This window comes from Catenovulum agarivorans DS-2 (assembly GCF_000568405.1).
Lineage (GTDB): Bacteria > Pseudomonadota > Gammaproteobacteria > Enterobacterales > Alteromonadaceae > Catenovulum > Catenovulum agarivorans_A.
In genome coordinates, this window is sequence record NZ_ARZY01000015.1 from 1 (window position 1) to 57,671 (window position 57,671).

A 57,671-nucleotide genomic window follows, 5' to 3' on the forward strand; every position below is an offset into this window, starting at 1 on the left:
GCCGTTTAAGTTTACGCCAGCCGCAGCAAGACTCGCTGCGTGCTTTGGCGGTGGCAATTAGTGCTTCTGAACACAAATTGCTGAACCCACAACGCGATGTGCCAGAATTATTAGAAACCCTAAAAGCCCAGTTCCCTAAGCTCAGCGATTTTGAACGCGACTTTCCATCACTGTGTTTTGCCTTGGCAACGGGTGTAGGTAAAACCCGCTTGATGGGCGCTTTTATTACCTATTTGTATCAGGTGCATGGCATTCGCAACTATTTTGTGTTGGCACCTAACCTAACTATTTATGAAAAATTGATCAGCGATTTTTCACCAGCCTCACCTAAGTATGTGTTTAAAGGCATTACCGATTTTGTGCTGGCACCACCAGAAGTGATCACCGGTGACAACTATGAAAGCCGTGGCGCTCAGGTACAAAACGACCTATTTGGTTCGGTACGTATTAATGTGTTTAACATTGCCAAAATTAATACTGAAGTGCGCGGCGGCAAGGCACCGCGTATTAAACGCTTAGCCGAAACTTTAGGTGAGAGTTACTTTGAGTACTTATCGAACTTACCTGACTTAGTGCTGTTAATGGATGAGTCACATCGCTATCGTGCAAGCGCGGGTATTAAGGCGTTAAATGATTTAAACCCGACGTTCGCGGTTGAGCTAACGGCAACACCCTTTACCGAATCAAGTCGTGGCCCAGTGCACTTTAAAAATGTGGTGATTGATTATCCACTGGCTTGTGCCATGGATGATGGTTTTGTGAAAGAGCCTGCTGTCGTTACTCAGCGTAACTTTGATGCCAGCCAGTACGATAAAGACGAACTGGAAACCATTAAGTTAATGGATGGTATTCGTTTGCATGAGCAAACCAAAGTGGATTTAACCACTTATGCACATGAAAATGATGCCAAGTTGGTTAAGCCCTTTATGTTGGTGATTGCTCGTGATACCACCCATGCCGCGGGACTTTTAACTAAGCTTGAAAGCGTATTTAAAGGGCGCTACCGCGGTAAAGTAATCCAGGTTGATAGCAGCAAAAAAGAAGAAGAAACTATTCAAGCACTACTAAATGTTGAACATGTGGATGAACCTACCGAGATTGTTATACACGTTAACATGCTAAAAGAAGGTTGGGACGTGACTAACCTGTACACTATCGTGCCACTTCGCGCCGCCAACGCCAGAACCCTAATTGAACAGTCAATTGGCCGTGGTTTACGTTTACCTTATGGCAAACGCACGGGTGTTGAAGCCGTCGATACGCTAAGTATTGTCGCCCACGACAAATTCCAAGAAATTGTTGATGAGGCTAATGACCCGAACAATCCTCTGCGCCTGAAAACACGCGTATTAGATCGCCCAGAAGATGATGTAACCAAACAAAGTGTGCAGGTGAAATCGAACCTAGAGCAGCAACTGACTGGTTCAGGCGTAACCGCTACCGGTGCAGACGGTAACCGTGAGGTACAAGAATCTAAAGCCACTTATATCACGCCTAACCAACAAACCGTTGCCCGCGCTGCATTGGGCGTGATCAAGCAATATCAAACACGCCCTACCGATGCGCCAACCAGTAAAGCGCTGTTAACGACTGAGGTAAAAGCACAGATCACCGAGCAGGTGAAAGCCCAGTTAACTCAAGAGCAACGGGAGCTATTTACCGAAGAGTCGGTGGATATTGCGGCGATTGTTGAGCAAGTCACCCAGCTTACGGTGGATAACACCATAGATATTCCGCGTATTGTTGTTTCACCATCAGGTGAAGTGCGTACCGGCTATCACCCGTTTGATTTAGACATTGAATCCGTAAGTACCTTAAAGCCATTAGATAATGCACTTATCCAGCAAATGTTAGGCAAAAGCAAAAACAAAGTGCGTACTTTTGAAGATGGGTATTTGGCTGAAGATGAACCATTTAAGCAAAACTATATTCTTAGAAGATTATTTGAATACGATAGTATTCCCTATGACGAACACTCCGAATTACTTTACCAACTGGCTAGCCAAGCTGTTGAAGCGCTCCTAGATGCTAATAATGAAGACTCAGTAGTTGAAAACATATTGAAGTCTCAAGGTCACAAAATTGCAGAGTTAATTTATGCGCAACTAAACAAACACTTCTTTGAGGAAGCAACTGAGTACGTTGTAGATGTACGCAGTGGCTTTAGCACCTTACGTGACTGCGCTTACACCATAGCGCAAGACCAGCCGGTGCAAAACTACCGTGATACAGTGCGCGATGTCAGTCGCATCAAACAAATGCTCTTTGGTGGTTTTAGCCGTTGTTTATACCCATTGCAAAAGTTTGATTCAGACACTGAACGCCGCTTTGCGGTGATATTAGAGCGTGACTGCGAGAAATGGTTTAAGCCCGCCAAAGGCCAATTCAAGATGTACTACAAACGCGGTAGCGAGCATCCTGAATACGTGCCGGATTTCGTTGCTGAAACCGCCGACTATGTCTTGATGATTGAAACCAAAAGTACCCAACATCAAAACCAAGATGGCAGTTGGAATGAGGAAGTCACTGAAAAAGCCCGTAGCGGAGTGAAATGGTGCAGTCATGCCAGTGAGTATCTAGCCCAACACAGTGGCAAACCTTGGAAGTACTTACTCATTCCGCATGATGCAGTGAAAGAAGCTAATTCATTGGCTTACTTTGCTACCGTGTTTAATCAAAAAGAATAGTGCAGGGTTGAATAATCTAAAATCGGCGACTAAAAGACATAAGGCGCTTTGAAAATGTTAATAGCAAAAGTGAGCACTCAAGTGCTCACTTTAACAAGGAATAACGAATGAGTATCAAACGAGTAAAACCTGTTAAGCAAGGGGATTTAGATGGCGCTTGTGGTTTTTATGCAATTGTAAATGCGCTTAAAACACTTGAACCAGCATTTGATGAGCAGGAACTATTTACACAAGTTATTGGTGGCTATATGCAAGATGGCGATTTTAATAGCTTTTTTAATGGAACAAGGCGCGGAACAATTAAAAATACCTTAAGCCGAGTGATTGATTATATCAATGGGCAGTATGATTTATTTGATGACAAAACCGCAGAGCTTTACAGGCTCAAATTTTCAATTCCTTTTTGGCATAAAGACACAGCCCGAACAAGAAAGTCAGTATTGAAAGAAATTCAGCAAGCTGACAACGGCAAAAATCTTGTGTGTATCATAGGCTATGACCTTCAATATGGTGGGCACTGGTCAGTGGTTAAGAAAGTATCAGATAAAGGGTTGCATATGGTTGATTCATCATACGAAAAATCAATTATTCCTTTAGCTGAAATGAGAGTCGACAGCAATCAGAAACCTAGTAAATTAAAACCATATAATTTATGTTCTGACGACATATTTATCATAGAAAAGCAGTGGTTGGGTGATGTCTTTCATGATTAATACAAAAGGTTTAATCAGGAAGCTATTTTGTTAGTAACTGATTAAATTTTGACTATATTCAACAGATACAGTTAATTCTTAGTACCACAAGGACAATAAATGGATAGCAATAAGCAAGCGACTCAGACTAAAAGCGAGCTTCGTGAACAAAGATTACAGGAATTATTAAATAGCTGCCAAGAGCAAGTGATACAACAAATAATTGGTCCTTTTGGACTGACCCCCGCAATGTTTGATGATAAGCGCGGTGGGAACGTAACTACCCAACATAATGCAAACCAGGGGATTTTTGCTAAAGAGTCAGAAGAATACAGCCGCGTTGATTATGACTACAGTCAAGCTAAAAGGGATAAAATGAAGGAGGCAGTGCAAAATGGCACGATGAATAGTCAGGTTTTCATAGATGAATACACTGGCAAAACGGAATCTACTCAAAGAACCACTTCTACAGGTAAGCTGGGTACGAATGCCGAGTTGGATCATACAAAACCAGTAGCGGAAATCCATAAAGGTGGTGGTTGGATGATGGATAAAGACGGTAGAAAAGCAGTCGCGTCTGAGAAAGATAACCTCCATTACACCACAATGGAAAATAACAGGAAAAAGAGTGACTTGTCTGCTGAAGACGCTTTGTCTGCTGAGAACGGATACGATCCTTCGGTCACACAACCTATAATAGATAAAGCAAATGAAGCAGTTGAAAAACACATGCCAACCGCGATGGAGCGCATGCAATACCATGGTAAAGAGCTCGCGATAACAGGAGCTAAAGAGGCGAGTAAAAATGCGTTACGCCAAGCTTTAGGTGTTTTGCTGCACGAATTTGTTCAAGGCTCATTTGTCGAGCTAAAACAATTGATGTCTCATCCTAATGATCAATCTTTAATTGAACGTTTAATATCAGCCTTTAAACGTGTAGCAGAACGAGTAATTTCAAAGCTCAAACACGCTTTAGAGTCGGCTTTAAAAGGAGGTGTTCAAGGGTTTGTTAGTAATCTTCTTACGTTTATCATCAACTCTGTTGTTACAACTTCTGCTAAGGTGGTTACCATAATTCGTGAAAGCATGAAAGGCTTGTGGGAGGCTTTAACTCTGCTAGTTAAGCCACCCAAAGAACAACCCTATAGCGAAGTGTGCCGTCAGGTTACCAAAATTTTTGCAGGTATTGTAACTATGGGGCTCGGTATGATGTTTGAAGAATCCATTAAGGGATTTATTATGTCGATTCCGATCTTAACGCCAATTGCCGATGTTATCTCACTTGCCGTATCAGGAATACTGACAGGGATAACTACAGCTTTGGTTATCTACGGAATTGATCGCTTCTTTGATTGGTTATCATCAACCGGAACTGAATTGTTACAAGCAAAAGAAGCTCATTTAGACGAACTCAAAAATAATTTTCATCAGATGGCGAACTGGATTGAATCACAGTATCAATGCTCTACAGAATATCGTCAGATTGCCGCTGAATATGGAATGATTGAACGCAATTTACATCGTGCTTCAGAGCAATCACATCAAACTCTTGATAGTGGTAGCCGTATGTTGGAGAGTCGTGCGATAGCAATTAGCAATTTGGAACAAGAAATTGAAAAACATCGCAGTCAGCAAGACGAGTTAGACCGGCTAATGCAAGCTTATTTTGAGTCAAAGGAGACCGATAGATGAGTACTGAGCTTAAACAAGTCGTTCAATCAATGTCTCAGGTTTCAATTCCCCAAGAAATCTTAAACAAAGTTGATATGAAAAATCTTCTGCAAGGTTTTTCGGATGACTACAAAAAACTAGATGATTTAAAGAAAGCTAGATCTCAGCATGAAGATAGAAGCATGATTGGTCGCTGGTTGAACAACGGTGAACTTGAAAATGCACAGCTTGATGCCGCAGAGTTACAGGCCAGTTTTTCGAAAAAGTTAGGCCAGTTGATGGTTATTTCTGTTGCACAATCTCAGCAACTTCACCAACAGCAAGTAGATTTGTCAGGTCAGCAAAAAATCATTAAAAAACAAACTGAGCAGTTAGCTGACAATGATGAGAACTTAAAAACGCAGCAGCTTAGTTTAGAGCAGCAAAATGTAAAGCTTGAAAATTTAGTTAACGAGTATTTTGAATTAAAGGGGTTAACTCAGGATGGTGCTCTGCAATTAATTAAAATTGCCAATGAAGTTAAAGAAACCAAAGAGTATTTGGCTAATGATTTTGAAATACGGATGCAGGAAATAGAAAGGATTCGTCAAAATATTCTCATCGAACAATCTGAGTTGAAGAGTCACCAAATTCAGCAACTGAATATTTTTGCTGACGATGCAAAGCAGCGTTTGGAAGACTATCGACATTTGATAGATCAAACTGTTAAGCAGGCTTCTGATCAAATTCGCTTAACAGAGCAACAGCTGCAGTTAGCAATGAATACGGTAGAAGAGCGAATAGATGAGACATTGTTAACTTCGATGGGAGAGCAAAAACAACAATTAGCAGAATATGATCTGGGTTGGCGAGACAATAGGGACGAAATACTCGCGGTATTGAATCAATGCCAGAATGATAGTGAGAACGCGATTCAACTACAAAATAGCCGACTCGAGGAGCTGCGAGACGATAATGCCCAATTACAACAAAAACTAAATAAACAGGAACAGCAGAATACTCAGCAATTGGACGTATTACATTCATTATTAGATACTCTGAAAACAGAATCCGAGAAGCGTGAACTTTATTGGCAGCAACGCTGGAAATTAATGACAAGTTCAATAGCTGGTATTGCGACTACTTTAGCCGCAATAATAGGTTATTGGGCTTATATGAGTTACTATTAATGAACCTATGGGAGCTTGACTGGCTAAGCTGTGTTCTGTGAGTTAGAATGATGAGAGCTTATGCTTTTCATCAGCCGTCCAATTTTACCGTACATTTTTTTACACACCCAGTTGGGCGAGGTTATAGCAACTTCGCCCTCGGCAAATACGACAAAACGCCATATATCCGCTAATTTATTAAACTCTATACTTAGCAAGGTCTCATCTTTGGTTGAATCAATGTCGTGATTGAATCTGTTAGTGGTTAGATAGCCGCTTATGCGGTCGGTTAAATTGGAGCATTTTGCTTGTACCTTTATTGTGGTTAAGGTTTCACTGTTAAGTTGTGCGGTTTCAGACTTTAGCTCTACGTCTAGAATGTCCATAAGTTTTAGCTCTGAAACTTTTAAGCTCAATTCACTTAAACGAACAAAATATTTTGCAGGGTTGTGGTTATAATCTACCCGCCAAATTTCTGCATTTGGATAGGTTTTGTTTACCTTGATTTGGCCGAATATTCGTCTGTTTAGGCTTAAGCGTATTTTGCGTTTTTTTACTAAGGCTAATATGAGTTTGGCTTCGTTTTTATCGGCACCCGTCATTTTATTCAGTGCTTGTTGGCCTGATAGCTCTTTTAGTACACTTTCGGCGGCCGTAAAATAATTACTCAGTGGCTCAAGCAGGTGGTCGGCTAGTTGGGGCTCCAATACCTGCTTTATCAACAAAAATTGAATGGCTGTGCGTGCCGACATGCTGTTAAGTGCATTGGCGCGCCAAGTTTTGTTGTAGCTCCAGCCGTAAGGTTTACTGCGTTGGTCTAGCTCTATACCAAAGTTACCTGCATTGTATAAATGCTGTAAGTCGCGTTGAATAGAGCGCACACTGGTTGTTTCGCCTTCTGCTATTAATTTGGCGTATAAATCTTGCGTGGTAATTTTTTGTGGTGACCTTGGCAAAAACTGCAACATGGTCATCACGCGCTCTAACAGTTCAACTTTCATAACAGGTATCTTCAAGTAGCTTGAATAGCAGTTTAATACGAGTTAACGGCAAAATGCGTCGTTAACCAAAGTGGATACGTTTAAATCAAACTTAGGTTCGTTTTCTAGCGCGCCACTGAGTATAAAAAACACCTCAATATCTTCTTTGGCCTCGTCGGTTTGGTGTAGCCCTATAATTAACAATGCATTTTCTGCAATATGTTGTTGAATCATATCGCCAATGGTTTGTAAATCCAGCAAGTTAAAGTTGCTACCTGCATTAATTTGTACCAGTGCAGCATGGCTGCGCCTTATGTAAGCATGTAATGCTAATGGGTTGATAAGCTGCGTATGGCTAATACTGTCTATAGCTTGGTGATTAATACTCAGTTGATTGATGTGCACAAAGCTTGGCTCTGTCAGTACTGCTTTAACATCGTTCATATCTAGGTTAATTAAACTGACTTTAGTTAAAATATCGACCACACCAGATAAACAGGTTAAGTTAGCTTGGTTCGATTGTTTAAAACATTCAAGCAAAGTGGTTTTGCCACCAAATATGCTGCGTAACAAGTTATTCTGAATAACTTGAATGGCATTACACAAGCCGGTTATTTTTTGCAGTGCGGCTTGTGCCTGCTGCATACGTTTTTTGCCCTCAAACTCAAAGGGTAGGGTGACAATACAGCAAGTTAATATGTTGGCTTGTTCAATCAGTTTTGCAATAACTGGTAATGCGCCGCTGCCAGTACCGCCGCCAAGGCCTGCGGTTAATACAATAAAATCGTAACCTGATACCAATGCTTCTAGTTGTTTAGACGACTCTAAAGCCGCAGCTTCGCCAACTTGTGGTAAGGCGCCAGCACCTAAGCCTCGTGTGGTTTGCTCGCCAATTTGAATATATTCAATGCCATCTTGCTGGTGGCTTACAATGTCAGTATTTAACGCAAATAAGCTTGCTTGACTTGCAAAACCCGCTTGGGCAATCAAACGCACATTGTTGCAGCCACAGCCGCCTACACCAATTACCGCGACAAATGCATCATTCATATCAACCTCTTAAATTTGTTTATTATTTTGTTGATTTCAGTATGCATTTGGCTGCGCCAGAGTGTGTCGCATTGCGCTAGGCATTGTTAAAAAAACACGGTATAACAGGCGGTAATAGAATTATAGGGCGGATAAGAAATGGATGACCTTCAATTAAAAGTGCTGGATTGTTTGCGCCAAAGCACTAGGCCGAAAACGAAAAAAGAAATTTATCAATATTGTAGCGATGCATCGGAAGATGTCAGCCAACGTTCAGTTGAACGTGCTGTCAATAAGTTAGCTGAACTAAATTACATAGAGCCAGTTGACGCGACCAAACAACGTAACCAGCAATGGCAACTCTGCCTAGAAAGTGCATTGTTTAGTGCCAGTTTATCGGCTTTTGATGCACTGATGATTAAACTTTTATACCAACATAGCCGAGCCATTTTGCCAGTATCAAACTTTAGTCAAGTGTTGTTAGACAGTGCTGAGTTGGTTATTGATAAACTACCGCCTAGCTCGCCGTATCGAAAATGGCATAAAAAAGTTTTTATAGAGCAACGAGGCCAGCCGCTGCTGCCCCCAGAAATTGAAGATGAAATACAAACAACTTGCTACCAAGCCTTGTTTAATGAAACAGCGCTGAAAATTCAATATAAATCCAAGTCTGAAACGAGTGATGTTAGTCAGTGGCGTACGGTTTATCCTGTGGGCTTAGTGATCCGCTCGCATATTCATTATTTAGTTGTGCAGTTTCAAGGCAATGAACAAGCGTATTATTTATTATCAATGCACCGCATAGTGGCGGCGGACAGTACCAGTGATACTTTTGATTATCCTCAAAACTTTGAATTGAACCGCTATGTTCAGCAAGGTAGAACTGGGTTGGCGTATACCGACAAAACTGTTGAAATTAAGCTTAAATTTTATGATTTTGCCCGCAATATAGTCGCAGAAAGCCCAATTAACGACACAATGAAGTGGTTAGAAAGTGGCGAGAACTATACCTTTTATTCTGTAGAGTTAGTGCCAAACTACGATTTTGAAAGTTGGTTATTGAGTTTAGCTGAGTGTGTGGAAGTGGTGGAGCCTGAGCATTTTAGGGAGCATATGCGCCAGCGATTATCGCAAGCGCTTGAGTTGTATGGTGTTAATAAAAAGCCTAACTAGCTTGAAAGGTGGAATAATGCTCATCCCTATTCCACGAAACAGGCCGCTCGCCCAATGCAAAAAAGTCTCGAATTAGCCGCTGTGTTGGTTCGTTATGCAGTTGTTTGTCCATATACACAATTGGAAACTGATTTTTTTGATGGTACAGCACTCTGCCACGCGGTAATTGCTGATATTCATAGTGAATAATTTCAGGATATTGCTCGCGCAAATAGCCGCTATGCTCCCATAAATCTATGTGGGTATCAGGGCTGTCGATGATATTTTTATAGCCTTCAATACCTTGGTTTATGTCGATGGCGCGGCCGATGATTTGTTGCTTGTATAACCAAAAAATACCAATTTTCATAAAGACGTTTCTCCCCATGATTTTCAAATGCCAGACGATCTAATCGCTACGATTAATCTTCATTCTTGAGACATTCGTTAGCTTTAAATATTTTGGTAATCGGTCTGATTAGCTGTGGCATGTGTTCTCCTGTGTATTTAGGTTAGTGCTTGCGTCGAAATTTACATGCCTACAGCTTATACATTCTTAGCGACAAATCATGTCGCTAAGTTTGTGTTTGGTTATGCAAAGGTGATTTTCCACGAGTCGGGGATTAGCGAAGTTTGATGTTGGCTAAGTCCTTCATAGACTTCGTTTACAGCTTTGCGAATGCTTGAGGTTCTATCGATATTTTGATTGCCAATCAAGTGGTAGAGTCGCCAGTTTTCATTTTTTAGGTAATCACGAATTTTACTAATTTCGTTAGGCGATAAATAAATAGTTTGGTCATTGATAGATTGCGATGATTTAACTTCTACTAAACACAATTGCATTTGGCCTTCACTATATTCAGGTAATATCACATCAAAGCCTAAACCATCACCAATAGATGTGGATACTTGCAGTATCTCTAGCCATTTTGATTTACCGGTAGAGTTTTGAAGTTGTTTAAGCTGGTCTTTAAAATTGGATAAGTCTAACTCTTTGAATATCTCTGAAGCTAAGAATTCACGTTCGATAGTCTCGGTCAAAGTTTCTGACCAATCAGGTAATTCCTTCTCTAGTAATTTTAAGGCGTTATATATTACTTGTTGCTCGGCTTTTATTCCTCGTTGCTGCTGCTCTTTTGCTGTTGTCAGCCTTTGTTCTGATGATACTTTTCTCGCATGTGTCGTGTTAGATTTAGACAAAATTGGATTAGATTTAGCTGTTGCACTATTATCCTGCACCTTTATCAAGTCGCTGGTCATTTCTAGTTGCATTGCTAATTGAGCGTCAGCAAATTGTTTTTTTGCATCTTCAAACGCTAATTTATTTACTGTATCTGCGGTAAAAAGTTGATAAATATCTTGTTCGGTTAGAACAAACTTATCGAATTCTGGTGGTTGTGCGTCATCGCTAAGTTTGCTCAGTTTTGAACGATATATTTGTTCCAGTTGCTCTGGGTTTTTATTGCCTTCGGCCTGATTTAGATATAACCAGCAAATTATCTTATCTTTAATACGTTCAATGTTCAGTAGGTGATGGTTAGTTGGTTTTAATGCCGCGAAGAGATTTTTGATTTTTTCACTACAGTTTGAATCACTTTGTACGAATTCATTTAACTGGCTAAATGTTTTATCACTAGCATGCGTTTGATAAAACTTAAGTGTTAGATAGTCCATTGGCTGTGCATTTGTGAGTTCTGCTGGCTTCAACTGGCTATCAATTAATTCCTTAAACTGTGTTAGCTCGCTGACTGACAGTGTATGCTGCTCAATAAAAGCTTGTGTTTCGGTTATATCTGATTCGTCAATGCCCAAGCTAGTTAAGTAATCTGTTTGTGCATTTTCGATTGTTTTAGTTTTGGTTAAATGATGTTTTAGTAATAAAGTTTGCAAACTTGCCCCTAGAACGCGAGTTCGAAATATTGCATCGGCAAACACTTCACCAAATTTGTCGATATCTGGGCTGTTTATTGCATCTTCTAGGTCATGAGCTATTTCTCCGACTCGAAATCGACTGTTTTCATCTTTTGAGTTGCTGCGCTCATCCAAAGCTAAAGGTTTATACAAAACGTCTTTATTACTACCTTCATGTTCTTTGCTTTCATTGATCTTTAATTGAACGTCATCGGCTTTATAAATAACGAGCTGATTCCAGCGTTGCAATACATCTGTTTTTTCTAATTTACTGCCGAGTGTTGCTTCTGCTAGCAATAACATTTCAGCTAACAACTGTGATTGTAAATACTGCTTAAATTCAGTATCCACTTGTTTGCTGTTTTCTGGAGCATAGATTATTTGGTAACTCGGGTTAAATAAGGTGCAGTTTAAATAGTCTTTGGCAAACTTACTGGAAAGGTTGTCATCAGCAATTAAATAAACGCTGTCGGCAGGTAGATGGGCTTTATGTTTTTTCTGCTCTCGGTCAACAAAATAAACTTGTTGGCCGCTGCAGCGGTAATCATCTTTTTTGCCATCAGACACTAATACTGGCAGGTTTTGCAGTTGATCTTTGATAGCACTTGAATCATCTAGACGAGCCAAGCGATACACCAGCTGTTTGTATAAGGTTTTATGTTCTGTTGTTATGCTATTTTCTTTGCTTAGGGCTGCTAGTGCATTAATCAGTTTATCTGCATTTATTGTGTTTTCTATTTCAGCAATTTCAAATACGCGGTGAAGATCATGATAGTCATGGTTTTTACTGGCTTGTCCTATTGCTGGGCGTTTATGCTGGTCGTTAAATAAAAACGTTTGTTTAGGTGTGCAAAATTGCTGATTTATCTCGTCAAAATACCATGCTTGTTCAATTAATTGCGTTTTTAATTCATCAAGTATATTTGACGACAATTGTTGCCAAACAGGCAAACTCATCGCGATAAGGTTTTTATAGTTTGGCTGATGGGTTGTTATGTCATTTTGCGTTGAAATATTAAACCCTAGTTTTATTGGCTGGGTATCTGATTCACGACAAATGGGTAATACCTGCCATATGCCAAACAAATTATAGATTTGTGTTTGTTTGGTTTTAAATTTATCAATTATTTGAGTACATTTAGCTAAATCTAAAATGGCAAAATCTTCATGCAAAATAGATTTGCCAACTGTCTGTCCTGTATAACAGTAGCGTGCTGGACGCCATTTTCCACCTTCACATGGAAATTTAATTTTGCTGACTTGTGCAAGTAATGAGTTGTTTCTGTCTTTTGCATTTTTATTAAATGCATCTAAATTCATGCTTTGTGATTTTTCAATTTGCTCGTGTAACAACTGCATGCTCAGCTTCAGAGTGTCAGTATAAATTGCCTCTATATTGAAATTTTCACTATTGTGTTGTGGATAAGCGCTGGTTAATTGCCTGATAATCTCAATGGTTGAAAAAGGTTTTATGTAGTTAAGTGCTTTTAAAAATTCAAGTTCGTTATAGTCGGTGATGGTAACATGCCTGATATTTTGGAATGCAGCTGGCGCAACTATGGCTTGCTGTGCGTCGTTTGTTTGGTTGCCTTTTAAAAATATTGCTTGGTTAATGTTATTGTCGTGGTTAATGCGGCTGGACAATGGCACTACACCGCTATAAGTGGGGATTATTTTTATTTCATCGTCACAAAACGTTTCGCAAGCAAGTTTTTGCTTATCTTCTAATTCTTTGACGCTGGGTAGGCGTTTATGTTTAGCTCGTAACTTTGTTTCAATTCTATCAAGCCATATTTTTAGTGCTTGTAATGCGTGTTCACATCGTTGTGGTATTTCCCCGTTTTCCGCTGAGTTAATATTATCGCCTGTTGTTAAATTTGTTTGTGAGTAGGCTTGTTTTAAAATTGATTTGAGCAAGCGGGTATCTTGCAAGTTAAACAACTGTTTTTCTAATTCGTCACTGAAAGGGCTTTTATTATCTAGCTGCAAAAACAAAGCAAAATGTGGCAGGTTAATAATGCTGTTATCTTGTAAGGCTGCTATAAATAATTGTGCTGCGTGATTCAGTAATAATTGGTTGTATGGGTTATTGTTAAAATCAATTTGTTTGCGCGACACATCTAATAAAAAATCAGCATGAATAATAACACTGTGCGCACAACGAACTTCAGTTGGTAGGTAGCAATAAAATTGCGGGTGAAATTCGTTCGATTTAGCTAACTCAGCTTCTAATGGCAAAGCAATTGATAGGGTTGGTTGCGAAATAGGGTAGTTGAGTGCTTTGGCTTGTTCGCTTAATTCTTTTAACTCTTCGGGTGTGAAATTTTTCTCAAATGTTCGCCATTGGCCAATTTTATCTTGAGTTGACAGTGTTTTTAAAAATTCAGCAGGTTGCTCACTTTCATCAGATGAGTTTTGATTCGGAGTGATTTTTAGTGTTAGAACAACATTTTTATTCCGCGCGCTAGCTAGTTGATTGATAAAAATAAGTTGGTGTTGGGCAAATGCTTTAATTTTTTCGGCTAAATCTTTTAATTTATTTTTTGGTATATCGTTAAAACGAATGATGGTTTGTGGTGTTTTATTGTCAAAACATACTGGTGAAAATAGCTCGTTAATATTCGTTAGTTGTTTTGGGAAATAAAACGAAGGTACACAGTGACCATTATTTTGGCCATTAGCGAGTTTTTGCTGAATACCTTCATTGTTCAACCAACTTGTAATGTTTGGCTCATTGTGAAATTGTTGTGATAGTTCGTTTGAGGTTAGATCTCGGCGAATGTTAAATCCCCACTTTATACCATCTTTAATACTGGCTATGTCAACACTTTGGGTGTATTCCCAGCAAGATTTAAAACCAACGCCTTTGTTACCGATAGACTCACCAACTTTTTTACTGCTGGAGTGGGTGGTTAATAGCGCATGAAAATCTGATTTTTTATCAAAGCTTTTTGGGAAAATTGAAAATCCTTGTCCGTCATTTGCAATCATTAAGCTGCGCTTATTTTCATCTAACACTATCCAAATATTTGATTCAGCTCTGTCTATCGCGTTTTGAAAAAATTCAAAAATCGCTCGACCTCGATAGTCATTGGTAATGGATTGCTCAATATTAATGTCGCGTTCTAAATCTGAATAATGTTTTTGGGCTGATTCTTTAATGTGTTCCGCTATAATATTATCGATTGATGTCATGTTAACTCCTTGTTGTTAATTTTGATTGTGCACTTAATTTGAATTTTTTGAAACTCAATAATCTAAAAGCTAATGCGTCGTGCGCCTCCATTTTTAAGCGATTCTTCAATTTTTAACTGCTCATAAATAAATCCAGAATTTAGTGGTTGGTTTAACACTGTGGCTTGTCTATTAACTTTGGCTAAATCGCCCGGTGCAATCTTGGTGAGTTGTTTTAGCTGATTTTTTGATTAATGCTTGCGCATGGGTTAACAATAAAATTTTTAAAAATCGTGCATATCGTCGTGCATATTTATTCAGCACAGCTGTCTGCTGTCCAACCATATTCAACGCCGTAAAGGCGCTCTAATTCATTTTTTAAACACTCAATAAATTCCTACTAGTATCCAATCAAAGTAATTTGGTCTCTTTGGATTTCTGCGTTTGTTTTGCGCCTTTATTTCTTGTCCGGTTAATCAAGGGTTCTAAATTGCACCTATTGCAGTGTCCAGTGCACCAGTATAAAGGTTAAACCGTAAAGGATAGATACATGAATAAACCAGTTTCAACGCGTTACATTAAATTAGAACAATTGGTCGATTTTGCTATTTACCATCTTGACGCGAGGAAAAGCAATATCGGGATTTGGAGTGATTACCATCAGGCTTTTTTGATTAGCAAATACGAAGGCAGTGTTAAACCTGAAGTATTTTTTGAAACACACTGGGATACTGTCAATGAATTGGGTTATTGGGGGACTGCCAAACCACTGAAACAATTGGCTATCTGCCCTGATAAATATAGAGCAATTGTATCGTCTGATGCATGGCGATCTAATTCTGCTATCGCCACTGTACTTGATTATCTTGATAATTTAGAAGCCGAATTAACTTCCGACTATAACCTAAATTTATTACAGCAGCGGCAGAAGCAGGCTTTTGGTTGGCGCGATTATCAAATAAAGCAGCGTAATAGTGTTATTGGAAATTCAAGTGTCCCAAATGCCGTGGTGTAATGCAGCCAAATGTTTTGTTGTTTGCTGATGATGGGATTGATTATTCCATTATACAAGCTCAAAAGTTAGCATTCCGCTCTTGGTTAAGATGAGTTGAGTCTAATAATTTAGTGATTATTGAACTTGGCGCGGGCACTGGTATTCCAACTATTCGGCGCGAAACCGATCGAATACGAAGGCTTAGTTTGCTGGGGTTAACCTGTTCATCACTTATTTAATCATAGTGTTTATCATTTAGATTAATATTTCGGGAATGATCCCCCCACCTTAAATTACTCAGCCGACAACAAGAACTCGCCCCAAGAGTTCAGTAATTCCCGCCGCTGGTCTATGTAATCCGTTCGCCTGTATGCTCGTACTACTTTTGAATCTGTTTTATGAGCAAGCATCATTTCGGCAATTTCATGCGGAGTATTTGTTGTTTCTGCAATCCAATCCCTCAAGCTCGATCTAAAGCCGTGAGGCCTATATTCCAATCCAGCCCTTTTCATAAAAGTCGCCATAGTTGCATCAGAGATCACACCATCTTTTGAATTAGCGAACAAATATCCATTTTTTTCAAATTTCTTTGCTAAAGTTATCAACCTAATTGCTTCTGCTGTCAGTGGTACTTTAAACTCATCAGAAGAACCCTCTCGACCTTTCATTAGTTCAGCGGGCACAGTTAATATCTTGTCTTTAAAGTCGATATATTCATACCTTAAAAATCTAACTGGGGTCGATCTTAGCCCTGTAAGTATCAGTAATTTTAATGCGAGTTGTGAAATAACACTTTCGTCTAGTGAGCCGTAAAACTGAGGCACTTCTTGCCAAGGCATGCTTGGAATATGCATTACTTTGGTTGATTGTTTACCTAAAAGCGCTTTTGCTTTGTCTACGGCTTGCAAGTCTACTTCTAACCCTAGCGCAGCGGCGTGGCGAAATACGATGTTTAATCTATTTAGGGTTTGTCTAGCAGTTTCACTTTTTGTTGCCCAAATGGGTGACAAAGTGTTTCTAATGTCAATTTGATCAATTTCAGAAATAGGCACAGATCCTAGCTTTGGAATAACATGGATAGCTAATGGGCTAAACCACCGGCCATTTTTACCATCACCCCGTAATTCAGCTTTTTTGCTTTCAAATGCATCTAACGCAACATCTTTGAATAAGACCATGTTTTTTTCTGCTGCTCTTTGATCTTTTTCACGTTGTTTAATTGGATCTATTTGTTCTGCAATTTGTTCTCGGTATTTTGATGCAAGTTCTCTAGCCTGTTTCAGTGAAACTGACGGAAAGCTACCAAGGCCCATTTCTCTGCGGCGTTTATGTACTGTAAATCGAAATAGCCATCGGCCTGAATTTTTGCTATTTTTTATCAGTCTTAATCCGCCACCATCTTCATATTGGCCTTTTGGATTATTTTCTACAGCCTTTGCACTTAACCTATGAATTGCTCGCATATCTACCCCCCAATTTACCCCCCAATTGGAGCAAGAATACATTGTATGTTACTGGATTTTGTCGGACAAGCGTTTTCTTAAGTTGTTGTTTTTATTTGTATTGTTTGATTGTGGTGGACTTCTCTGGATATGCCCCTTGTGCAGTCCCTAGGCACCACTACTTAGTTATATTTTCTGCCGTATATTCCCTAACCTGACAAAAATATTGCATTGCTTCTGCAGCTTTAAACATTTGCGGGTAAAAACCACCGTATTTGGCTTCGACTATGGTTTTTTTCATCGTAAACAAGTACGCCTGTAATATCATTGTCTTTATTAAATTGAATGGCTTGTTGTTGCAACTGAGCTAGCTCTGCAGCTGATAATTGAGTAGTTGCTTTACTATGGTAGATAAGTCTAACTAAATTGACCATTTAATCACCTGTTGGTTTAGCTAAAACGATTTGATTGCGCCCTTGCTGTTTTGCTTGGTACAGGGCTACATCACATTGTTTAAACAGTTCATGTATTGAGGGCTTGCCTGCGTCACATACAGCGACACCTGCACTGGCTGTAATCGTAATTGGATTATGTCCTGATATTGGCATTTTGAGCTTTTCGATTTGTTTGCGGCATCGTTCGGCGATTTGAAAGGCTTTTACATCGTCTGAATTTGGTAGTATTAACAGAAACTCTTCGCCACCGTATCGGCCGAGTTTGTCGTAAGGGCGAATGTTACCTTGAATAATTGAGCAAAAGACTTTTAGTGCATCATCGCCAATCTGATGGCCGTAGCTGTCATTGATATTTTTGAAAAAATCGAGATCAAACAACACAACGCCCAGTAGGCTTTTGTCTCTCGTTGCGCGTTCCCATTCTTCTTTGAGGTGGTTCAGGATCATTCTTCGATTCCAAGCACCAGTTAATGAGTCTTTATTTGCATAAAATTCCAAGCGCTTTTCTTGTTCGATAATGCGTTCTCCGACTTTCAATCTGACTCTTAGCTCGTCTGCCACAAAGGGTTTAGTCACAAAATCATCGACGCCATTTGACATAGCTTCAACTATGTTTTCCGTACCTTTTTTACCCGTTAACATAATTATATAGTGGAAAAAGTCTTGTTCGTTTTTTAAGCACTGGCAAAACTCTAAGCCATTTAATTTAGGCATGCTCCAATCAATAATAAATAATCTAAGTTCAGGTTCACTTTTGACGATTTTCCATGCTTGTTCACCATCTTGAGCTGAAAATACCAGATAACCCCAACTTGAGAGGTTGCGAGTGAGCAGCATTCGGGTAATAGGATCATCGTCTGCAATTAGTACTTTAACTTTGCTTTGGTTGGTCATGCTCTTTACTCGACTGAATGAAATCTCTTAACTCGCCGACAAGTTTGTCAATCAAATATTTAATTAGATCTAGCTGTTCAATCATATGTTCCTTACGGTGTATTTCTTTGCTGTATTCTGCATGTTCAATAACTTCAGTGACCAATCCGTGAGCTAAGTTAGCCAACATGCCTTTGGATTTGTGTAGTTCAGCACTAAAATTCTGTGAGTTACATTCAGCGCAGGCGTTTTCTAAGGCCTCTATCACTAGCGGTGTTTGATTTAATACCAGCTCAATGACTTCTTTTAAAAGTTGACCATCACCGCCAGTTGCTTGCATAGAACGTTCAATATCAAACAACTGGGTCTTTTCAATTAATCTGTAATAGTGTGTTGAATTATCACGCGGTGTTTTTGTTTCGCTGTTAGCAGCAGTGATTGTGGTGGTAGGCGTGTTAGTTGGCTGTAAGCGCTCAGAGTGATAACCGTTTTCTAATATCTGGAGTAGTTTGGCGCCATTTATCGGCTTAGTAACGTATAAGTCCATGCCTGCTTGGATGCATCTTTCTTTATCGCCCGCGAGTGCATTTGCGGTCAAACCAATTATCCAATTATTGATATTCTTGCTCTGTTGTTCGTATTCGCGTATTTTTTGCGTTGCTTGCAATCCGTCCATTGTTGGCATTTGCACATCCATTAAAATCGCATCAAATGCGCCTGATTTAGCTTGATACAAAGCCTCCAACCCATTATTTACAATGGTTACTTTATGTTTGTGGTTTTCGAGCAAGTCTAATAGAAGTTTTTGGTTAACTAAGTTGTCTTCAGCAACTAACACGGTTAATTGTTGTTTGTTGTTGTTTTGTTGTTTCGTTTTTGGCGAGTTACTTGTGTAAGCTTTGTCTAATACTGACAGTATGCTATTAAACACTTCAGATTGTTTTACCGGTTTGCTTAGCACATGGTGAATACCTAGTGATGAAAGTTGATGCGGACTACATTCTACATCACTAGACGATAACATTATGATGACTTCAGGCGTGGCGAGGCGCTGTTGTTTTAGTGATTTGACTAAGTCGATTCCCGTCATGCCTGGCATTAGGTTGTCTAATAACATGATTGTGTATGGGCGTGCGTCACGGTTGGCCGCTTCCAGCATTTTTTGGGCTTGATTGGCAGAATGTGCAATATCAACTTGGCATCCCCAGGCTGTGGTCATATCACGCAGCCAGCGGCGATTGATTTCGTTATCATCCACCGCAAGACATTTGACTTGTTCTAAGGCTTTTTTGGCGTTTAACCAAGGGGCCTCTTCAATTTGGGTGCACTCATTTGACACTTGAACCGGGATACTGGCGATAAAAACACTGCCAAGGTTTTTTTCGCTCAATACTTCTATCTGACCGCCAAGCAATTTTACTAGTTGATAAACGATAGTCAGCCCCAAACCAGATCCACCATATTTGCGTGTGGTAGAGCTATCCGCTTGTTTAAACGGTTCGAAAATTTGGCTTTGCGCTTTGTTGGAAATGCCACAGCCGGTATCGCTGACGGTTATGCGTAAATGAAAAATATCTTCTGTTTGTTGGGCTTGAGTATGGTCGAGCGTTAGTTCAATTGACACGCCACCTTTTTCGGTAAACTTGATTGCATTGCCGACTAAGTTGTAAACAATTTGGCTTAGCCTTACCGGGTCGCTCGCGACACAATCAGGAATGTCGGGGGCTATGTAATAATCTAAGCTGATGCCTTTTTTGTGTGCCAGTGGCGCAAAACTTTTAACCGCATCACCTATGCGTTCGGCAAGAAAAAACGGGACTTTTTCTATTTCTAATTGGCCAGACTCAATTTTGGAAATGTCTAAAATATTATTCAGCAAGCTGAGTAAAGCTTGGGCTGAATTGGTGATCATTTGCAGATAATCTTGTTGCCTTGCATCCAATTCAGTTGTAGCAAGTAATTCAGCAATGCCAATCACACCATTCATTGGTGTACGAATTTCATGGCTCATATTGGCCAAAAAGGTGGTTTTCGCTTGATTGGCTTGTTCTGCTTTTTCTTTGGCATCGATCAGTTTGCTTTCCAACAGGCGTTCGCGTGTGATGTCGATATTGCCGCCTATCACTTTTACTACTTGGTTGTACGCATCGAGCACTGGTCGAGCATTCGCTTTAATGGTTTTGAGCTTTTTGTTTGGCGTGATTACCCTAAATTCATATTTCCATTCTTTTTTGTCTTCGACTGCTGAGCTCAGTGAGCCTTCTGCATTTTCAATATCATCTGGATGAACACTTTGCTGCCAAAAACTATATTGTGGTTTAACTTGTATTTCGGGTGGGGTTTCATATATTTGATGCATTTTTTCATCCCACACCAATTCGCCTGTCGCAATATCCCATTCCCATACGCCTAAATCTGAAACGTCGGCGGATATCTGGGTTCGATTTTTTTCTGCCGCGAGCTTGGCATTAAGCTTTTCTCGTTCTTTGACTTGCTGTTGTAGAGTTCGAGCCTGAGTTCGAGTGACCAAATATAAATAATATGTCAGGCCGATAAATAAACTAAATATCAAGCCAATTGCCGGCACATAGTAGCTAGTCAGGTACAGTTTGCCTATTTTATCTGGTGTTGCCGCGGTTATTTGTCCTTGCCAATATGGCGGGTTAGCATATAGCTTATGCCAAAAGGTTGGCTGTTTTTCAAAGTGGCTAACAAATGGCTGTGCATTAGCCAGTCTTAGATTGAGTAGATATCCTTCACTGCTGGCATAAGTGAGCAAAGGCGCCCAAAGCTCAAGTTGATCAATCATGGTAATTAGCTGCATGTCTTGTGAAACTGTCATCACTAATATCAATTGGTGTTGCTTGAGCAATTGGCTGTTACCACTATGAATATATACTGGCGTAGGAGGAGCTGTTTGCTGCGTTTTTGTGGATAAATAGATATCAACTATCTTGTTTGCCGTTAGCTTGTTTTGCTGCGATGCATGCCACAGCACTGTGTCTTTATTTAACAAAGTGATTGAGCTAATCGTCCTGTTTTGTTGAACGTAGTTTGTGGCATCTTCTTTATTAAAGTCATCACTGGCTTGCGTCGGCTTTGAGGCGATACGTTGCTGAAGGCGAGTAAGTGCGTTTCTAGTACTGTTCCATCGTTCGTTAAATAAACTGGATAGATGCGAATTTGTTGACGCCAATTTGTCTTGGTGGTGTTTTGTTTGTTTAAACTCTAGTAATACACTTAGCGCTACACTGATACTAAAACAAGTCAGCGCGGCCAAAATAGAGTGGTGAAAGCTGAACCTATTTTTGCTATTTTTTACATTGTTAAGCAAATAGACTGACAGTGCGTATACGACGGTTACTATACCCAGCATAATATCGGCACAGTTTAGTTCAAGGTCTGTGCATTGATACTGATGGGCTAAATATATTGTGGATAACCCAATGCCTTGAATAAACAGGGCGCAGCTCAATAAATCTCTGGTGATATCCCATTTTCGGCTGGATAAAGAGCGGTGCAATGCACAAGCTAACAGCACAAAATTTAGCAAAAGCATGCTATACCATACTAGGTTTATTTGCGCCAAATGGTAGTGAGGATCATTGCGCAGTAGCTGCAACCAATAATTGGCTGACAGTATTAAGCCGATAGCTGGGCTGGTAATTAGGTTGCAATTAAAGCTGTACTTAAACCATAAGAATAGCGAGCACATTAACGTGCCAGTAAGCACAATATACCAAACATCCAGTATGTTTAAGGTAATCATTTGTACTCCTGTTGTCGAAGCCTTTGGCTGTAAGGTGATAGCCTTGTTATTGTGTATTTTTGAGTATAGTCAAGCTAATAGGAATCGCGAATATTCAGCCCGCTATGCGTTAGATCAAACACAAGTTGCAATAGAAAGTATAGATTAGACATTTTATATAACAGCAGGGGATATGTATGGAGTCAATTGAACACGCTCTGCCCAATTTAACCAATCACTGGGTGGGTTATGCGGCGTTATTTGTTTTTGTTTTTGCTTACATTTTTGTCGTTTTGGAAGAAAAACTACATTTGAGGAAGTCTAAACCTGTGCTGTTGTCAGCAGGTATTATTTGGGCGCTGATAGCGATTGTTTACGGCAATATGGGATATTCGCACCAAGTTGAACATGCAATTCGACACAACTTTCTTGAATATACCGAGTTGTTTTTCTTTTTACTGGTGGCAATGACTTATATTAATGCCATGTTAGAGCGTGGGGTGTTTGATGCATTGCGCAATAAACTAGTTGCTGCTGGCTTTAGTTATAAAAAGCTATTCTGGTTGACTGGCATATTGGCATTTTTTATTTCACCAATTGCTGATAACTTAACTACTGCTTTGATCATGTGTGCGGTGGTGTTAGCTGTAGGTAAAGATACAGCCAGTTTTGTTAGCTTGTCATGTATTAATATTGTGGTTGCAGCCAATGCAGGGGGCGCGTTTAGCCCCTTTGGTGATATCACTACTTTGATGGTGTGGCAAAAAGGCATTGTTGAATTTACCGAATTTTTTGACCTGTTTATTCCTTCAGTCGTTAATTTTGTTGTGCCAGCCATCTTAATGCAGTTTGCATTGCCAAGCGGCAAACCAAAATCTAAAAGTTTGGATCTTGATGCGATGAAACCCGGTGGTTTGACTATCGTGGGTTTGTTTTTGCTCACCATTGTGACAGCTGTCAGCTTTCATAGCTTTCTGCACTTGCCGCCAGTTTTTGGCATGATGTTGGGGATGTCGTATTTAAAATTGTATGGTTATAGCCTAGGGCTTAAATCTAAAAAGTGGAATACCCATAAAGATAGCCCGCCAGCAGGTGACTCAAACCCTTATCAATTTGATGTATTTAAAAAAATCGCCGGAGCAGAATGGGACACTCTATTTTTCTTCTATGGGGTAATATTATCAGTTGGTGGACTCGGTTTTATTGGGTATTTAGCCAGTGTTTCAAGTTTTATGTATGGTGAGCTTGGGGCTACTCAAGCGAATATTTTGGTCGGGGTGCTGTCTGCATTAGTCGATAATATTCCTGTGATGTTTGCGGTATTGTCGATGAACCCTGAGATGTCTCATGTGCAATGGTTGTTGGTCACCTTGACCGCTGGGGTGGGTGGTAGTTTGTTATCTATCGGATCGGCTGCTGGTGTTGCCCTAATGGGACAGGCGCGAGGTTATTACACATTTTTTGCTCATTTAAAGTGGGCGCCCGTGATTGCACTTGGATATGCGGCAAGTATTTGGGTGCATTTTTTAGTTAATGGTTAATTTAATGACTAGAGTGCAGATTTACCTGTCTGCACTCTAGTTAATTTGCAATAGGCCCTAATGCAATGGGCTTAAAACAAACTCATAGCTATATTCACCTGGCTGTACTTGATATTGTTTGAGTGGTGCGCCAAGTGCCGTCCATGAGTCCGTACCACCCACACCCGACTGGATTAAGTCAATGTTCAAGGTATAAAAACCTTGAGGGCGCAAATCATAGCTGTGATTTGCTTGATCTAGATTTTGTTGTGACCAAGGCCAAATAGACATGCTCAGCGGTTGTACACCATCTACTTTTAGCCCCTGTCCTGAAGCGCTAGTTAACTTCCACCAGTCTACATCAGTACGATTGCCATTTTCTTGTGGCACTATGTACAAGTAGTTCATTTGTTCAGCTTTGGCTTGGTAAATGGCAATTTCAGCGCTGGAGTTTCTGTCGATATAGTTTTCGTGTGGGCCTCGACCATAATATTCTACATTTGATAAAGCCGGTGAGACACCCATTTGCATCCCTATACGTTTGAGTGGGGGCAAGTTCGGCGCGGCCACAAACTGAACCGACACTTGGATATTACCATTGACTGAAATCAAATAACGGTGCGAGAAATTGACTTTATCATCAATACTTTGGGCGATGTGAACCGCGACACCTGCAGGTGTTTGTTCGGCAGTTATCGAGTCTACAGTTAGTTTTTCTGCGGCAGTCTTCCAGAATGCGAGCTTTTTCGCTGATTGCCAAGCTCCCTTGTCATTATCGGTTTGGGCTCGCCAAAAGTTAGCGCGCAGCGGTGATTGAACTAACGTTTCCCCTTTATAGGCGTAATGGGTTAAGGCGCCTAATTGACGTGAGAATTTAACTTGCAGGTGCTGATTATACACTTGGATTGTATCATCAGATTGTTTGATAGTTAGCTCTCCCACGGAATTTGTTGTGTTTGCTAGTGGACGATACCAGCTAGTGAGTTCAAATTTTTCTTTGGCAACTTCATATCCTTGGTCTGCCCATATCGACGACTCGGCGAGTTTGGCACTCATTCGCAGCCAATATCGAGTTCCTGGTTGTAAACTTGGTTGCGTTAGTGGCAATTGAACGTCGATATTTGTTTGTGGTGATAATGTTAGCTTAGTTAAATCACCTTGTTGGATTACTTGATTGTCAGCCATTAATTGCCAACTAATTTGCAACTTGTCTAAGTTGCTATGAAATTGACGATTGCTAATATTGATTAAGCCTTTATCTAGGTCGACAGCTTTAAACCAAACTGGTTGAAAAATATACTTGGCATGGTGCAACTCGGGGGATGGATTGCCATATGAGTCGACAATACCGTTTTGATTAAAGGCTTTTGAATTTGGGGTATCACCAAAATCGCCACCATAGGCAAGATATTTTTCACCGTTATGTGTGTGTTCTAAACCTTGGTCCATCCAGTCCCAAATATAGCCACCAATTAAATTTTTTCGTTGCCAAATTAGTTGCCAAAACTCGTCGAGATTACCCAGTGAATTGCCCATTGCGTGCTCATATTCACACATCAATATTGGGCGCTTGATGTAAGGACTGTCTGCCAATCCTTTGAGGTAGTCGACACTTGGATACATGCGGCTAATTACATCTACATATACCGGATCTGTGGGGTTTGCCATTGGGGTGTGGCGAGCGAGTTTGTCCAGTGTTTCTGGTACCCAATACCAACCTCGAGGTGGTTGCACAAAGTCGGGGTGTTCAGGTTGACCTTGAGCACCTTCGTAATGAACAAATCGGCTTGGGTCATAATCTTTTATCCAGCCAGCGGCAGCTGCATGTGCAGGCCCCATACCCGATTCATTGCCAAGCGACCATGAGATTATCGATGGGTGGTTTTTATCGCGCTCGACCATGCGCATTATTCTGTCCATAATGGCTGGTACCCACATGGGATCATTGGAAAATTGCCCACCAAATAGGTGGCTCTCGACGTTTGCTTCATCCATGACGTACAAACCGTACTCATCACATAAATCAAGAAAATGCGGGTCGTTCGGGTAGTGGGCTGTTCGTACCGCATTGAAATTATTTAATTTCATTAGTCGCACGTCGTTTTCCATATCAGCACGCGTTAGAGCTTTGCCCCTTACTGCATGGTGGTCATGACGGTTTGCCCCAATGATTTTAATGCTCTGGCCATTAACGAGCAATTCGCCTGTATTTTGATCAATTTTTACTTCTCTAAAACCGACCCGTGTACTTTTCGCTTCAACAACTTCGCCTTGGTCATTTTTTAGTGTCAGTACTAAAGTATACAAATTGGGCGTTTCGGCACTCCACAGCTTTGGCTGAGCCACTTTTAGATTGAGTAAATCAAACTGGATATTTTCACGTTGTGGGTATTGCTGCATTATACTGTCGGCGGCAATGGTTTGTGCAGTAACTATGTCGGTTTGTTGGTTGTGGTACAATTGAGCTTCGAGTGTCCAACCCTTTAACTGTTTATTGTCTGAGTAGGTCAAGAAAGGTCTAATTTGCAGTTCGCCCGTTTGGTAGTTGTTGGACAGTTTTGGTCGCGCAAAAAAATCTTCAATGGCTATTTTCGGCTGAGCCAACAATAAAACTTCACGATGAATGCCGCTAAGTTTCCACATGTCTTGACCCTCAAGATAACTGCCATCACTCCAGCGCATCACTTGTAAGGCGATTTTGTTGCGACCTGAATGAACATAGTCACTGACGTCAAATTCTGCTGGTAGTCTGCTGCCTTGGCTATAGCCGACTTTATGTCCATTTACCCATAGGTAAAATGCAGAGGTAACTCCTCCGAAATGTAAGATGACTTGTTTTTTGTCCCAGCCTTGAGGTAATTCGAAGTGGCGTATGTATTTGCTCACTGGGTTTGCACGGCTGATCTGGGGTGTTGTATCGGGTAGGGGAGAGGTGCCACCATTGCTATAAAAAGGTTGTTGCGTGTTGGTATAAAATGGGATGTCGTAGCCGAGTAGCTCTACATTGGATGGCACTTGAATTGTGTCCCATTCACTGGCGTTAAAGCCAATTTCGGCAAATCGAGTATCGATATTGTCGTCATCATATTGAAAGCTAAACTGCCAAGCGCCGTTTAAGTTTACAAAGTCGCTATTGTTTCGATTTAATGTTAATGCAGCCTCTGTGCTTGGGTAAGAATAAGGCGCAGCTCTGGTTGGTAACTTATTGCGCGAAATCACCTCTGTTGACTCCCAGTCTTTGGATGAAAAGTTATCCGAGCGGTTTGTTTTTATTTGTGTTGTATGTACGCAGCTACTGAGGTGCAGCGACAGTATAGCCAGAGCGACAAAATATTTCATAATCCTAATTTACCCAAGAATATTGTTGTTGGTATTTGATTGTATATTGTATACAGAATGTTAAGGGATACCAAGGAGAAATTATTCCCCTTGGGGGGATTTGCTGCTACTGAGCTAAACTGCTCTCTAATTGGGTGATTTGTGCCACTAGTTTGGCTGATGGGCGCAAGGATTTTGCTGTTTTCAGAGAAGCCATTGCTTCGCTAATTCGATTGAGCTTGCTAAGTGCAACGGCTAAATGAAAATGAACGTCGGCTTGTCTTGGGGCTTTAGTGTATGCTTCGCGCAGAAATTTCAGCCCTTCGTCTGCTCTGTCTAAGTTCACCAAAACCCAACCGTAGGTATCTAGTATTTGTGGGTTTTTTGGTGCTATTGCATAGGCTTTTTCAATGTAAGCTAGCGCTTGAACCGGGTCATTTTTAACTAGCAGGTTTGCCAAATTATTTAACAATCTTGGGTCATTTTCGGACAGTGCTAGGCTGGCCTGCAAGCTTTCTATGGCTAGATCAGCTTGGTTATTTAATAAGTATAAATCAGTCAGAGTAGTTTGATACTCCACAGCGTTTGCCTGTCCATTTAGGATGGCTCGGGTGTAATTGATGGCTTTTTCATATTCACCCAACTGAGTGAGCAAGCCAATGCGCTCTTTGACGTAACGCTCGTAGGTGCGAATATTTAACTGGTGTTCAACCATTTCTAGCGCTTGTTTTAAATCGTTTTCTTCAATCAGCAGTTGTTTTTTGGCTTCTAGCCATATTAATGCTGGTACTTGTAAACGCACTTGCTCTAAGTAAGATAAAGCAGGCTCAATGCCACTGGTTAAATAAATAGATCTTGATTTAATCTGGCAAATATTACGCGCATCAACCTCTAGCTTTTCTAAACGCTCCACAGTGCTGTGCAACCCCTCTTTATCTGGAATGGCCAGCTGGTAGTTGGCAATTCTAAACAGAGCTGGCACATCATTTAAGTATAATGCGTACATAGAGCGAGCTGACTGTTTTGCCATATGCTCATTTGATTGCGCAATAAAGAGTTGTACTCTCGCTTCAATCACAAAAGGGCTTAATGGCTGTGCATCGTTTAATTGACTGATATATTTTTCAGCTTCGGATAATTCAGTTAAGGCTAAACTGACGGATACAAGCTCTTTTAAGACTTTATTGGGCACTTGAACGTACTCTAAACGCGATTCCAAGAATGTCTTAGCTTGGTTTAGTTGGCCGTAAGATTTGTAAATTTGCGTTTGAATATTTATCGCATCTTCATGAGCAGGCGATATTTTTAACACTGAATCCAATAAATTTTGCGCCTGTTGTACTTTTTGTTCTTTTAAGTAGAGGCGAATTAGGTTTATTTTTGCAGGGATAAAATCAGCATCTTTAGCGATAATCTCTTCAAACACTTGTTGTGCTTGCTCTGCTTGGCCGTTTGCGAGTAAACAAGCACCATGGAAGTTATGGACTGCCCAGTCATTCTTAGCTTTTCCGATGATTTTACGACTATACTCCAGTGCTTGTACATAGTGTCGTTGCTGGAATAGAATATTCGCCAACTTAAACTGGCTGTATATTTCATCTTCATACTTTTTAAATATTCTTTTAGCATCTTCTATTTTATTTAAATAGACGTACGTTGAGGCAAGTAGCTGCTCTAACTTGCTGTTATTCGGAAAAACCTCCAAACCAAGCTTGAGCAAATCGTGCGCTTCATTAAATAACTTAAGTTGAGCGTAGGTTTGTGCTAGCACTATATAATATTTAAAGTACTTAGTTTTATCTCTACGCCACTTTTGCAATAAGTTTTGTGCCGTATAGTAGTTACCCGCTTCATATTCAATTTCGGCTAACATGGTGGCTAAACTGATATTGCTTGGCCTTTGTAGCAGCAAAGGATTAATAGTTGCACGGACTTTTTCTGGTTGTTCAAGCAAATAATAAGCAACAGCTCGAATAGTGTTTAGTTCGTAATCTTGAGCTAAATACTCTTCCGGAATAGACGATAATTTATCAGCCAGCGCAGATAATATCTCTTTGGCTTTCTTGGAGTCTCCTGTGACTAAGTGCCACATGCCACGATAATATTTAGTTAAAGGATCGAGCGGATACTTCTGCTCTAGCTGTTTAATGGCATTATCTGCTTGGTCATTTGCTTTAGTTTGCATGGCATATTCAATATAGCCATGAATGGCATCTAAATTTGATGAGTCTAAATCGATTGACTGTTGATAATAGTTAAAAGCTTGTTGGACCAGGCCTTTTTGCCGTGCTATTTCAGCTAATAGGTAGTAAGCCTTAGCAGAAGGTTGTTGTTGCACTATGTTGGACAATTCACGCTCTGCTTTATCGAACTTTTTATCTATCATTTCCAAGCCAATCAATGCTAACTTGGCTGGTAGATAATCGGGTACTTGCTGCAGTGCTAAATTGAACTCTATACGAGCTTTGTCAAACAAGTTTAATGCTGATTGTGCACTGCCTCTTAAGATATATATTTCCGCATCAAATAAAGGATCAGTGTCGGACGGAACAATTTCTTCTAATAGAAGCTGAGTTTTGCCTTGTTGATATAAGGCCTTACCGTAATCCAGTAAAATTAAACTTGTATCGGCACCTAAGCTCAAGGCGATTTTAAATTCTTTTTCGGCTGCTGAAACTTCGCCATTTTCTAAGTATATTTGACCTAATAAAACGCGTGCCGCAATATTGTTAAAGTCTTGCTGCAGTGAATTTTTTAGTTCAATAACAGCCTCTTCTTGTTGCCCTTTAATCTTGTATTGCAGTGCAGACTCAAAATAATCAGATGAGGTTAAAGCATGAACATTTACACTGAAAAAAGTGCTCGCAACAATGCACTGACTTAGAAATTTTAGTTGTTTGTTTGGCATGGTTTTATAGTCGCTTCGGAGATGGATTTACTAAGCTGTGTTTGCATAGTGGTATTATTAATGGCATAAAATCTCATATTAGGTAAAATTACCAATAGATGCAATCTGTCGGCTTTCTTTACAATGATTTGTTTAGAAAGTGAATGGATTTTTATTTACTTATTCAAAATCAATGTATTGAATATTTTGGTTTGTATCTTGCATGTAAAGTGCTGATTAGAGAGTGTAGCGTTAATTGTAGGGGTTACTGGGTTTAAAGCTCAAACTAGGATATAGATTATGAGATTTTACAGCGTATTGAAGTCTGCCGCGATTGTTTCTTCGTTACTGTTTGCAAGCCAAGCTTCTGCTTGGGAGTGGACAATGGACTTTGACAGGTATTACGACACAAATGGAGTTGAGCAATCCATTCAAATGGGCGATATTTTGAGCACTCAATATCAATCTGGCTATGTATATGATGAGGTATCTGGCTCAGTTGTTGACACAGGTGTTGGCGCGACTATTTTTGCTGACAATTATAGCTCTTCTGCGGACCCAGATTTTGCTGTGGCGTTAAATACTGATGTTAAAAAAGGTGTAGAAGTTAATGGGCGACGTCATTATGATGCCGATTTGCAAGCGCCCTTTACCCAAGCTGGTGGGACAGAGGAATATTCTCCGGGTAACATCGTTATTTTACAAGAAGATAAGTCGCAGAGTTACTGGATTGATGGGCAAAAGCAAACCATAAACCCGGAACACACCTGTTTTGAAAATAATGATACTAGCCAGAGTGTTAAAGGGCATTGTACTATCGTGGATGACGAAGGCCGAAAAGCTAAACCATCTGATGTTATTTTTGCCGACGACCCTAATGACGAGTTTGATGTTGTACAATATAATGAGAAGAAGTCAGGTCATATTTTAATCGAATTAACCGAGGATGTGACTTTAAAGTCAATCAATTTCTTCGACATTGCAAATCATGAAGACAGTTATGTAATCACATCTGATGCTGATGGTAATCATATTGAAACAGTACAAGTCCCAGGTATGGGGGCTCGTAGTGCGTCGGATAGAAAGTGGGCAACAGTGAATTTCTCAGAAATTGAAACTGTTCGTCGTATCTTTATCAGCTTAGGCGGGTCTGGTGGTTTTAGTGATATTAAATTGGCTAAAGTTGCGCAAGAAGTATCTGAGCCTGGTATGTTGGCGGTATTTATGCTCGCAATAGCTGGTTTAGCTGTACGAAATCGTAAGTCTAAATTAGCGGCTTAATTTACCTCTATAACGATACTTTACTACCCTAATAAAACCACATGTTTAATCAGCATGTGGTTTTTTTGTTTGTAGATTAAAATAGCATAAAGCATTTGTACTTGGGGGTTTTGCTTGTATGATTTGTTGTGCGTTATTCATTTATTTTTAAATAGGAATTAAATATGGCAACTGTTACATTGAAAGGCAATCCATTTGAGACTATTGGCTCTTTACCATCTGTTGGCAGCAAGGCGGCTGATTTTTCGTTGGTTCAAGCGGATTTGTCAGAGGTTACCTTAGCGAGCTTAGCTGGCAAAAAAGTCGTGTTAAACATCTTCCCGTCAATTGATACACCAACTTGTGCGACTTCAGTTCGCAAGTTTAATGAGCAAGCAGCTAGTTTTTCAGACACAGTCGTGTTATGTGTTTCTATGGACTTACCATTTGCAATGGCTCGTTTTTGTGGTGCTGAAGGCATTGACAATGTATTGGTTGGCTCTGGCTTCCGTTCGAGCTTTGGCCAAGATTATGGATTAACTTTTTCGAATGGCCCATTAGCGGGTTTATATTCTCGCTCTGTTGTGGTTGTTGATGCTGACGGTACAGTTTTGCACGCGGAACAGGTTGCAGAAACAGCAGACGAACCTGATTATCAGGCAGCAATCGCTGTTTTATAACCCTGACTAAAGCTGGATTTCATCATCCAGCTTTAACTTTAGTTATTCATTCAATATTTGATTGCGAGGCTTGTTTTGAGTAAACGATTGAATATTGAGCGCGATTTCATCTACCAACTTTTGCCGTGAGTTAATACTTGCCCAAGCAACGTGAGGTGAAACCAATAAATTATCCAAGTTTGCATTTAGAAGTGGATCATCCTGTGCGGGTGGCTCAGTGGTTAATCCATCAAGTAACGCAGCTTGAATATGCTTTTGTTGTAAAGCATTGAGCAAAGCGCTTTCGTCAATTAAACCTCCTCTAGCGGTATTGACCAAAATTGCAGAGTCTTTCATTTGACATAAAAACTGCTGGTCGACCAGTTTGCTGTTATTGGCTGTTAATGGGCAATGCAACGAAATTATGTCAGCTTGGCTGATGACCTGCTCAAGAGTATGGCGGCCTTCTCGAACACTTTGTCCTTTCCGTTCTGCGACTAGCACTTGCATGCCAAATGCTTCAGCAATTTTGTGGACTGACTGTCCAATGTTACCATAGCCGATTATCCCGAGAGTTTTACCGGCTAAATCAGCAATCGGTAAGTCTAACAAACAAAAATGTTGGCTGTATGCCCAGCTACCATTGGTTGATAGTTGATGGTATTGACTTGGTTTGTTTAGCCAGCTTAAAAGTAGCGCAAAGGTATGCTGAGCAACGGCTAAGGTTGAATAGTCTTTGACATTTGTTACTGTAATACCATATTGATTGCATGCTTGCAGGTCAATGTTGTTATAACCAGTTGCGGCGACACAAATTAATTTTAGCTGTTTTGCTTGTTTCAACAATTGTTCATCAACAACGACTTTATTGGTAATAAGTATGTGTGCATCATCAACATAATGTGAGGGGTTGGTATCAAAATCTTGTTTGTTAATTAGCTGAAGTTGCCCTTGCTGCTGCAATGATGCGAAGTTTACATCACCGACAGAGTCAGCATCGGCAAACACTATTTTAGTAAAACTCATATGTAAAAATTCCGTTAACTGCTATACCTATAGTAGAAATAACTATAAATTCTTTAAATGGACATTGTATGTATATTATCACTGTTGAATACGTAATCGACCCCGGACATATGCTAACTTTTATGGATGCGGTGTTAGAAAATGCAGAAACCTCATTGCACAAAGAGCAGGGATGTGTACAGTTTGACGTAAGCCAGAGCCATGATAACCCGACACAGTTTTTTTTGTATGAACAGTTTGTAGATGAAGTGGCTTTCCAGCAGCATGTAGAAAGTGAGCACTATTTAACGTTTAGTCAAAAAGTTCAGCCTGCAGTAGTGAGTAAAAGCGTTCGTCACTGGTATAGTTGCTAAAAACACAGATAAGCAGTCGTGGTCATATGAATATAAGTATTATTGGTGCAGGTTGGGTTGGTCTGCCATTAGCACAATTGTTAACCTCAGGTGGGCACCAAGTCAAAGTAAGTCGCTCATCAAACCAAGGGATTGAATCGCTTTTGCAACATGGAATGGATGCAAAAAAAGTCCAGCTCGACCAAGGTGAAGTGGTTGAAGCTGATGTTGTAAATTTAATTGAACTGGGCCAAGCTGATTGTGTGGTGATCACCATACCGCCTGGTTTCCGAGCTGGCAATGGTCATTATTATCCGCAACATATTAAAGCGCTGTGCCAGCATATTGCACCGACTGTTAAACAGGTGATTTTAACCTCATCTACTGCAGTTTACCCTGAGGTTGACCGAGATTTATCAGAGTATGATGCAGCCGCGTGGAATGAAAAAGCACAATTGATATTACAAGCAGAAGACGAAGTCCGCGCATGTTTTCCTGCTCAATACTTAATTGTACGCTTTAGTGGGTTGTTTGGTTGTGGCCGCCACCCTGCAAGATTCGTTAAGCATATGCGTTCACTCTCTAGTCGCAGTTATGCAAACATGCTTCATCAAAAAGATGCGGTTCACGGACTTGAATTTCTGATTAATCAACAAATTTGCAAAGAAGCTTTTAATCTGTCCACCCCTGAAAAAATATCCAAAGCGGAATTTTATAAACTGGCTATCGCAAATTATTCAGCGGAAACACCCGCTTGTTTGCCCAGTTTAGTCGATAGCGGAGCGCAAAAGTTTGTATTAAGCGACAAAATAAAAACACTGGGTTATCAATTTAAATTTAGCCAAATTAAAGACGCATTAGCACATTGCTAGGACCATTAGGCCCTGGGGCCTATTGGTCTGGTCCTAGTGAACTTATTAAATATTCTGATTTAGGGGAAAAATAATGTTAAAAAGGATGACCTTAGCGGCTGTTTCGATGGTTTTGGCTAGTTGCGCTTCGACTTCAAATGATGATGCATATGTTGAAAAAACTTTCTTAAAAATTCAGTTAGATGCCGGTGAGCAAACTATTTTAGATACCGAAGTTTTATGCGAGGGCGTGCAGCAGCTTAGGTTTGGTGATGAAGTTTCAGAACAAGCTTATATTTATAAGAACTTTTTAGCCAAATATGTTTCTGGCTCGCTTGATGTGCAAAATACAGCTATTGATGGATGTACGGCAAATGTGTCGTTAACCGCTCAGTTATATGCTGATGTGTCGAGTCGTCAACAGGTTAATGGTGCTCTGGTGTTTAATGGCGACTACCTGCAAAGTATTTCGCAGTCTGCGGTGGCAGTTTCGCTTGAGCAAGGAAAATGGCAAGATTTTATTGCCGATGCTTTTATCCTGAGTATCGAAGCTGAAACTCGCAAAATACCTTATTAACCAAAAGTAAAAAGTTGGCATTAACTTTGAGTGCAATCTAGTCTTAACAACAAAAGATTGACGTTTTCGAGGTTAAACTTGCTGAATAAATTGGCTATTCTCTGCTGGGTTGTGTTACTTGTTGGTTGTGGTGGCGCAAGCTCTGAGTCGGACAATAATAACCCAGACGAAGGAAATACAGGCGTAACTTTGCCCGAAATGGCCAGCCAGTTGGTTGCAAGTGGCAATAACCTGCCTAGCCAATGTGAATTTACCGCACAGACCATACGCCCTTTTAGTCAATGTCGAGTCACTTTTGCTATTCAATTGACAGCTGGCTCGGCGGCAGATGCCGCTTTTGTGGGTCAAGTTTCTGACGACAATGGGGTAAGTTGGACAAACCTCACTACAGATAGTCAGCTCAACTTCTTTTTAGATGCGCAACTTTATAGTGGTGATGTGCTTGTGCGCGCTAAAATGAATGCAAATGGCAGTGAGTTTTTAACGCAAAACTATGCTTATCGAATTGTCGCCAATTCAGTTTCGATTAATGCCGCCAATGATTTTGCTGAGCTGGCAACGATATATTTTACCCAAGGTGAAAATAAACAACTGCATTTGCCTAGCTGTAACGATAGTGACGGAGATGCAACCAAAGTTGAGTTAAGTATTAATGGCCGCTATTGGTTAGAGCAACAGCCTAATGCCAAAGTCAACTTGGCAGCAAACACTGTATCTGAAGGTGATGTTCTGGCTGCGGCTTGCGTCGATAGTTTAGGCGCAAAGGCTAACGCGCCAGGGCAATTGCAAGTTTCTTTTGCCGCTAACCCACAACAGAATCAAGCGCCTGTTGTTGCATTTGCAAACTTGGCCGACTCGGTTAAGTATTTCTCGTCGCAACTGCGAGACTATCAACAAGTGCCCATTTGCTTATTAACGTCTGATGCGGATGGTGATGTTTTGACTGCCAGTTTTCAAGCGCGCATCGACAATATAGCGACAAGTGCAAGCCAGTTATTGCCATTAGCGACCGATGGATTGTGCACTGAGTTGGATACCAGTGAATTAGGTGGCAACCAAGTGGTTATTTTGGCAGAAGTTTCTGACGGCGTGAATACAACGGCCGCTGAGCTTAATTTAGGCCTGGTGCATCGTGATAGTATACCAATTGCCACGAGCCAAAACTCCAGCTGTTTGGTTGGAGAGAATGCGCAAACTGTTAATCTTGATATAGATGCGGATGCGCAGTTTGATCCGGTTAGTTTGCAAGTTATTGATCTGGATAGTGAACAGGTATTAAAACAACTTAACATTCGCCAGCAAAATTCAATCACCTTTGACTGTAACCAGCTTGGCCTGACCCGCTATCAAATTCGGTCGTCGAGTAGAGGTCAAGTTGTTAATAGTGTGGTGTATAGCCACTCGGTTACGCAATCGGCTAATCAAGCGCCAGAGGTGAGTATTGACGTGACGGGAGATAGAGTCGGGCTGTTATATCGTGACAATCAAACACTAGAAGCATGTGTTGCTGCAACTGACGGCGATAATGATAGTTTAACTGCCAGTTTAACCTATGCGTGGGATAGCCAACCAGCACAACCAATGATGTTAAGCAATGGCTGCGCAAGTGTGTCGACGCAAGGTCGAGGCGGTCAGCAACTAACCTTTTTTGCCACTGTCGATGATGGACAAACACAAATTCAGCAAAGCCTAGCATTGGGGCAAATTCACGCTGACACCATTCAATTTGCTCAATCAGAAAGTTTAAATTGCACCTTGGGGGCTGATGCGGTTACCTATTCATTTAGTTTACCGCCCGACAGTGAAGGTGATGAACATACGCTCAGTGTTATTGAAGCAGATTCATCACAGCTTTTATTCTCATTAGGCTCAGCCACCCAAGGACAATTTCAACTCAGTTGTGAGCAATTGGGCAATACACCTTTTGTGCTGCGCACTGAAAGCCGTGGTTTAACCGTACAGTCAACTACCTATCAACACACAGTTACCCAACAGCCGAACCAAGCGCCTAGCATAGATTACAGTTTTAGCGCGGAGCAATTTAACGACAATTATCGTGATTACCAAACGGGTACTTTATGTTTTAGTACCAGCGATCCTGAAGGGCAAATGGTCACTCTTTCTGGGAGTTATACGTTTGACGGTCAACTTGAGCACACCCTTAATTTAGACAGTAACCAATGTATGACTATTTCGTTATTTGACCGTGGTGGCCAAACACTTGCGGTGCAAGCCAACGCCAGTGATGGAGAGGTTTCTAGCAACTTAGCCGTGAATATTGGCCCTATTTATAAAGACACCATTCAAATTGCGAGCAGTCAAGACAACAGCTGTACTCAAGGGGATGGCTCATTAACTTATAATATTAGTTTGCCAGTCGATATAGAAGGTGATGCAACTAATGTTAGTGTATTTGATGCCAGAAACAATCAAGTTTTAGCCAACTTAGGGCAGATTGACAACCAAGCCAGTTTTGCCTTGTCATGTCAGCAGGCCGGTGTGTTAGAGTTTTATGTGCGCAATCAAAGTCGAGGGCTGACAACTTATTCGCGAGTCTATCAGCATACAGTTAACACACCAACCAATACTCCGCCAACAGTTGCTTTGCTGTTGAGTGATCAACAAACTTATCAAGATAAGTTGCGCGACAATCACGAATTTGAAATTTGTTTAGATGCCGATGATGCCGATGGTGATAATTTAACGACCAGTTTGAGCTATAGCCTCAATGGCGGCGCGGAGCAGGCAATCAGCTTGAACTCTGATTGTGGCCGTTTCTCGACCAATGCATTAGGCAATCAAACGCTTGTATTCACAGCTGTTGTAACTGATGGTATCGAACAAGTCAGTGCGCAAAAAACTTATCAAATTCATCAAGATACAGTGCAATTTGCCTATACCAATAGCCAAACTTGCCGCCAAGGGGACGATGCTAGAATATATAGTGTTGAAGTTGCCGATGATATTGAAGGTGACAGCTATGCTTTGTCGGTTTATCACGCGACAACTAATCAGTTAATTGCTAATTTGGGGACAAGCTCTCCAGCGAGTTTTTCATTAAACTGTAATGCAAACGGGGTGACCCCTTTTGTGATTCGTACTAGCAGCCGTGATCTTTCTAGTTTGTCTGTTCAATATCAGCATGTTGTTGCTGCACAAAACAATAGCGCGCCCAATATAGATTTAACGATTAATGCTGATGCTCAGCGGTTTAATGGATTGTTGCGTGACCAACAAAGTATCCAAGTCTGTGCGAGTGTCAGTGATGCTGAAGATGCAGTGTTAAATACCCAAGTTTTTTACCGATTTGATAACCAAACTCAGCAAAGTTTATCGTTGAATAATCTTTGTGGCAGTATAGATTTAACTTCACGAGGTGGACAGAATTTAACCATCGAAGGTTTTGTCAGTGATGGTACAGCAACAGGTAATGACACCATTAATGCTGGTGTGATTCATTTAGACTCAGTGCAAACTGCACTGTCTTCAAGTGGTAGTTGCCGAGCGGGTGAGCAAGATAGTGTTTTTGCCGTACAAGTAGCCGCAGATGTAGAAGGCGATCCCTATAGTATTGATGTGGTGGATGCCATCAGTTTAGAAGTATTGGCATCGCTTGGGCAAATTACTGCTGGCACCTTTAGTTTGTCTTGTGATGCGATTGCTGCAGTTGATTTTATGATCCGTACAGTTAGCCGCAGCCAGGTTCAATATTCTTTGGTATACAGTCATGTTGTCAGCAACACCTTAAATGCTAAACCGACACTGACTATGGCATTGCAGCAACCTGAGGAGTTTAATAACCAACTGCGTGATGGCCAAGAGGTTATGGTCTGTTTAGCTGGTAGTGATGCTGATGGCGATACCCTTAGTTATCGGGCTGCCTATCAATTTAGCAATGAATCCTTTCAAAATCTGGCGTTAAACAGTGAACAGTGCGCGAGTATCAGTACGCGCAATCGAGGTGGACAGAGCCTAATCATTCAAGGTTTCGTCAATGATGCAGCCGCAGAAACAACCTCGGTATTAAATGCGGGTGAAATACACCAAGATACGTTAGCAACCGCGGCAACAGTATCATCAGAATGTAGTATTGGTGAGACGTCAATTGAGTATTCAATTGATCTTGCAGATGACGAGCAAGGTGATGCACGGGGGATTCAGGTGCTAAACCAGCAAACTTCAAGCGTTATTGCTTCTTTTACCGAAGGCGACAATTATAACTTCTCTATGGCGTGCGATACTGTCGGCCAAACTTCATTTTTGATTCAAACCAGCAGTCGTGATCTAGTCACAGATTCAGCAACTTATACCCACACAGTTAATCCGAGTTTAACCAATACAGTTGATGTCTGGCGCACAGCTGGTGACGCTAGTTTATTATTGACGCAGCGGGCGCAACAAATTTTGCGTGCCGGCATGGGGGGGGCGACCATTCAAGTTGATGTTAGTGATAGCCAGCCTGCTCAACAACTACAAGGTTTTGGTGCCAATTTAACTGACAGCGCAGCCAGTCTGATCTTTCAGTCAGCACAAGCTAGTAATATAGTAAATCAAATTTTTTCAACTGAGTCAGGCATAGGTTTACAGCATTTACGTGTACCGCTGTCAGGTATGGGTGAGTTTATAGCCCGAGCGCCTCGAAGTTATAATGATATGTCTGCTGGTCTTACGGACCCTGAATTAAGCCAGTTTTCACTGGCAGACGATGAAGATTATTTAATACCATTAATTCTGGATATACAAGATACTCAAGCTGATATTGCATTGCACGCGGTGAGCTGGAGTGCGCCCGCTTGGATGAAAGACAACGAAAGTTTTGCGGGTGGGTCGTTGCGAATTGAGTTTTATCAAAGTTATGCCGATTATTGGTTGGCGTTTATGCAAGGCTATCAGCAGCGCGGAATCGAATTTGCCAGCATTAGTTTGCAAAACCAGCCTCACTTAGAAGCAAACTTCCCGTCTATGTCGTGGTCGAATGATGATTACTTGTTGTTTTTTGAAGACTTTTGGTATCCGACAGTCGGACAGTTTAGACCAACACCCGAGTTTTGGTTGTGGGATGGCAATTGGACAGATTTTGATAGCCAACAAGCGGCAGACCTTGCTGGCTTTGCGCGAAGCGCGTTAGCAGATGATTTTGTTTATGGGCGAACAAACGCCATTGCATTACAGTGTTATCAAGCAACGAATGGCGCGTCTGATTATACTCAGGCTATTAGCCAAATTTTAGCGCAAACTCGTACGCGGCCCGTGTATTTAACCAGTTGTCGTAATCAACATGATGGCCGTAGTTTTGGCCAATATTTAACCGACACTATGACCGAGCTGTTAATGCCGGCGTTGAATGCTGGAGCATCGGCGGTTTTTTACGACAGTTTAGCGTTAGATGGCAGCAACGGGCCGGTGCAAAATGGTTGCACGGATTGCCGTGGTTTAGTCACTATAGATAACTCTGGCAGCATGACTGCTAATCCTGAATATTATGCGTTTGGCCATATCAGTAAGTTTTTACAAGACGGCGCTGTGTTGATTTCATCAACATCAGGCTCGCAAGATGTCGCAACACTCGCGTATAAAAATCCTGACAATACCGTGGTTGTGGTGTTAGTTAACACTACAGTGAATACTCTTGATGTCGATGTTAACTGGCAGGGTCAATATACCCAAGTTGAGTTAGCAGCATACGACATGGTTAGTTTAATTTGGGATACAGATAATTCGCCTGTGGTTGATTTACAGCAAATAGCGCAAACTAATACGTTAGCACAAAATATTTATCAATTAATCGACTCGGCGCGAGATGACAATGGCTTATATCGACCATTTTTAAATGTTGATACAACAGACAATCATTTACGCAGTGGCAGCGCAACAGGTTTAGGGCTTATCGCCTTGAGTATTGCTCATAATATGCAATGGGACAGTTCGGCAGCCGCGAAAATTGTGCAAACGTTGCAAACATTGAACGCTGAAAATGAAGCGGTTAGCCCAGCAACCAATGTTAACGGCTGGGTAGCTCAATACTGGAATGAGGATGGCAGTGTTGCACTCGAGTCTAGCTATTATTCTGCGATAGATACCGCCTTGTTGCTGGCAGGTATTAAATTCGCTGAAAAAACCTTCACGGGTGATACCGTCACCACTGCAGTAGATACTATAGTACAAAGTGTTATTTGGGATGATTTAGTCAGCAATGCGAGTTTGGGGGAGATTAATTTAACCCAAGATGCAGATGGCATAAGTTTATCCAATCAAGGTGTCTATCACCAGCAAATGCTGGCGGTCTGGTTCGCGATGAATATGCAAGATGGCCTAGCAGAGCAAGTTTGGCAAAGTTATTATCAAACAGGCCAACAATTCCCGCTAGTTTATGTCGATGGAAATGCTTTACCTGCCGATGAAAACAGTAATTCAGTGTCTGCGCTAACCCATCAGCTTAACTTTTATTTAGTTAATCATATACTGAATTCGGCCAACTACCGCCAGTTGTTCTTGTCGCATGCGCAAGCCGAAAAAGTTTATTGGGATGAAAACTTCTCTGAGCCTTCGTATGTTTGGGGTTTTGGTTTAGATTCAAGCATTGACCATCATAGCAATAATATCGCAGACGTTAGTGTGGTTGCTGGATTTGTTGGTGCAGATGCGTCATTAGTTGCAGATGTGCTCGCTTGGCAGGATAACAACTTGGCAATTTTGGATACCCAAGTAAATGGGATTCAATTGCCATGGCGTTACGATGTCGATGACATCAGTTGGCAAAGCGATACTTTGGATATGCGAGCATTAGCCGTTATGTTGATGGGGTTATCTGCACACCCTGGCTTGTTGGATGTGCAGTATTTCCGTCAAGTAACCAACTTTGAATTTTAGCTCTACATAAAAAACTCGTGACTACTGAACCATAACAACCTGGGCTGGGCTTTTGGCGATGGTGATATCGACTTTTCGTTGAAAAAAGTTACTCTCCAAGTCATCTTGCAAATGTGCTTGTTCCCCCTGTGCGGTAAAACTAATGCGTTGTGCAGCTATGCCCATTTTTTGTAAAAACTTCGCGACAGATTGCGCCCTTTGTTGCGATAGTTGACGATTATAATTTGCACCTCCTCTTTGATCAGCAAAACCCGTGAGCTGAATGTTTAAATCTGGCATGGCATTTAACAAGCGACTTACCCCTACTAGTTGCTGACGGTAATCTTCAGTCAGCTCGCTAGATCCTGTTTTAAATAAAATTGTTAAGTTTAAGCTACGGCCCTGAGTAAAGGGGCTGGCATACATATCAATTTGCTGAGAGACTTGCTGTAATTGCAGTTTTTGTTGGTGCTGTTGCTGCTGTAAGTTTTGACTAAGTTGTTCTATTTGTAGTTGGTGCTGCGAATTAGAACTATAGACTTTTTCTAACTCAGCATGTTGTTCGTGTGAATGCCCAATTAAGCCACCAATGACAGCACCGACGACAGCACCTAGCGGTCCACCTGTTACTAATCCTAAGCTGCCGCCAGACAACAAACCAATATTTTCTGGTTCTGCCATTTTTTCCTGTGCATGTTCAACTTTTTGCTGAAAGTGTGTTTGCCATTTTTCTAAAGTTTTGTTTGCAGATGCATTGGCGGTTACTGTCATTAACGATAAAGCTACAATAGAAGGTTTTATAATTTGCATTGTGTTTCTCCAGAAGATTAAAAGTTAGCGACACATAGCTGGCTTTTTCTGCTGTGTCTGGAGGTCATTAAACACAAACAATCTGTTTTTCTTAGCTGTGAATCATGGCAATTCGCTGAGCAATTGTGGCGAAATTATGCCTAGAAATGCTTCACGCGGAGCGCTTCCATTTGTTCAACAAAAGTTTGGATATTACCTGTACGCATAAATTGAGTGAAAAGGGGTCTAGCCTCAATTTCAAATTCGGGTTTGGTACTGCGATCAAAAAAATTGGAGGTACCATAAGCTTTAAAAACATGAGGAACTAATTTTTTGGCAAATGGGTGCTGTGGCAACCTGGCATTTTTATTGGCAGCTATTGTACCAATAGGTTGGGTGAGCTTTTCTTGGGATTTTGCTTTTGCTAAAAAGGCTAATAATTTTAGGGCAGACTGCTGATTGTTTCCCAGCGCACTAACATGTATCGCATTTATTGGGACACTTTCGAAGCGTTTTATTTCGGCAATTTTCGGAAATGCAAAAAAATCGGTATCCGAGATGTGTTGCTCGCGTTTGAAGTCGTGAACTAGGTTAAACGGTAGGCCAAGAATTTTACCCTGTTGCGTGGTTGCGCTTTTTAGATGGCTAAAAGAGCGGTCAAGTTTGTTCTGTTGCCAGAAATCAGTTAACTCAAGCAATTTTCCTTGCTGGTGATAATTCAATAAGCGATAGCTGATCTGACCAAAAATGACATCCAGAGGTTTGCCTGAATGGGTATACCAGTTTTTGTCTATATCCAATTGTTTTATATCAGCCAAGCGGTGGCGGTTAATTTTAATGCCGGTCTGTTTAGTAAATTGAGTAAACAGCAAGCTTTGAGCGAGCACATTGGTCGAATTGTCGCCAATTGCAACATTTAATTCTGGCTGTTCAGCGGCTGCTCTGAAACAGTTTAATAAAAGAATTAAAGAGCAAATCAGCATTCTAAACAATGTGACATACTCCTTGACTTAGCGGGTTCATGGGTGGCCAACAACAAATTTAAAAATAGACAATAACCCAAGATTTTTCAATTTTATTGAGGGTAAATAACAAAATTGTGGCAACAATGTGGCAATTGTTCTGCTTCGCTTGTGTTGGTTCATGCATCGGGTATATTGCGTTAAAAACAACTCTTTTAGATGATTGAATTATAAACAAAGATCAGCAGGCCCTAGGATGTCAGTTAAAAAACACATTGCTATTATCGAAGATGAAGCTGCATTGCGAGACAATTACGCTAGTTTATTGCGTCAACATGGTTATTTAGTTGACTGTTATGCTGACCGACCTACCGCCGAGCAAGGTTTGGCTGATAACATGCCGCAACTTGCCATTATCGATATTGGTTTAAAAGATGAATACGAGGGCGGTTTTGCCCTTTGCCAGTGGTTACGCAGTCGTTCACAACAAGTGGCTATCATGTTTTTAACCGCGCGTGATTCAGATATAGATACAATTACTGGGCTGCGAATAGGTGCTGACGACTATTTAAATAAAAACATTAGTTTGGTGCATTTGACCGCGCGGATAAATGCGTTGTTTAGGCGGATGCAGGCACTCAATCAATCATTGGCGCAGCAGCAAACCAAAGGGATTGAATTGGGAGCATTGCGGGTTGATTTAGATAAAATGCAAGTAAGCTGGCAAGATAATATGCTGGATTTAACGGTAACAGAGTTCTGGATGTTACATAGTTTGGTTAAACACCCAGGCCATGTACGCAACCGTAGTCAGCTAATGCAAGATGCGCATATGGTCGTTGATGATACTACAATAACGTCGCACATTAAGCGCATTCGACGTAAATTTGAACAGCTAGATAGCCAATTTCAACAAATAGAAACGGTTTATGGTATGGGCTATCGCTGGAAAGTGTAATGCTAAAAAAACTATTTTCTTTAAAAAGTAAACTGCTGCTGTTATCTAGCTGTATGTTGCTACTGCCATTGTTGGGGTATCAATATGTATCTGAAATGGAAAACTTTCTACGAGCAGGGCAAGAGCAAACTATGTTGGGCACAGCCAAAGCGGTTGCGACCGCATTGCATGAGCGGCCAGCGCTATTTGATCAATCCGCTGCATATCAACAACAAGTGATCCCAAGTCGCGATTTATACGCCTATGCGTTGCCGGCGCCAGTCAAATTGGACGGTCATTTAACCGAATGGGCGAGCTTAGATAAATACCAGCAACAATATGATCATGCACATCGTTTAGCTATATTCGATAATGCAGCAAAATCTACCGTTAGTTTTAGCCAAAAGGTCGGCCAGTATCAGCAACATTTATATTTGGCCATAGCAGTTAAAGACAACTATGTGGTAGCAAGGGCGCCGAATAGTTATGCAGTGGATAAAAACGACTATTTACAAATTTCAATTTTTCGACCCGAAACAGGACTGCAACGATATATTTTTGCTGCCCAAGCTCATCCAAATTTAGATTTATACACTCAAGGTCAGTGGGTGAATGCATTTGCGGTCGACGATAACAACCGTGCAGAATTGCCTGAAAAGCAAGTGCAAGGCTATTGGCGCAATACAGCACAAGGCTACAATTTAGAGCTTAGGTTGCCAATTAGCTGGGTGGGGGCAAAAGTTGGTTTTGCCATTTTTGATGTCGACAATTCAACTACTCAGCAATTGGTTGGCGCAATAGGTAATGCTGATGAACTGGGAACCATTTTGGTGCCTTCGCCCGAAATCGATGCGATAATTAAAGGCTTGAGTTATCACAATTCGCGCATATGGGTGGTGGATAAACATGGTAGAGTGTTAGCTCGCAGTGGTGATATTCAGCAAGCGAGCACAAGCTATCACACTAGCAATACTTCGGCTAAATTTTTGCAGCAGGTACAAAAGTTACTGCAACCAATATATGACGCAGTTTTGACTCACCCGTCTAAAATCTTTATCGACCAGTTAAAAGATGCGGTCAAGATTGAAGACCAAGCACTCAAGCAAGCACTGCAAGGTCAAGCTGACACAGCATGGCGATTAACCCCAGATAAGGCGGCTGTTATTCTATCGGCTGCTCACCCTATTTATATTGACGGACAAGTTTTAGGAGCCGTGGTGATTGAAGAAACCACTCATGGCATACGTACTTTGCGTAATCAAAGCTTGCAAAACTTATTTAATCAGATGGTATTACTGTTATTGGTTGGCAGTTGCATCTTTTTATTGTTTGCGCTGCGTATATCTGGGCGTATTCAAAACCTGAAGAAACAGCTCGGTTCTGCGGTTGATGCGCAAGGGCGAATTTTAGCTAAGGTTAAACCAGAAAAACAGTTAGATGAAATAGGTGATTTATCCCGTTCGGTCAGTGACTTGGTTGAACGATTGAGTCAATACAATCGTTATTTAGAAAGCATGTCGTCGCGCATGTCGCATGAATTTAAAACGCCCATCGCAATTATTGCATCTAGTTTAGAAGTGTTAAAAGCGGAACAAACGCAATTACAGGACAGTGAATTTTTTCAAAGAGCAGAACAAGGCATGCATAGGCTTAATTGTATGTTGGCGGCAATGACAGAAGCGACACGTTTAGAGCAGTCAATCCACCACCCAAACTATTTGGCACAAAAAGAAGCGTTTGATTTTGCGACTGTTGTGCAAGGTTGTGTTATGGCGCATCAGCAAACGTTCCCCAACCAAGTGTTTAAACTAATTGAATTGCCAGGAGATTACCAAGTGATAGGTAGCCCTGATTTGATTGTGCAAATGCTCGAAAAAATTCTCGCTAATGCCATTGATTTTGCTAAAGCAGATAGTGAAATTGAAATTAGATTAATTCGAGATAAAAAGCAGCTAAAACTCACGATATTTAATCAAGGCGCTTTATTGCCTGAGCAGATGGCGGCTAATTTGTTTAACTCTATGGTATCGGTGCGCGACAGCAACAGCCAGCAAGCACACCTCGGGTTAGGTTTGTATATTGCTAGATTAGTCAGTCAATTCCATAATGGTCAAATTCGTGCCTACAACCAAGATCAACCACAGCAAGGTGTAGTGATTGAATTTGTGATGGGGCTAGTTAACTAATTTGCGTGTATACTCTTGACTAATTCCACGGTTACAAAACAATATCAGTTTGCTTGTTAATTCTTATGGTTAAACTTTTCTCCGCTACACATAAAAAAAACACTAAACAACCCAAAGCCATTGAAGTAATTATTGATGGTATTAATCATCAAGGGCATGGGGTTGCACGTCATCAAGGTAAAGTCTGTTTTGTTGAAGGTGCACTACCTGGCGAAACATGGCGAGCCAAAGTGGTCGAAGACAAAAAGCACTTTATTCAAGCACAAGGCCTTAAGTGTCTAACGGCCTCTGCTGATAGACAAACGCCACCGTGCAAATGGGCGGAAACCTGTGGTGGCTGTCAATTGCAACACATGCAACCTCAGGCACAAATAACCGCCAAACAGTCCTTTGTTGAAGGTTTATTTAGCAAAGTGAAATTGCACACTTTGCCTTGGCAAACAAATTTGCAAGGTGATGACTTACATTATCGCAACCGTGTGCGTCTAGCAGCGTGGTATGAAGGTAAGCAAGACAAATTACACATCGGTTTTCGACAGAAACGCAGTAAAAAATTAGTTGCAGTTGATAGATGTTTATTGGCAGCTAAACCATTTGAAACAATACTGTCAGCTTTGCGTTTGCAACTAGATTCACTAAAAGACAAAAAGTATGTGCAACATGTTGAATTGCATCAAGTCGACCCTTGGTCGATTATTGTCTTGCGTGTCGCCCAACCCTGTTGTCGCGAGGATATTCAGCGATTAACTCAATTTTCCGAGCAAAATAATTGTGTGGTTTTTGTGCAAAGTGGCACAAGCCCTGCTTTGCCCATAGATGGAGTTGCGCGGGAACTAAGTTATTCTATTCTAGGTCTAAAGATGCATTTCGAGTTAGCTGACTTTATTCAAGTTAACCACCAAATGAACCAGCAAATGATTGAGCAAGCGATCAGTTGGTTAGACTTGCAACCCAGCGATAAAGTTTTAGATTTATTCTGTGGCAGTGGTAACTTCTCATTACCTATTTCTCAACATTGTCAATTTGTTGCAGGGATTGAAGGGAGTGAATCAGCGGTACAGCGTGCCCAGCACAATGCTCAAACAAATCAACTTAAAAACTGTCAGTTTTCGACTAAAAATTTGGCCGAGCAAGCAGAGCTAAAACAGATTAATTGGGGGGAATATGATAAAATATTGCTTGATCCTTCCAGAGATGGCGCGGCTTTGTTATGTCAGCAGGCACATAATTGGCAAGCTAACTCGGTGTTGTATATTGCGTGTGATGCAAACTCACTCGTAAGAGACAGTCAGTTTTTAGATGACGCTGGGTATAAAATTAGCAAAATAGCACTGGTTGATATGTTTCCGCATACTGCGCATGTTGAAACAATGGCTTTATTCAAACGAGTTTAACGGTAGTTATTATGGTTTCAGTACGACAATCGCATGACAAAAACAAAAAATTCTTAGCGTTTTCGGATTGGATTGAATCGATCGAATTCTCTGACGATGTACGCAAACAGGCGGTTGAAAACTGTTATACATTATTGGAAGAATTAGACCCTAGCCCATTAATGCTGAGCATTTCGCGAGAGCTAGTTGAAATACTGTCGACGCTCAATATGGACAGCGAAACATTGATCGCCGCCATGCTTTATCCATATTGGCAACGTAAACTGATAAGCGAAAAAGCCATAACCTCGACATTTTCGAAAACAGTGTACGACTTAGTGCATGGTATTGAACAAATGGCTGCTATCCGCATTTTACACCATCAAAAACGAGGTGAATTGTCGACGGAACAAGTAGACAATATTCGGCGTATGTTGTTGGCTATGGTTGAAGATGTGCGTGCGGTTGTGATCAAGCTGGCCGTATGTATTATCGAATTGCGCTTAGCCAAAAACGCAGATGAGGAAACTCGAGTTTTAGCCGCTAAAGAAGCTGCTACTATCTACGCACCACTTGCAAACAGGCTTGGTATTGGCCAAATCAAATGGGAAATCGAAGACTATTGTTTCCGTTACCAACATCCAGAAACATACAAAAAAATTGCCAGTATGTTGGATGAAAAGCGCAAAGACAGAACCAGTTATATTCGCCAATTTGTTAAAGAAGTGCGCGCATCGTTAGCTGAACACAATATTCAAGGTGAGGTGTTTGGCCGACCTAAACATATTTATAGCATCTGGAAGAAGATGCAAAATAAAGATTTATCGTTTGAGCGCCTATTTGATATACGTGCAGTGCGGATCTTATTGGAAAGCAAATTAGATTGTTATCAAGCAATGGGGATAGTGCATAGTAAGTGGCGACCTCTTTCAAAAGAATTTGATGACTATATTTCTGCACCCAAACCTAATGGTTACCAGTCTATTCACACTGTTGTTATTGGTCCTAAAGGCAAAACCGTTGAAGTGCAAATTCGCACACACCAAATGCATGAAGAATCTGAGTTAGGTGTGGCTGCGCATTGGCGTTATAAAGAAGGTACCGCCAATGGCAAAGAAGATGGCTACCAAGAAAAAATAAACTGGTTACGTAAATTATTGCAATGGCAAGAAGATGTTAACGGTAATGGTGACATGCTTGAAGAGCTACGTAGCCAAGTGTTTGAAGATAGGGTGTATGTATTTACCCCTAAAGGTGATGTAGTTGACTTACCACAGGGCAGCACACCGTTAGATTTTGCCTATTATATCCATAGCAATGTCGGTCATTGCTGTATTGGCGCTAAAATATCAGGTCGAATTGTGCCTTTTAGTTATGTCTTGCAAAACGGCGATCAAATTGAAATTTTGACCAGCAAAGAGCCTAATCCAAAACGTGATTGGTTAAACCCGAGTTTAGGTTACCTAAAATCGACTCGAGCGCGTGCCAAAGTTCATCATTGGTTTAAACAGCAAGACAAAGAAAAGAACTTGCATGAAGGACGTGAGTTATTAGAAGCCGAATTGAAGCGTTCAGGCTTAGTGTTAACTGATGCAGAACAGGCGGTTAGTCGATTCAATATGCATAGCATGGACGATTTGTTGTCTGCTGTAGGGGGTGGAGATATCGGCCCTAGTCAAATCATAAACTTTATACAGAGCAAACAGCAAAAAGCCAACAATGATATTGATGAGCGTTTGTTGAGCAAGCTTGAATCTAACCGACCTAGAGAAGCAAATGCTCAAGGTATTATTGTTCAAGGTGTCGGTAACTTGTTAACTTATATGGCTAAATGCTGCGAGCCAGTAAAAGGTGATGTTGTCTCTGGTTATATCACTCATGGTAAAGGGGTATCTGTTCATCGCAGCGATTGTGACCAGTTAGCACAAATGTTAGAGCAGCACCCTGAACGGGCAGTAGATGTTGAATGGGGTGGCGCAGATTCGCAAGGTTATCGAGTGACAGTACGGGTAGTTGCCGAAGATAGATCAGGATTGTTACGTGATATCACCACCATACTGGCAAATGAAAAGGCTTATGTGTTAGGTGTTCGCAGCCATTCAGACGAGAGCAAACAAGAAGCGGCAATTGATATTGATATGTCGGTACCGCATGTTGATAGCTTAACTAAACTCTTGTCTAAAATCAGTCAACTATCAGGTATTTTTGAAGCGACACGGTTGAAATCTTAATGCAAAAAGACTTTTATTCTATAGAAGATCTTCAAACAATTATGCAGGCTCTTCGGACGCCTGAAACGGGTTGTCCTTGGGATCTTAAACAAACATTTTCTTCAATTGTATCGCATACACTCGAAGAAGCCTACGAAGTTGCTGACGCAATAGAAAGGCAAGATTTTGCAGAGCTAAAATACGAGCTAGGTGATTTACTTTTTCAAGTTATTTTTTATAGCCAACTGGGCAAAGAACAAGCCTTATTTGATTTCCCCGAAGTGGTTGATGGCATTTGTAAAAAACTTATTCGCCGTCACCCGCATGTATTTGCTGATGCAAAATTGGCAACAGACGCAGAAATTAAAGCCAATTGGGAAAAAGAAAAAGCGAAAGAGCGAGCCGAAAAGTCATCAAACACGCACAATAGTGTTTTAGATGATGTGCCGAATAATCTTCCTGCACTTTCACGAGCGAATAAGCTACAAAAACGCTGTGCAAGTGTCGGGTTTGATTGGCCGCAAATTAATCAAACTATAGCCAAAGTTAAAGAAGAAATAGCTGAACTTGAAGTCGAAATTGCCGCCAAACAGCAAGATAAAGCGGCGGAAGAGCTCGGTGATTTAATGTTTGCACTGGTTAATGTAAACCGACAACTTAAAATTGATCCAGAAACGACATTGCGTAAAGCTAATCAAAAGTTTGAAAAAAGGTTCAGACAAGTTGAGTTGCTGGCACAGCAAGTTTATCAACAAAATATAGATGAATTGACACTAGAGCAAATGGAAAGTTTGTGGCAAAGTGTTAAACGACATCAAGCCCTTTGATCTAACTGATCTTTTCAACTATTGTTAATCAACACGTTTCGCCAATTTAGGAAGTGCCAGTGCCTAGACTCAATACCTTGATCTTTATAGCTGTATTTTTAGCGATAAGCTACAAAATTATAGAGCCCATGTTGTTTGAAGAAACTAAAGAAAAAGAAAAGAAAGACAAACAAGAGCAGCCAATACAGCAGTCAACAACCGTAAAAGTTGACCCGAAGCTGATGTATATTCAAGAACGCCTGTCGGAAGATATGCCCAAGTTGTATTCTTGGCAACGATTGTTGCATTTAAACGATGCATCCCAACGTGAACCTTTTCAACGTTATGCCGATGAGTGGCTGGATGTAAATCCGCAGCAGTTATTCAAATATGCATTTAAGGGCAACAAAAAAGTTGTCGATGGCTCAATACAGCAAAAACTCTTGTTTCGAATTGTGAAGGTATATCCTGATCACTACATGCAGTTGTTAGGTGAATTATTGCCTGCTGGCTACGTCGAGCAATTGGATATTCATCTTGCTTTAGGTTTGTATCAACTAAACACTGGGCCTGCTACCCGCAATTTACTTGAGTTAGCCAATTTTCAGCAATTACCTAATGAGGTGGCGGATGAGTTTATTGGTAAAATTTTTAACCAAGATTATTTAGCGGCAAAAGCTTGGTTTGAACAAACCCCTAAGTTTAACCAGGTTGAAGTGTATTTAGACTATGTTGATGAAAGAACTCGACAATACCAAAAATCTCAGCAACAAAGCCAAACCGTGAGCCAATAACAAATACGCAAAAATGAACTATGCTTAAAATTAAACACTTAATAATTTTAGGCATCTATGATTTTTACTAGCTGGATTAGTGCCACAGTTTTAACCACAGTTTTTTTATTTAGTTCGGCAATAGTGCGTAATTGCGCGCCAGGTAATACGCGCCGCATTCGCCGAGTTGCCTTTTTTTGTTTATCTTATCTATTTGCTGTTGCTGGCTTCCAACTGGCTATAGGGCTAGAACTCGAAACAAATACGATTTCGCAAACGGCGGAAAATCTGTGTTTTTTATTGGGCTGGCTAACCATAGTTGAAGTCTTTTCCATTTTGGTCTTTAAGCTCATCTTACCTAAACTAGGCCATCACTTACCCTCATTGGTCACAGAATTGTTTTTAGGCATTTCGATTGTCATCCTTTTGATTATTACCTTAAAAAACTTTGACGTTGACACCACAAGTATTGCCGCGACATCTGCGGTTATTACTGCAATTTTAGCCATAGGTTTACAAGCAACTTTGGGCAATGTTGTTGGTGGTTTAGCATTGCAGCTTGATCGGTCGATTCGTATTGGTGACTGGATTGAGTTAGAAAACGGCAAGCAGGGGCGTGTTCAAGAAATACGTTGGCGGCATACTGTGTTGGAAACTCGTGATTGGGACACTTTAGTTGTGCCTAATTCGTCACTGTTAGCGGCGAATATCATTATTTTAGGCAAGAAAGAAGGGCAGTCTCGTAAACATAGAATGTGGGTGTATTTTGCGGTCGACTTTAGGTTTAATCCATCCTTTGTGATTGGCAAAGTTGAAAAGGCCATTCAGGCACCGCCGATTATTCCGAATATGGCACCATTCCCAAAGCCAAACTGCATATGCTATGACTTTGTCAAAGAACATCATAATAGTTATGCCATTTATGCGATTCGTTATTGGTTAACCGATTTGCAGGAAGACGATCCCACAAACTCCTTGGTGCGCAGGCGTTTATATGCTGCCTTGCAACGTGCGAAAATTCCTATGGCGATTCCTGCTGCACAAATTTTTGTTGAAAAAGACAATAATGAACGCCGAGAGCGCAAAGCGCGTAGTGAAATTGAAACGCGAATTGAAGCGTTAAAGCAAGTTGAGTTTTTAAATGGTTTAACTGCCAAAGAGTACGCGCAGCTTGCCAAAAGCTTACAACCTGTTTTGTACTCTAAAGGTGAAAATATTATGGTGCAAAACGATAATGCTCATTGGTTGTATATTATGACTGAGGGTGAGGTTGAAGTTTGGGTGAGTGTACGTGGACATAAACGTAAAGTGACAGAAATGTCAGCGCCTACTTTTTATGGTGAAATGGGCTTAATGACGGGTGAACCACGCAGTGCTACTGTGGTTGCTGTTTCTGATGTGAAGTGTTATCGCTTGTTCCGTGATGCATTTCAAAAAATTCTTCACGATAGGCCGGCTATGGCGGAGGAAATTTCTTCTATTTTGGCGGCGCGTGAAGTGGAAACTCAATCGGTTAAAGAGCAGTTGGATGAGGAATCGCATAATGAGCGAGTGACTCAAGCATCTGTGCATATGTTAGATAAAATCACCTCGTTTTTTGGCTTAACCGATTATAGGGATTATGAGTAGATACAAAAGCGCGATTTAAGCCTGTGCCATAGAAGTTCAAGCTGGTTGGGATATTTTTTGCAAAATCGCTGCAAGGCCATCCATGGCCCGCTCTCAAACGGTATCCCTACCGATTGGAAGTTTTGCAAAAAACACTCCCAACCATCTTTCACAGAGCTGATAATGCTATTTTTTTGTTATTTCACTCATACTGAGTATATTTATGCTGGACTATTCCTGCTGCGCTGGCGAAAGTTTGAAGATGGACACTCGAATGCTGATTTTCTAAAACTTGGTAAAACAGGAATGTTTTACGAGAGCGACCATGGATGGTGTACAGCGTTTTTAGAAAGTTATGCTTCGAGTGGCCATTCAGATGCACCACTTGAAGCACTACTTTATCTATAGGTTCTAAGCTTTTTTGACAAATTCAGATTTAAGCATCATCTGCCCAATGCCATCAATTTTACAATCAATGTTGTGGTCGCCATCAACCAAGCGGTTAATTTTTACCTTAGTGCCAATTTTAGCAACAGACGACGAGCCTTTTACTTTTAAATCTTTAATTAAAGTAACTTGATCACCATCTTGCAAAATATTGCCATGCACATCTTTAACCACTAACCCTTCGTCATCGACAGGATCTGCATCTGACCATTCATGAGCGCATTCAGGACAAATATATAAAGACTGATCTTGGTAGGTGTATTCCGATCCGCATTGTGGGCAAGGTGGCAAAGTATCTGACATAAAAAATCCTAAAATTTAAACTAAGCGCTCAGAATTGGCACTCAATAATTAACCCAGAATCTGGGCAAATAAAAATGGCGTTGTGATTTTTAATCAACAACGCCATCAAAACTATAATAATTAGCCAGCTTAGGGCTAATTATAAAATTTATTCAGCAGCGGCTTCGCGTGCTTCACAGGCTTGTAAAGTATTGGAAATAAGCGTCGCAACTGTCATTGGGCCAACACCACCAGGTACAGGGGTTATAAAGCTCGCTTTATCAGCAGCGACAGAATATTCAACGTCACCGACTAACTTGCCCGTGCTTAAACGGTTAATACCTACATCAATTACTAATGCGCCAGGTTTAATCCACTCACCAGGAATAAATTCAGCTTTACCAACAGCAACTACCAATAAATCAGCGCGGCGTACATGGCTTTCTAAATCTTTAGTGAATCTATGCGTAACTGTCGTTGTGCAACCAGCAAGCAATAACTCTAATGCCATAGGGCGACCAACAATGTTTGATGCACCCACAATAACAGCTTCCATACCTGCGATATCTTGACCTGTACTTTCAATTAATTTGGTAATACCAAATGGCGTGCACGGGCGTAATACAGGAATACGCTGGGCTAAACGGCCAATGTTGTATGGGTGGAAACCATCAACATCTTTTTCAGGTGCAATGCGCTCAATAACTTGGGTGGCATCTAAACCTTCAGGTAGCGGTAATTGAACCAAAATACCATCAATTTCATCATCTTGATTTAATTGGTCTACTTTAGCTAACAATTCTTCTTGGGTTGTTGTTGCGGGTAAGTCGTAAGATTTACTCACAAAACCAACATGATCACAGGCGTTGCGTTTGTTAGAAACGTAAACTTGTGAAGCTGGATCAGCACCCACTAAAATAACCGCCAAACCCGGTGCTCTTTTACCGGCGGCAATACGAGCATCTACTGCTTCTTTTACTTCTGCTCGTATGTTTAAAGCGATACTTTTACCGTCAATTATTTGCGCTGTCATTGATTGCCTGTCTCTGTCTAAAATGGTTGAAGCGGATACCCAAGCAGCTTGGGTATCTAGTTACATGCGCGTATTGTCGCATGAAATTTAAGATTAATCAGCTTGTTGTTTTAACAAATATAAAAAGTCTAATGCCTGCCTTGGTGTCATACTATCTGGGTCGCAGTCAGCCATCATTTCAGCTAATGGATGTTTGGCGGTTAACCAGTCCATTTGATTATTAGTTGATACTGCTGTGTTGCCTTCAGCACCTTGTGTTTCTGCTTGTAGTGCTGGTTTGTTTTCAAGCTCATGTAATTTACTTTTAGCTTGGTGAATAACATTCTTCGGCACACCAGCAAGTGACGCAACTTGTAAACCAAATGAGCGATTAGCCGCGCCTTCTTGCACTGCATGCATAAAGGTAATGCTGTCACCGTGTTCAATGGCATCTAAATGCACATTGGCTACTGTTGGTAATTGCTCGGTTAATTGAGTCATTTCAAAATAATGGGTGGCAAATAAAGTAAAGGCTTTTAGTTTACGCGCTAGGTTATCTGCACATGCCCAAGCAAGTGATAAACCGTCATAGGTGCTGGTACCCCGGCCAATTTCATCCATTAATACTAAACTGTATTCGGTGGCATTGTTGAGGATATTGGCGGTCTCGGTCATTTCTACCATAAAAGTTGAACGACCGCTGGCGAGATCGTCAGATGCGCCAATGCGGGTAAATATTCTGTCAATTGGACCAACAACCACTTGGTCAGCAGGGACAAAACTACCGATATAGGCCATCAAAGCAATTAATGCTGTTTGGCGCATATAAGTTGATTTACCACCCATGTTTGGCCCAGTAATGACTAACATGCGGCGTTGTTCATTTAACTCAACAGGGTTCGCAATAAAAGGCTCTGAGGATAAAACCTCAACAACGGGGTGGCGGCCACCACTGATATGGATGCCTGCTTTGTCACTGAATTGGGGTCGACAATAATTCAGTGTTTCTGCGCGTTCTGCTAGGTTATTTAATACATCTAACCGCGCAATTAAATCAGAAGTGTTTTGCAGGGCACTGACTTTTGGGGCAAAAATATCAAACAACTGTTCGTACAATTGTTTTTCAAGCGCAAGTGCTTTGCTTTGCGCAGTGAGAACTTTGTCTTCTAACTCTTTAAGCTCTGGTGTTATAAAACGTTCAGCGTTTTTAAGTGTTTGTCTGCGGGTATATTCAACAGGTGCTTGTGCTGCTTGCGCGCGGCTAATTTCAATAAAAAAGCCGTGTACTTTGTTATAACCAACTTTTAAAGTATTTAAACCTGTACGCTCGCGCTCACGTGTTTCAATTTGTTCTAAAATACTTTGTGCACCTGCGCTTAATCTGCGTAGTTCATCTAATTCTGCATTATAACCTTCGGCTAATACGCCGCCGTCACGCACCACTACAGGTGGGTTTTCAACAATCGCGCAGTTTAAAAGTTCAGCTAAATCTTCAAAAGCGTGAATTTGTTTGCCGTATTCTTGCAAACGGTTTTCACCTGAATCGGCCAATAAAAATTGAATATCAGGCACAATTGCAAGGGCGTTACGCAAGCGCGAGAAATCGCGTGGGCGTGCTGAACGCAAAGCTATACGCGAGATAATGCGCTCTATATCTCCCACTTGTTTTAGTTGATGTCTAAGCTCAGCATAAATGCCTGAATTCAAGATGCTTTCAATTACATCTTGGCGCTGATTTAAGCGAGTTAAATCACGAATTGGATGGACAATCCAGCGTTGTAATAAGCGGCTCGCCATAGGTGTGGCTGTTTGGTCGAGCACCGACAATAAACTTTGCCCACGTGCGCCCGATAAACTTTGGCTGAGCTCTAAATTACGAATTGAAATCGCGTCTAAAAATAAGTTGTCGGTCAGGCGAATAACCTTCAAGCCACGTAAATGCGGCACGGCGGCTTTTTGGGTGTCTTTGATATATTGTAAAATCGCACCCGCTGCGCCAATGGCTGCGTGTTTATCAGATACACCAAAGCCAGATAGGTCTTTGGTATTAAACTGTTTGGTTAATTGGCGAAACGCTGTATCGGCTTCAAAGTCCCATTCTGGGCGGCGTTTACACGTGTTTACTTCATCCAACAAAGTTAAATTGGCAAAATTATCTGGATACAGCAATTCTGCTGGGCGTGTTTGTTGCAAAAAAGCTTGTAAAGCTTCTGATGAATCTAATTCAGCAACTTCAAATCGACCTGAGGTAATGTCTAAAGTAGCGACCCCAAACATCAATTGTTTTTGCCAAGGTGATTGCACTTCGCACAGCGCCATTAAAATATTATCGCGACGCTCATCTAATAAAGATTCTTCAGTAATGGTTGCAGGGGTTAATACCCGCACAACTTGGCGCTCAACAGGCCCTTTGCTGGTGGCCGGATCGCCAATTTGTTCACAAATAGCTACTGATTCACCCAAAGCGACTAATTTAGCTAAATAGGTATCTACCGCATGGTACGGCACACCTGACATAGGAATAGGTTTGCCGGCGGTTTTGCCTCTGTGGGTGAGTGAGATATCTATCAATTCAGATGCCTTTTTTGCATCATCAAAGAAGAGCTCGTAAAAGTCACCCATACGGTAAAATACTAAGATGTCTTTATACTCTGCTTTTATTTTCAGGTATTGTTGCATCATTGGGGTGTGTTGCTGTTCATTGGTATTTGATTTTATTGTGGTTTCACTCATTTTTTATTATTAACTCTATGATATTTGCCATTTGTTGTTTTTCGGGACTGTCTGTTTTCGACAATGTTGTCCAGTGAAATCCAATTCAATCTAAGATTAAAGAGTAGCTTTTTGGTCTAGCTTTTTGTTTGGTATGATTTCGTAACTAGCCGGGGCGTTAAAAAGCTATACTTTTGCCGTGAAAGGTGCCTACTTTAACCGAAAATATTTAGTTGATCCTCTTATTCAATATAGGGTAACAAAGCTATGAATAAACCTCTACAACCAAGAGCTACCGAAACCATGAAAGCAAGGGATACGCAAAATGCTTATATCACT

The 57,671-nt window shown here is 40.9% G+C and carries 38 protein-coding genes; 21 read left to right on the forward strand and 17 right to left on the reverse strand.

Annotated elements, in window-relative coordinates:
- The 4 genes from DS2_RS09190 to DS2_RS09205 form a co-directional block, all read left to right on the forward strand.
- Nucleotides 1-2,687: DEAD/DEAH box helicase (locus tag DS2_RS09190; protein ID WP_035014453.1), on the forward strand; the 2,687-nt coding region annotated here is incomplete at its 5' end.
- Nucleotides 2,688-2,794: 107 nt separating this feature from the next.
- Nucleotides 2,795-3,400 carry a hypothetical protein gene (locus DS2_RS09195; RefSeq protein WP_035014454.1) on the forward strand — a complete coding sequence of 202 codons (606 nt, stop codon included), beginning with the start codon at nucleotides 2,795-2,797 and terminating at the stop codon, nucleotides 3,398-3,400.
- A gap of 99 nt (nucleotides 3,401-3,499) precedes the next feature.
- Nucleotides 3,500-5,071: a hypothetical protein gene (locus DS2_RS09200; RefSeq protein ID WP_035014455.1), complete on the forward strand. Its 1,572-nt coding sequence runs from the start codon at nucleotides 3,500-3,502 to the stop codon at nucleotides 5,069-5,071.
- A complete protein-coding gene (locus tag DS2_RS09205) occupies nucleotides 5,068-6,219 on the forward strand; it encodes a hypothetical protein (RefSeq protein ID WP_035014456.1) in 1,152 nt (383 codons plus the stop codon). Before DS2_RS09200 ends, DS2_RS09205 begins: the two co-directional genes overlap by 4 nt.
- A gap of 23 nt (nucleotides 6,220-6,242) precedes the next feature.
- Here the strand turns inward: DS2_RS09205 and DS2_RS19835 are convergent, their stop codons facing one another.
- Nucleotides 6,243-7,199 (reverse strand): hypothetical protein, encoded by a 957-nt coding sequence (locus tag DS2_RS19835; protein ID WP_051479762.1) that lies wholly within the window; start codon nucleotides 7,197-7,199, stop codon nucleotides 6,243-6,245.
- A gap of 42 nt (nucleotides 7,200-7,241) precedes the next feature.
- The gene (locus DS2_RS09215; protein ID WP_035014457.1) at nucleotides 7,242-8,228 is read right to left on the reverse strand and encodes a cell division protein FtsZ; all 987 of its coding nucleotides are present in this window, start codon (nucleotides 8,226-8,228) and stop codon (nucleotides 7,242-7,244) included.
- A gap of 138 nt (nucleotides 8,229-8,366) precedes the next feature.
- Here DS2_RS09215 and DS2_RS09220 point away from each other — a divergent pair, with 138 nt between their 5' ends.
- Complete coding sequence (locus DS2_RS09220; RefSeq protein WP_035014458.1) at nucleotides 8,367-9,380, forward strand: helix-turn-helix transcriptional regulator; 1,014 nt, start codon at nucleotides 8,367-8,369, stop codon at nucleotides 9,378-9,380.
- On the opposite strand, the gene DS2_RS09225 is transcribed toward DS2_RS09220, so the two are convergent.
- The 3 genes from DS2_RS09225 to DS2_RS20560 form a co-directional block, all read right to left on the reverse strand.
- Nucleotides 9,373-9,729 carry a hypothetical protein gene (locus tag DS2_RS09225; RefSeq protein WP_051479763.1) on the reverse strand — a complete coding sequence of 119 codons (357 nt, stop codon included), beginning with the start codon at nucleotides 9,727-9,729 and terminating at the stop codon, nucleotides 9,373-9,375. The two genes, DS2_RS09220 and DS2_RS09225, sit on opposite strands and share 8 nt — an antisense overlap.
- 221 nt (nucleotides 9,730-9,950) lie before the next feature.
- Nucleotides 9,951-14,465, reverse strand: a complete 4,515-nt coding sequence (locus DS2_RS09230; protein WP_035014460.1) for an ATP-binding protein — start codon at nucleotides 14,463-14,465, stop codon at nucleotides 9,951-9,953.
- 171 nt (nucleotides 14,466-14,636) lie between these two features.
- Nucleotides 14,637-14,789, reverse strand: a complete 153-nt coding sequence (locus tag DS2_RS20560; protein ID WP_160168554.1) for a hypothetical protein — start codon at nucleotides 14,787-14,789, stop codon at nucleotides 14,637-14,639.
- A gap of 205 nt (nucleotides 14,790-14,994) precedes the next feature.
- On the opposite strand from DS2_RS20560, the gene DS2_RS09235 reads away from it, so the two are divergent.
- The gene (locus tag DS2_RS09235) at nucleotides 14,995-15,459 is read left to right on the forward strand and encodes a hypothetical protein (protein WP_035014461.1); all 465 of its coding nucleotides are present in this window, start codon (nucleotides 14,995-14,997) and stop codon (nucleotides 15,457-15,459) included.
- Nucleotides 15,460-15,731: 272 nt separating this feature from the next.
- Here DS2_RS09235 and DS2_RS09240 read toward each other — a convergent pair whose 3' ends face one another.
- The 4 genes from DS2_RS09240 to DS2_RS19840 form a co-directional block, all read right to left on the reverse strand.
- Entirely contained in the window at nucleotides 15,732-16,901 is a 1,170-nt protein-coding gene (locus DS2_RS09240; protein ID WP_035014462.1) for a tyrosine-type recombinase/integrase, read from the reverse strand.
- Nucleotides 16,902-17,125: 224 nt separating this feature from the next.
- Complete coding sequence (locus DS2_RS09245; RefSeq protein ID WP_035014463.1) at nucleotides 17,126-17,314, reverse strand: BLUF domain-containing protein; 189 nt, start codon at nucleotides 17,312-17,314, stop codon at nucleotides 17,126-17,128.
- A complete protein-coding gene (locus DS2_RS09250; protein ID WP_035014464.1) occupies nucleotides 17,315-18,229 on the reverse strand; it encodes a diguanylate cyclase in 915 nt (304 codons plus the stop codon).
- Nucleotides 18,207-21,977, reverse strand: coding sequence for a hybrid sensor histidine kinase/response regulator (locus DS2_RS19840; protein ID WP_051479764.1), 3,771 nt, complete (start codon nucleotides 21,975-21,977; stop codon nucleotides 18,207-18,209). The genes DS2_RS09250 and DS2_RS19840 overlap by 23 nt, the downstream gene beginning before the upstream one ends.
- Nucleotides 21,978-22,153: 176 nt before the next feature.
- Here DS2_RS19840 and nhaD point away from each other — a divergent pair, with 176 nt between their 5' ends.
- Nucleotides 22,154-23,497 carry a sodium:proton antiporter NhaD gene (gene nhaD, locus DS2_RS09260; protein WP_035014465.1) on the forward strand — a complete coding sequence of 448 codons (1,344 nt, stop codon included), beginning with the start codon at nucleotides 22,154-22,156 and terminating at the stop codon, nucleotides 23,495-23,497.
- 57 nt (nucleotides 23,498-23,554) lie between these two features.
- On the opposite strand, the gene DS2_RS09265 is transcribed toward nhaD, so the two are convergent.
- Nucleotides 23,555-26,815, reverse strand: a complete 3,261-nt coding sequence (locus DS2_RS09265) for a glycoside hydrolase family 2 TIM barrel-domain containing protein (protein WP_035014466.1) — start codon at nucleotides 26,813-26,815, stop codon at nucleotides 23,555-23,557.
- A gap of 106 nt (nucleotides 26,816-26,921) precedes the next feature.
- Nucleotides 26,922-29,702 carry an XrtA/PEP-CTERM system TPR-repeat protein PrsT gene (gene prsT, locus DS2_RS09270; protein ID WP_035014467.1) on the reverse strand — a complete coding sequence of 927 codons (2,781 nt, stop codon included), beginning with the start codon at nucleotides 29,700-29,702 and terminating at the stop codon, nucleotides 26,922-26,924.
- A 279-nt stretch (nucleotides 29,703-29,981) separates the two neighbouring features.
- On the opposite strand from prsT, the gene DS2_RS09275 reads away from it, so the two are divergent.
- Both DS2_RS09275 and tpx read left to right on the forward strand, forming a co-directional pair.
- Nucleotides 29,982-30,962 (forward strand): hypothetical protein, encoded by a 981-nt coding sequence (locus DS2_RS09275; RefSeq protein WP_035014468.1) that lies wholly within the window; start codon nucleotides 29,982-29,984, stop codon nucleotides 30,960-30,962.
- Between the two features lie 164 nt (nucleotides 30,963-31,126).
- Nucleotides 31,127-31,621 (forward strand): thiol peroxidase, encoded by a 495-nt coding sequence (tpx, locus tag DS2_RS09280; protein ID WP_035014469.1) that lies wholly within the window; start codon nucleotides 31,127-31,129, stop codon nucleotides 31,619-31,621.
- Between the two features lie 42 nt (nucleotides 31,622-31,663).
- On the opposite strand, the gene DS2_RS09285 is transcribed toward tpx, so the two are convergent.
- Complete coding sequence (locus tag DS2_RS09285; RefSeq protein WP_035014470.1) at nucleotides 31,664-32,626, reverse strand: NAD(P)-dependent oxidoreductase; 963 nt, start codon at nucleotides 32,624-32,626, stop codon at nucleotides 31,664-31,666.
- Nucleotides 32,627-32,694: 68 nt separating this feature from the next.
- Between DS2_RS09285 and DS2_RS09290 the strand changes: the two genes are divergently transcribed.
- From DS2_RS09290 to DS2_RS09305, 4 genes are all read left to right on the forward strand, one after another.
- Nucleotides 32,695-32,979, forward strand: a complete 285-nt coding sequence (locus tag DS2_RS09290; RefSeq protein WP_035014471.1) for a putative quinol monooxygenase — start codon at nucleotides 32,695-32,697, stop codon at nucleotides 32,977-32,979.
- Between the two features lie 26 nt (nucleotides 32,980-33,005).
- Nucleotides 33,006-33,830, forward strand: coding sequence for an NAD(P)H-binding protein (locus tag DS2_RS09295; RefSeq protein ID WP_035014472.1), 825 nt, complete (start codon nucleotides 33,006-33,008; stop codon nucleotides 33,828-33,830).
- Between the two features lie 73 nt (nucleotides 33,831-33,903).
- Nucleotides 33,904-34,386: a hypothetical protein gene (locus DS2_RS09300; protein ID WP_035014473.1), complete on the forward strand. Its 483-nt coding sequence runs from the start codon at nucleotides 33,904-33,906 to the stop codon at nucleotides 34,384-34,386.
- A 78-nt stretch (nucleotides 34,387-34,464) separates the two neighbouring features.
- Nucleotides 34,465-41,256, forward strand: coding sequence for a glycoside hydrolase family 30 protein (locus DS2_RS09305; RefSeq protein ID WP_035014474.1), 6,792 nt, complete (start codon nucleotides 34,465-34,467; stop codon nucleotides 41,254-41,256).
- Nucleotides 41,257-41,277: 21 nt separating this feature from the next.
- On the opposite strand, the gene pdsO is transcribed toward DS2_RS09305, so the two are convergent.
- Together pdsO and DS2_RS09315 are read right to left on the reverse strand one after the other, a co-directional pair.
- A complete protein-coding gene (gene pdsO, locus DS2_RS09310; RefSeq protein ID WP_035014475.1) occupies nucleotides 41,278-42,045 on the reverse strand; it encodes a sortase-associated OmpA-like protein PdsO in 768 nt (255 codons plus the stop codon).
- 140 nt (nucleotides 42,046-42,185) lie between these two features.
- On the reverse strand, nucleotides 42,186-43,016 hold the full coding sequence (locus tag DS2_RS09315) for a hypothetical protein (protein ID WP_152537584.1): 831 nt from the start codon (nucleotides 43,014-43,016) through the stop codon (nucleotides 42,186-42,188).
- 226 nt (nucleotides 43,017-43,242) lie between these two features.
- On the opposite strand from DS2_RS09315, the gene pdsR reads away from it, so the two are divergent.
- From pdsR to DS2_RS09355, 8 genes are all read left to right on the forward strand, one after another.
- Nucleotides 43,243-43,944: a proteobacterial dedicated sortase system response regulator gene (gene pdsR, locus DS2_RS09320; protein WP_035014477.1), complete on the forward strand. Its 702-nt coding sequence runs from the start codon at nucleotides 43,243-43,245 to the stop codon at nucleotides 43,942-43,944.
- A complete protein-coding gene (gene pdsS / locus DS2_RS09325) occupies nucleotides 43,944-46,109 on the forward strand; it encodes a proteobacterial dedicated sortase system histidine kinase (protein ID WP_035014478.1) in 2,166 nt (721 codons plus the stop codon). Before pdsR ends, pdsS begins: the two co-directional genes overlap by 1 nt.
- A 65-nt stretch (nucleotides 46,110-46,174) precedes the next feature.
- Nucleotides 46,175-47,503, forward strand: a complete 1,329-nt coding sequence (gene rlmD, locus DS2_RS09330) for a 23S rRNA (uracil(1939)-C(5))-methyltransferase RlmD (RefSeq protein WP_035014479.1) — start codon at nucleotides 46,175-46,177, stop codon at nucleotides 47,501-47,503.
- Nucleotides 47,504-47,514: 11 nt separating this feature from the next.
- Nucleotides 47,515-49,713, forward strand: coding sequence for a GTP diphosphokinase (gene relA / locus DS2_RS09335; RefSeq protein WP_035014480.1), 2,199 nt, complete (start codon nucleotides 47,515-47,517; stop codon nucleotides 49,711-49,713).
- A complete protein-coding gene (gene mazG, locus DS2_RS09340; protein WP_035014481.1) occupies nucleotides 49,713-50,519 on the forward strand; it encodes a nucleoside triphosphate pyrophosphohydrolase in 807 nt (268 codons plus the stop codon). The genes relA and mazG overlap by 1 nt, the downstream gene beginning before the upstream one ends.
- Before the next feature lie 59 nt (nucleotides 50,520-50,578).
- On the forward strand, nucleotides 50,579-51,292 hold the full coding sequence (locus DS2_RS09345; RefSeq protein WP_035014482.1) for a hypothetical protein: 714 nt from the start codon (nucleotides 50,579-50,581) through the stop codon (nucleotides 51,290-51,292).
- A gap of 57 nt (nucleotides 51,293-51,349) precedes the next feature.
- On the forward strand, nucleotides 51,350-52,900 hold the full coding sequence (locus tag DS2_RS09350) for a mechanosensitive ion channel family protein (protein WP_051479765.1): 1,551 nt from the start codon (nucleotides 51,350-51,352) through the stop codon (nucleotides 52,898-52,900).
- 162 nt (nucleotides 52,901-53,062) lie between these two features.
- Nucleotides 53,063-53,287, forward strand: coding sequence for a hypothetical protein (locus DS2_RS09355; protein ID WP_035014483.1), 225 nt, complete (start codon nucleotides 53,063-53,065; stop codon nucleotides 53,285-53,287).
- Nucleotides 53,288-53,290: 3 nt separating this feature from the next.
- Here the strand turns inward: DS2_RS09355 and DS2_RS09360 are convergent, their stop codons facing one another.
- From DS2_RS09360 to mutS, 3 genes are all read right to left on the reverse strand, one after another.
- A complete protein-coding gene (locus DS2_RS09360) occupies nucleotides 53,291-53,629 on the reverse strand; it encodes a zinc ribbon domain-containing protein YjdM (RefSeq protein WP_035014484.1) in 339 nt (112 codons plus the stop codon).
- 148 nt (nucleotides 53,630-53,777) lie between these two features.
- On the reverse strand, nucleotides 53,778-54,641 hold the full coding sequence (folD, locus tag DS2_RS09365; protein ID WP_035014485.1) for a bifunctional methylenetetrahydrofolate dehydrogenase/methenyltetrahydrofolate cyclohydrolase FolD: 864 nt from the start codon (nucleotides 54,639-54,641) through the stop codon (nucleotides 53,778-53,780).
- A 93-nt stretch (nucleotides 54,642-54,734) separates the two neighbouring features.
- On the reverse strand, nucleotides 54,735-57,353 hold the full coding sequence (gene mutS, locus DS2_RS09370) for a DNA mismatch repair protein MutS (RefSeq protein WP_035014486.1): 2,619 nt from the start codon (nucleotides 57,351-57,353) through the stop codon (nucleotides 54,735-54,737).
- Nucleotides 57,354-57,671 lie beyond the last annotated feature (318 nt).

Excerpts from the sequence above, each read along its gene's own strand:
- DS2_RS09205 (WP_035014456.1), top strand. The coding sequence starts at position 5,068 with ATGAGTACTGAGCTTAAACAAGTCGTTCAATCAATGTCTCAGGTTTCA.
- tpx (WP_035014469.1), top strand. The coding sequence starts at position 31,127 with ATGGCAACTGTTACATTGAAAGGCAATCCATTTGAGACTATTGGCTCT.
- DS2_RS09285 (WP_035014470.1), bottom strand. The coding sequence starts at position 32,626 with ATGAGTTTTACTAAAATAGTGTTTGCCGATGCTGACTCTGTCGGTGAT.
- DS2_RS09225 (WP_051479763.1), bottom strand. The coding sequence starts at position 9,729 with ATGAAAATTGGTATTTTTTGGTTATACAAGCAACAAATCATCGGCCGC.
- DS2_RS09200 (WP_035014455.1), top strand. The coding sequence starts at position 3,500 with ATGGATAGCAATAAGCAAGCGACTCAGACTAAAAGCGAGCTTCGTGAA.
- prsT (WP_035014467.1), bottom strand. The coding sequence starts at position 29,702 with ATGCCAAACAAACAACTAAAATTTCTAAGTCAGTGCATTGTTGCGAGC.
- DS2_RS19835 (WP_051479762.1), bottom strand. The coding sequence starts at position 7,199 with ATGAAAGTTGAACTGTTAGAGCGCGTGATGACCATGTTGCAGTTTTTG.
- DS2_RS09230 (WP_035014460.1), bottom strand. The coding sequence starts at position 14,465 with ATGACATCAATCGATAATATTATAGCGGAACACATTAAAGAATCAGCC.
- DS2_RS09350 (WP_051479765.1), top strand. The coding sequence starts at position 51,350 with ATGATTTTTACTAGCTGGATTAGTGCCACAGTTTTAACCACAGTTTTT.
- DS2_RS09355 (WP_035014483.1), top strand. The coding sequence starts at position 53,063 with ATGCTATTTTTTTGTTATTTCACTCATACTGAGTATATTTATGCTGGA.
- DS2_RS09215 (WP_035014457.1), bottom strand. The coding sequence starts at position 8,228 with ATGAATGATGCATTTGTCGCGGTAATTGGTGTAGGCGGCTGTGGCTGC.
- rlmD (WP_035014479.1), top strand. The coding sequence starts at position 46,175 with ATGGTTAAACTTTTCTCCGCTACACATAAAAAAAACACTAAACAACCC.
- DS2_RS09265 (WP_035014466.1), bottom strand. The coding sequence starts at position 26,815 with ATGAAATATTTTGTCGCTCTGGCTATACTGTCGCTGCACCTCAGTAGC.
- DS2_RS09275 (WP_035014468.1), top strand. The coding sequence starts at position 29,982 with ATGAGATTTTACAGCGTATTGAAGTCTGCCGCGATTGTTTCTTCGTTA.
- mazG (WP_035014481.1), top strand. The coding sequence starts at position 49,713 with ATGCAAAAAGACTTTTATTCTATAGAAGATCTTCAAACAATTATGCAG.
- pdsS (WP_035014478.1), top strand. The coding sequence starts at position 43,944 with ATGCTAAAAAAACTATTTTCTTTAAAAAGTAAACTGCTGCTGTTATCT.
- pdsO (WP_035014475.1), bottom strand. The coding sequence starts at position 42,045 with ATGCAAATTATAAAACCTTCTATTGTAGCTTTATCGTTAATGACAGTA.
- DS2_RS09245 (WP_035014463.1), bottom strand. The coding sequence starts at position 17,314 with ATGGTCAATTTAGTTAGACTTATCTACCATAGTAAAGCAACTACTCAA.
- DS2_RS09220 (WP_035014458.1), top strand. The coding sequence starts at position 8,367 with ATGGATGACCTTCAATTAAAAGTGCTGGATTGTTTGCGCCAAAGCACT.
- mutS (WP_035014486.1), bottom strand. The coding sequence starts at position 57,353 with ATGAGTGAAACCACAATAAAATCAAATACCAATGAACAGCAACACACC.
- DS2_RS20560 (WP_160168554.1), bottom strand. The coding sequence starts at position 14,789 with ATGGTTGGACAGCAGACAGCTGTGCTGAATAAATATGCACGACGATAT.
- relA (WP_035014480.1), top strand. The coding sequence starts at position 47,515 with ATGGTTTCAGTACGACAATCGCATGACAAAAACAAAAAATTCTTAGCG.
- DS2_RS09360 (WP_035014484.1), bottom strand. The coding sequence starts at position 53,629 with ATGTCAGATACTTTGCCACCTTGCCCACAATGCGGATCGGAATACACC.
- pdsR (WP_035014477.1), top strand. The coding sequence starts at position 43,243 with ATGTCAGTTAAAAAACACATTGCTATTATCGAAGATGAAGCTGCATTG.
- DS2_RS09195 (WP_035014454.1), top strand. The coding sequence starts at position 2,795 with ATGAGTATCAAACGAGTAAAACCTGTTAAGCAAGGGGATTTAGATGGC.
- DS2_RS09235 (WP_035014461.1), top strand. The coding sequence starts at position 14,995 with ATGAATAAACCAGTTTCAACGCGTTACATTAAATTAGAACAATTGGTC.
- DS2_RS09300 (WP_035014473.1), top strand. The coding sequence starts at position 33,904 with ATGTTAAAAAGGATGACCTTAGCGGCTGTTTCGATGGTTTTGGCTAGT.
- DS2_RS19840 (WP_051479764.1), bottom strand. The coding sequence starts at position 21,977 with ATGATTACCTTAAACATACTGGATGTTTGGTATATTGTGCTTACTGGC.
- DS2_RS09240 (WP_035014462.1), bottom strand. The coding sequence starts at position 16,901 with ATGCGAGCAATTCATAGGTTAAGTGCAAAGGCTGTAGAAAATAATCCA.
- DS2_RS09250 (WP_035014464.1), bottom strand. The coding sequence starts at position 18,229 with ATGACCAACCAAAGCAAAGTTAAAGTACTAATTGCAGACGATGATCCT.
- DS2_RS09290 (WP_035014471.1), top strand. The coding sequence starts at position 32,695 with ATGTATATTATCACTGTTGAATACGTAATCGACCCCGGACATATGCTA.
- folD (WP_035014485.1), bottom strand. The coding sequence starts at position 54,641 with ATGACAGCGCAAATAATTGACGGTAAAAGTATCGCTTTAAACATACGA.
- nhaD (WP_035014465.1), top strand. The coding sequence starts at position 22,154 with ATGGAGTCAATTGAACACGCTCTGCCCAATTTAACCAATCACTGGGTG.
- DS2_RS09295 (WP_035014472.1), top strand. The coding sequence starts at position 33,006 with ATGAATATAAGTATTATTGGTGCAGGTTGGGTTGGTCTGCCATTAGCA.